We start from the raw sequence: 49,491 nt of genomic DNA on the forward strand, positions 1-49,491 counted from the left end.
GGCAGAATGGGGGCGGCCTGCGAAACGGGCTCGACGGCAGCGAGGCGCAGCGGCTCAGGCTTCGCGGGCGTCGCGATGACCGGGGCGCTGGCGAACGTACCGACGGGTGTGCTGGCGGGCGCCGCGAGGACCGGAACGGCGATGGGCTTCGCCACGACCGGGGCAGGGGCGGCCACCGGCTTGATGGCCGGAGGCGCGGAAACGACGACGGGGGCGGGCGAGGCGCTCAGGCTCGCGACGCGGTCGGTGCCCGTGTAGGATTCTTCGTCCGGATCGTGCTCGTCGGCCGTGGCAAGCGAGGCGAGCGCCATGCGCTCCCGATCGGATATGCCGACCGGCTTCTTTGCCGGGGCGACGGCGGCAAAGCGCGTCGTGGCCGCGCCATCCCGCATGGCGACGGCCCGGGGAAACGCGCGGTCGAGAATCTCGACCATATGGGCGTCGCGCGCGCGCGCCGTCTTGCCGCCGAGCACGACACCGATCACCGACTTTTCATCGCGCATGACCGTCGTGGTCAGGTTGAAGCCGGACGCGGCGGTGTAGCCGGTCTTGAGGCCGTTCACGCCCGCATACTTGCCGAGCAGACGATTGTGATTGCGGATCTTGCGGCCGTCCCACTCGAACTCCTCGGTCGAGAAGTAGGCAAAATACTGCGGAAAATCCTTCTGGATGCGCCGGGCGAGCGTCGCCTGATCGCGGGCCGTGGTGAGCTGGCCCTTGTTGGGCAGGCCCGAGGCGTTCATGTACTGGGTGCGGTCCATGCCTAGGGCGCGCGCCTTCGCCGTCATCATGCGGGCGAAGTCCTTTTCCGTGCCGCCGATATATTCGGCGACCGTGGCGGCGACGTCGTTGGCGGATTTGGTGACGAGGCCGAGGATCGCATCCTCGACGCGGATCGTGTCGCCACGGCGCAGGCCAAGGCGCGAGGGCGCCTGATTGGCGGCATGGGCGGAAACCGGCATGCGGGTATCGAGCTTGAGCCGGCCGTCCCGCAGGCGCTCGAACACCAGATAGAGCGTCATGACCTTGGTGAGCGAGGCCGGATAGCACTGCGTGTCGGCGTTGTTCGAGTAGAGAACGCGGCCGGTATAGGCATCCATGACGAAGGCGGCGGATTTCGGGACGAAGGGTTCGGCCTTCTTGTGCTTGGCGCGCGCCTCGGCGCCACCGGCGATCACGAGGCAGGCGAGCAGAAGCAGCCCGGCAAAAAGGAGCCTCGTCGCGCGGCCCTCACCGGAGTTCAGGTTCGACCACGGATTCGAAAGCGCAAACGCAAACATGCCCGTTGAACCCCGTGTCTCAGACGCCCCTGCCAGGCGAGCGGGTCAAGCCCGCAATTCATCCCCAAAACTAACTGTAACCACTCGAATGCGATTTGTGAATCCCCGGCCGGTTGAAAATGAACGAAAAACGTCGAGATTCCCGCAGCTTGGCCAGAATCACCGGAAGGCGTGCCGCAGTCGCCGCCCGATGAGCCGCCGAGCGGGGGCTCGAAGCCCGTCGCGCGCCACCGCCTCGCGGCGGATTATGCGAGGCCCGGTGGAGGCTCGGTGGAGGCCCAGGCGCGGGGAGAGGCGCGGGGAGAGGCGCGGGGCAAACAGATTGCGGCGATCGGGCTTTGAAATCCGCGAGATTCGCCTATGTAATAGGGGCGCCGGGAGAGGATTTTTTCCGGCGTGCGATCGGGTCAGGACTTTGAGAAAAACCGGCTTGCCGGTGTCGGAGGGCAGGCCGGTGTGAGTGACTTTGTAAGGATGGGGCATGTCTGACGACACGCGGCGAGGGGATGACGACAGCGGAACGTCCACCGGCGTCATCACGAAAACCAAGCCGAAAACGAAGAAGCCCTCTTTGTACAAGGTGCTTTTGCTGAATGACGACTACACTCCGATGGAGTTCGTCATTCATGTGCTTGAGCGGTTCTTCAACAAGGGCCGCGAGGACGCGACCCGGATCATGCTCCATGTCCATCAGCATGGCGTGGGCGTTTGCGGCCTCTACACTTACGAGGTCGCTGAAACGAAGGTGACGCAGGTGATGGATTTTGCCAGGCAGAACCAGCACCCGCTGCAATGCACAATGGAGCGAGAATAGCGTAAGGTTTGAGTCACGGGGCTGGGAGCAGCGGAAGGAAAGGTCTTAAGTGCCGACATTTTCACGCAGTCTGGAGGAAGGCCTTCATCGGGCACTGGCGCTCGCCAATGACCGCAATCACGAATATGCGACGCTCGAGCACCTTCTGCTTGCGTTGCTGGACGATCCGGATTCGGCCGCCGTCATGCGCGCCTGCAACGTCGATCTCGGCGTGCTCAGGCAGCAGCTGACGAACTACATCGACAACGAGCTTTCGAGCCTGGTCGTCGACGATGGCGAGGACTCCAAGCCGACAGCCGGTTTCCAGCGTGTGATCCAGCGCGCGGTCATCCATGTGCAGTCGTCGGGCCGGGAAGAGGTGACGGGCGCCAATGTCCTCGTCGCCATGTTCGCCGAGCGCGAGAGCCATGCCGCCTATTTCCTGCAGGAGCAGGACATGACGCGGTATGACGCCGTGAACTACATCAGCCACGGCATCGCCAAGCGTCCGGAAATGAACGAGACGCGGCCGGTGCGCGGCGCTGGCGAGAGCGACGGCGAGCCGCGCGAAAAGGCACGCGCGGGCAAGGAGCGCTCAACCGAGGCGCTCGACGCCTATTGCATCAACCTCAACGAGAAGGCGCGGCAGGGAAAGATCGACCCGCTGATCGGGCGCGAGAAGGAAGTCGAGCGCACGATCCAGATCCTGTGCCGCCGCTCGAAGAACAATCCGCTTTTCGTGGGCGATCCCGGCGTCGGCAAGACGGCGATCGCGGAAGGGCTCGCGCGCCGCATCGTCAATGGCGAAGTGCCGGAAGTGCTGCTCGATGCGACGATCTTCTCGCTCGACATGGGCACGCTGCTTGCAGGCACGCGCTATCGCGGCGATTTCGAGGAGCGTATCAAGGCCGTCATCAAGGAGCTTGAGGCCTATCCCGGCGCGATCATGTTCATCGACGAGATTCACACGGTGATCGGCGCGGGCGCGACGAGCGGCGGCGCGATGGATGCGTCCAACCTGCTGAAGCCTGCACTCGCCAGCGGCACGCTGCGCTGCATCGGCTCGACCACCTACAAGGAATACCGCCAGCACTTCGAGAAGGACCGGGCGCTTGTCCGCCGCTTCCAGAAGATCGACGTGGCGGAGCCGACGGTGCCGGACTCGATCAAGATCCTCAAGGGCCTCAAGCCCTATTACGAGGACTTCCACAAGGTCCGCTACACGAACGACGCCATCAAGTCGGCGGTGGAGCTTTCGGCCAAGTACATGCACGACCGCAAGCTGCCGGACAAGGCGATCGACGTCATCGACGAGGCGGGCGCCTCGCAGATGTTGCTGCCGGAATCGCGCCGCAAGAAGACCATCGGCGTTGCCGAGATCGAGAATGTGATCGCGACCATGGCGCGCATCCCGCCGAAATCCGTGTCGAAGACCGATACGGAGAAGCTGCGCGATCTCGACGTGGAGCTGAAGCGCGTCGTCTTCGGTCAGGACAAGGCGATCGAGGCGCTCGCCGCTTCGATCAAGCTTGCCCGCGCGGGCCTGCGCGAAGCGGAAAAGCCCATCGGCGCCTATCTCTTCTCGGGCCCCACCGGCGTCGGCAAGACCGAGGTCGCGCGCCAGCTTGCCTTGATCATGGGCGTCGAGATGCTGCGCTTCGACATGTCGGAATATATGGAGCGGCACACCGTCTCGCGCCTCATCGGCGCGCCGCCCGGCTATGTCGGCTTCGATCAGGGTGGCCTGCTCACCGATGGCGTCGACCAGCATCCGCATTGCGTGCTGCTGCTCGACGAGATCGAAAAGGCGCATCCGGACCTTTTCAACATCCTGTTGCAGGTCATGGATCACGGCAAGCTTACCGACCATAACGGCAAGAAGATCGACTTCCGCAATGTCGTTCTCATCATGACGACCAATGCGGGCGCCTCCGAGGCGGCGAAGAACGCGATCGGCTTCGGCGGCGGCAAACGCGTGGGCGAGGACGAGGACGCGATCAAGCGGCTCTTCACGCCCGAGTTCCGCAACCGGCTCGACGCGGTCATTCCGTTCGCGCCGCTGACGCCGGAAATCATCGCGCATGTGGTCGAGAAGTTCGTGCTGCAACTCGATGCCCAGCTCGCCGACCGCAACGTCACGATCTCGCTGACGCCGGAGGCGAATGCCTGGCTCGCCAAGCGCGGCTATGACGACCAGATGGGCGCGCGGCCGCTTGCCCGCGTCATTCAGGAATCGATCAAGAAGCCGCTGGCGGACGAAGTTCTCTTCGGCCGTCTGCTGAAGGGCGGGCATGTCGTGGTCAAGGTGGGCGAAGGCGACACGCTCGTCTTCGACATCGAGGAAGCCGGCACTCGCACCCCGCCGCCGCCGAAAAAGCGCGGCGCGGGCGGTGACAGCGGCTCGACGCCCAAGGTTCCGCTGCTCGTCGAATGAGCGAGGAAAGAGGGGGAATGAGCGGGCATGCGGAAAGCATCAAGGCGGCCATGAAGTGTCTCGACGACTTCATGGCCGCTTTCAATGCGCGCGATCTCGCCGCGTGGGAGCGCACCTTCAACTTTCCGAGCGTCAGGCTCGCCTCCAACGATCTCGTCATCATCGACAAGCCGGGCTGGCACAAGCCGAGCCTCTTCGACACGTCGCTCGGCGATGGTTGGCACCATTCCGCATGGGAGCGGCGCGAAGTCATTCATGCGGGCGAGGACAAGGTCCATTTCGACACGCGCTTCACGCGCTATCGGGCCGATGGTAGCGTCATCGGCAGCTACGATTCGATTTATGTCGTGACCCGACAGAACGGTCACTGGGGCATCAAGGCGCGTTCGAGCTTCGCGCCATGACGGCTCCGGGGTAGCAGGCAGACAAGGCAATCGAAACAGGGAGTGAATAACAATGATTGGCTATGTGACGCTCGGCAGCAATGACCGGCAGAAGGCCGGCGCTTTCTATGACGAGCTGCTCGGCCTCCTCGGCGCAAAGCGCGCCATGGTCGACGGCGACCGCTTCATCGGCTGGTCGAACGGCCAGGGCGCGATGCTCGCCGTGATCAAGCCCTTTGACGGCAATCCGGCGACCGTCGGCAATGGCAACATGGTGTCGCTCGCGGTCGGCTCGCGCGAGAATGTGGACAAGATCCACGCCAAGGCGCTTGCGCTCGGCGGCAAGGACGAGGGCGCGCCCGGACTTCGCGGCGGCAATTTCTACGGCGCCTATTTCCGCGACCTCGACGGCAACAAGCTCTGCGCCTTCCATATGGGCTGAGCGCGGCTCACGCAGAATGAGAAAAGCCGCCGTCGCAGGACGGCGGCTTTTTTGTTCGGGCGTGCGGTCCGCGCTTCAGACGCGCGCCAGCTCGGCCTTGATGAGTTCGGCCTGCTTCTTCAGCACCTCGAAATCCGCCATCTCGCGCGCATGCAGCTTCAGGTCGATGCCGTGCCAGCGCGGAATGATGTGCATGTGGATGTGGAAGACGGTCTGTCCGGCCTCCGGGCCATTGAGCTGCGCGATCATGATGCCGGGCGCCTTGATCGCGCGCTTGACGGCGACGGCCACCTTCTGCGTCACGCGCATCAGGTTCGCGGCATCGTCGGCGGACAGATCGAACATGTTTTCGGCCGGCGATTTCGGGATCACCAGCGTGTGTCCTTCCGACTGGGGCATCACGTCCATGAAGGCAAGCGTCCGCTCGTCCTCATGCACCTTGAAGCTCGGGGCCTCGCCGCGAATGATCTTCGCGAAGATATTGTTGTTGTCGTAAGCCATTTTCAGAAGTCGTCCTCTCGTATTTCGGCCGAGGCCGGATCATGCGCAAGATCGTGCCTGAAGGGGGAATATTCGCCAAGGACTTCGATGTCGCGTTCGACATGAAGCCGCTCGCGGTTCAGATATTCGGCGACGGCATCGCGGAATGAGGCATTGGCGATCCAGTGGGCGCTGTAGGTGCGGGAGGGCAGGTAGCCGCGTGCGAGCTTGTGCTCGCCCTGCGCGCCTGCCTCGACGCGCGGAATGCCGCGCGCGATGGCGAAGTCGATCGCCTGATAGTAGCAGCATTCGAAATGCAGGAAGGGATGATGCTCGATCGCGCCCCAGTTGCGCCCGTAGAGCGCGTCGCCGCCGATGAAATTGAGAGCGCCGGCGATGTAGCGCCCACGGCGCTTCGCCATGACGAGAAGCGTGCGCTCGGGCATGCGCTCGTTGATGAGACTGAAGAATTTGCGCGTGAGATAGGGGCTGCCCCATTTGCGGCTCCCTGTGTCCATGTAGAACGCGAAGAAGGCGTCCCAATGGTCCTCGCTGAGGCTTGCGCCCGTCGCCCATTCGATCTCGATGCCCGCTTCGAGCGCGCGCTCGCGCTCCTTGCGGATCATCTTGCGCTTGCGCGACGAAAGGTCGGCGAGGAAATCGTCGAAGCTCCGATAGTCGCGATTGTACCAGTGAAACTGCTGGTCCGTGCGCTGCAGGAGCCCGCGCGCGCCGAGCTTTCGCCATTGCCGTTCGGGCAGAAAGGTGAAGTGCAGCGAGGAAACGCCCGTGCGGCGCGCAACCTCGAGCGCGCCGGCGATGAGGCGGTCTTCCGCGACCTCGCGGCCCGGCCCCGGCTTCGTCAGGAGGCGCGGGCCCGTCGCGGGCGTGAAGGGCACGGAGACTTGCAGCTTCGGATAGTAGTGGCCGCCAGCGCGCTCAAACGCATCGGCCCAGCCGTGATCGAACACATATTCGCCCCGGCTATGGCTCTTCAGATACATCGGCATGCAGCCCGCAAGGCCGCCTTGCCCATCCTCCAGCAGCAGGTGATAGGGCATCCAGCCAGTGCGCCGCGTTGCCGAGCCGCTCTCTTCGAGCGCGCTCAGAAAGGCGTGTGAGACGAAGGGATTGTAAGGCTCGCCGGCGGGATTGGCGCAGGCATCCCACTCGGAGGCATCGACCTCGTCCAGCGCTTGCGCGACCTTGATGATGGCTTGCTCGGCGTCACCCATGGCTTTCGTTCCGGTTGCACTCGGCCTTTCGACTCTAAGCCATCATACGGCGCGGACAAGGAAGGATCGCTACGCCGCGCCGAACGCGCGCACCAGGGCGCGCGCCACATCGGCGTGAACCGCGTTGCGCGTCTCGGCGCTGTCGTCTGTCCCTTGATAATAGGCGGCGATCAGCAGCGGCTTTCGTCCCGGCGGATGGACGATGGCAATGTCGTTTGCTTCACCCCTCGGTCCTGTACCGGTCTTGTCGCCGATCTGCCAGCCGGAAGGAAGGCCGGCCGCAAGCCTGTGCTGACCCGTCTGGCAGCCACGCAGCCACGCAAGGAGCTGTGCGCGGGGCGCCGGGGAGAGCGCATTGCCGAGAAGCAGCGTCCGCATCAGGCCAAGCATCGCTTCCGGCGTGGTGGTGTCGCGCGGATCGTTCGGCTCGACTTCGTTGAGCGTCGGTTCGGTACGGTCGAGGCGCGTGATGTCATCACCGAGACCGCGGAGATAGCGGGTCAGGCCCTCCGGTCCGCCAAGCGTGGCGAGAATGAGATTACCCGCCGTGTTGTCGCTCCATTCGACCGCGGCCGCGCAGAGATCCGAAAGCGTCATGCTGCCCTTGGCGGCATGGCGCGAAGTCACGGGCGCATAGTCGAGAAGGTCGGCCTTGCCATAGCCGATGCGACGATGAAGACGCTCCGTACCGAGATCGACGCGATGCAGGACAGCCGCGGCGGCAAGAAACTTGAACGTGCTGCAAAGCGCGAATCTTTCATCGCCGCGCAACGAAAGACGCCGGCCCGTGCCGCTGTCGAGGGCGGCGACGCCGAGCCGGCCCTTGTAGCGCGTGCCAAGGCGCGTGAGTTCGTCGCCCGGCGGGTTCCGCTCGCCGGCGATGGCATAGGTCGTCGCCATCGCGAAAGCACCCGTCAGTGCTCCGCGCCGGGTAATCCTGAAGACCATTGCGGCTCACTCGATCTCGAAGATGGCCTCGATCTCGACGGCGATATCCACGGGCAGGCTCGGCGCCGAGACGGCCGAGCGGGCATGGCGCCCCGCATTGCCGAAAATCTCCACGATCACATCGGATGCGCCATTGATGACGTCGGGCTGCTGGATGAAATCGGGTGTCGAATTGACGAAGCCAAGCAGCTTCACGCAGCGCTTCACGCGGTCGAGATCGCCGCCGACCGCCTCGCGGAGTTGCGCGATAACGTTGAGCGCGGTGAGACGCGCGGCCTTGGCTCCCTCCGCCACTTCGAGGTCGCGGCCGAGCTTGCCCTGATATTCGATGCCGGTCGGTCCCACCGGACCCTGACCGGAAACGAAGACGAGAGAGCCCGTAACAACCCAGGGAACATAATTGGCGAGCGGCGCCGCCGCCTTGGGCAAGGTGATCCCGAGTTCCTTCAGCCGTGCATCGATCCTGCCTGACATGTACTGCCTCCATTTGCTCCGTGGCCTTCAAACGATATACCTATTTCGGTAAAGGCGAAGGGGGAAGGTCCAAATGAAGCTTGCCGCGCGGGCGCCTGCAGATGACGGTCTTTTCATGCCGGCGGAATGGGAGCCGCATGAGCGTTGCTGGATGCAATGGCCTTCGCGCGGCTCGGTCTGGGGCGAACATCTGCCCCATGCCTATCAGGCCTATGCGAATGTGGCGCGCGCCATCTCGCGTTTCGAGCCGGTGGCGATGATCTGCCGTCCGCATGAGGCGGCGGCGGCGCGGCTTGCCTGCGGGCGCGGCATCGAGATCGTACCCATTGAAATCGACGATTCATGGGCGCGGGATACGGGCCCCACCTTCGTCATCGACGGCAAGGGCGGCGTCGCGGGCGTGCATTGGCAGTTCAACGCCTGGGGCAATGCCTATCAGGGCTACGAGCAGGACGCCGAAGTCGGCGCGGCCATGCTGGAGCAGCTCGGCATGCGCCGCTATGCCGGGCCGATGATCTTCGAGGGCGGGTCGATTTCCGTCGATGGCTACGGCACTTTGCTGACGACGGAAGAATGTCTGCTCAATGACAATCGCAATCCGGGTCTGACGCGCCAGCAGATCGAGGAGCGCGTCGCGCTCTTTCTCGGCATCAGCCGCATCGTCTGGCTCGATCAGGGGCTCGAGGATGACGAGACGAGCGGCCATGTGGATATGATCGCCTGTTTCGCGGGCAGGGGGCGCGTGCTTCTCCACATGCCGGAGGACAAGAGCGATCCAAATTTCGCGCGCATGCAGGAGAACCGGGCGCGGCTCGAGGCGGCGCGGGACGCGGGCGGGCGGAAGCTCGAAGTGATCGAGGTGCCGCAGCCGAGGCGCAATCTGCGCCGGAGCGATGGCCGCAGGCTCTGCACCTCCTATATCAATTTCTACATCGCCAATGGCGGCATCGTGATGCCGTCATTCGACGATCCGAATGACGAGGCGGCGGCACGCATCATTGGCGAGGCATTTCCGGATCGGGAGGTCGTGCAGGTGCCGGCCCTCGACATCGCGGTGGGCGGCGGCGTCATTCACTGCATCACGCAGCAGCAGCCGAAGGGCGCGCCGCTCAGCCGTTGATGATCATGCGGGCGGCGCGGCTGCCCTTGCTCTTGTCGGCATACATGGCACGATCGGCGCGCTGGAGCAGTTCCTCGGGCTTTGAATTTCCGTCGTAATAGGCGAGGCCCAGGCTGGCCCTGGTGGTGATGACCTGGCGGCCATGCCTCACCGAAACGCCGTTGAGGCCGCGAACGAGGCTGCGCGCGCGCTCGCGCGTCGGCGCATGTTCGGCACGGACGAAGAGAATGGCGAATTCATCGCCGCCGAGGCGCGCGGCATAGTCCGTCGCACGGACATTCTTCTGGAGGTAGCGGCCGACGGCGCTCAGCAATTCGTCGCCGATGCCATGTCCGTGGAGATCGTTGACGTCCTTGAAATTGTCGAGGTCGATATAGGCGAGCAGTCCGGACTCGTCATGGCGGGCGGCGCTGTTGAGGTTTCGCGCCAGCACGTCGTCGAAGCCACGCCGGTTGAGGAGTCCCGTCAAATCGTCGGTGACGGAAAGGGCCTCGAGCTGCGCGATGCGCGCATTGAGTTCGGCGATGCGGTCTTCCACCTCCGCCGCATAGCTCAGCGCGTGGGCGCGCAGCCTTTCGGCATCGGCCGTAAGGCGGGAATTGTTCATCGCCATGCGGAAGCGCCGGGTAGGCTCGTCACCCACGGATAGCGCTGTGTCGTTTGTCTGTCGCGGACTTTGCAGATCCGCCAGTTTCACCCGTCTCATACCGGTTTCCTCACCCCTCATTGCCCGGTTTCGCCGGATCAACGGAGCAAGTGCCTTGCCACTGCCGATTATCCATAAGATTCAATGGGTTGAATTCAGCGAGGCGGATGTCTTGCCCGGCAAATTCTTCCCTCTCCCGGCGGATATTGCCTCAAGGAGGCAGAAAATCAGCTTGCGGATGAAGTGGACCGACGGTGCGGCGTGATGAGATCAGGCGCCTCGCGGCCCGCAAAGAACGCGTCGAGATTGTCGAGCGCGCGGAAGCCCATGGCATTGCGCGTCTCGAGCGTGGCGCTGCCGAGATGCGGGAGAAGAAAGGCAGCGGGAAGGGTGCGGTAGCGCGGGTCTATGTCCGGCTCGTTGTTGAAGACGTCGAGGCCGATCGCCCTCAGGCGGCCGGAGGCGAGGGCGGCGATCAGGGCGTCATCGTCGACGATGTCGCCGCGCGCCGTGTTCACGAGGATCGCGCCCTCCGGCATCAGAGCGAGGGTTTGCGCATTGACGAGGCGCCTCGTCTCGGGCGTCGATGCACAATGAACGGAGAGAATGTCCGACACTTCGAATAGGCCCTCCACGGAGGAATGATAGATGGCGTCCCCCTCCTGGTCCGGCGGCAGGCGATGGCGGTTGTGGTAATGGATCGACATGCCGAAGGCGCGGGCCCGCTTTGCCACCGCCCGGCCTATACGCCCCATGCCGAGAATGCCGAGGCGCTTTCCGCCCACATCCGTTCCGAGCATGCCGGTCGGCGCCCAGTTTTTCCAGCTTCCTTCCCGGATCGCGGCCATGCCCGCCGCCGCGCCGCGAGCGGCGCCGAGAATGAGGAGCAGCGCGATGTCCGCCGTCGCGTCGGTCAGGACATCCGGCGTATTGGTGGCGGCGAGGCCCCGCGCGGCGGCGGCCTCGATGTCGATATGATCGTAGCCGACCGAAAAGCTCGCGATGATGTGGATGGATGGCGGCAGGGCGGCGATCAGAGTGCCGTCGATCCTGTCGGCGACGGTAACGAGGAGCCCGTCCTTGCCGTCGGCGCGGGCGACAATCTCGTCCCGGCTCATGACGGAATCGTCGGCATTGAGCTCCGCCTCATAGGAGCCGAGGATGCGCGCCTCGACGGCGGCGGGAAGTTTTCGGGTGACGAGCAGCCGGGGGCGGCTACCGGATGGCACGGGGCTTGAAAGCGGGGGGCTGGAAGGCGAGCGGCTCAATTTGGCCTCGATGATGCAGTGTGAACGATGCCGGAGCTTCAGCTTTATCCGATGGTGTAAGCTTGCGGAAGGCGCTCGGGGCGCGCGCAGTCGAAAGGAAGTTTCTCCCAGATGCGGACCAGTTTTCAAATTCGCCGGCACGCACCCCGGATTGTCATCGGATCTGTTGCCGGAGTGGTGGCGCTCGGGCTCGGGCTTTTCCTGCTGACGCGGGCCGAGGGTAGCGATCCCGTCGATCTGCAGATGCACCGCGCCGTCTATGACCTTTCGGTCGACCGGCTGAAAGCGGTGAGCGAGGTGGACGGGCTCGACGGGCGCATGGTTGTGGAGTGGCGCGGCGGTCCCGCCTGCGAGGGCTACACATCGGAGCAGCGCGTCGTCACGAGATCGAGCGACGAGGCGAATGCGATCTCCGTCAGCGATGTGCGGCTGACCTCATTCGAGTCGCTCGATGGGCATGAGTTCCGCTTCGACCGGGTCGAGTATGCGGACGGCAAGCCGTCGCTGCGCCAGTCCGGGCATGTCTATCGGAAGGGAAGCCGGGTTGTGCTCGAGGAAGAAGGCAAGGAGCCGGCCGAACTGCCCGGCGACGTGCTTTTCCCGACCGCCTTCAACGTGGCGCTGCTCCAGGCGGCGCGGGAGGGAAAGTCCGTCTTCAGCAATACGCTTTTCGACGGAACCCAGTCCACGGCGACCTATGTCACGGCCTTCATCGGCAAACAGGGCGAGGCGCCCTCCGACGCGAGGAAGGTGCGGATCAGGAACCGCGGCGCAGGCGCAAGGCTCGAGGATGCCTCGCCATGGTATGTGCATGTGAGCTATTTCGATCAGGACGACAGGGGCAATGACGAGACGCCGAGTTTCGAGATGGGCTTCGCCATGTTTCCGAACGGCGTGATGAGCGCCCTGACGCTCGATTATGACGATGTGGTGCTGAAGGGCGATCTCGCCCAGATCGAATATTTCAAGCCCGGTGCCTGCTAGGGTCCGGTGCCGGGCCTCAGTCCGTCATGCCGCGCCCCTTGATGATGGCTTGCGCGCCGAAGCGGGCGCGAACGCGGTCCATGGCGCGTTCGGCCTCCGCCCGCCGCGTGGCGCCGGGGTCGAGCATGTCGGGCGGATCGGCAAGATCGGCATCCGCGAGTTGCGCGAGGCCGATGCCGAGCAGGCGGAAGGCTGTTCCGTCCGCTTCCTTCGCAAGCAGCGGCGCGCCAGTTCTGTAGATCACTTCGGCCAACTGCGTCGGATCGGGAAGGGTGACGCTTCTCGTGCGGATCCTGAAATCGGCGGTCTTGAGCTTGAGCACGATCGTGGCGCCGGAATGGCCAGCTTCCTTCGCGCGGCGAGCGACCTTTTCGCAGAGCGGCCACAGGCGGCGGCGAAGCTCGGCGCCATCTGAAATATCGTCCGCAAACGTCGTTTCCGCGGAAATGCTCTTTGCGACATTGGCGCTCGATACGGAGCGCTCGTCGAGGCCGCGCGACAGCCGCCAGAGCCTTCGGCCCATGACGCCATAGCGCGCCATGAGATCGTTTTCCTCCATGCGCTGAAGCTGGGCAATGCGGCTGATGCCGTCGCGCGCGAGCCGGGCTTCGAGCGACTTGCCGACGCCCCAGATGAAGGAGACGGGCTTCGAGGCGAGGAAGTCGAGCGCCTCCGCCCGTCCGAGAACGGTGAATCCGCGCGGCTTGTCCATGTCGGATGCGATCTTCGCCAGAAACTTGCAGTAGCTGAGGCCCACGGAAACGGTGATGCCGATTTCCTTTTCGATGCGCGTCTGGAGCTTCGCCATCGTCATGGCAGGGTTCGCATGATGGAGCCGCTCCGTGCCGTTCAGATCGAGAAACGCCTCGTCGATCGAGAGCGGTTCGACAAGCGGCGTCAGCTCGCGCATGAGCTGGCGCACCTCGCGCCCGACGCTTGCATATTTCGCCATGTCGGGCGGCATGACGACGGCTTCGGGGCAGGCTTGCAGCGCCTTGAACATGGGCATGGCGGAGCGCACGCCGCGGATACGCGCGATATAGCAGCAGGTCGAGACGACGCCGCGCTTGCCACCGCCGATGATGAGCGGCTTGTCGCGCAAGTCCGGATTGTCGCGTTTTTCGATGGCGGCGTAGAAGGCGTCGCAGTCGAGATGCGCGATGCCGAGTTCGTTCAGTTCGGGATGGAAGGCAAGGCGCGGGCGATTGCAGGCCGGGCAGCGCGTGCGGCCGGCCTCGACTTCGGCGAAGCAATCGCGGCAGAAGCCTTTGGCTGGCGCGGCGCCCGCATTCATCCCGCGCTCTCCTCCGGCCAGAGCCAGGCCGCGCCCCGCACGCCGCTCGCATCGCCATGCCGGTTGCGCAGGAGTTTCGTATCGACGCGGTCGGAAAACACATATGAGCCCCAGCGCGCCGGCACCTCGTCGTAAAGCGCGGCAATGTTCGACATGCCGCCGCCAAGCACGATCACATGCGGGTCGATGAGGTTGATGACATGCGAGAGCGCGCGGGCGAGGCGGTCGGAATAGCGCCGCAAGGCCGAGCGCGCGGGCCGCGAGCCTGCCTCGGCCGCCGCCACGATTTCATGCGTGGTGAGCTTCTCGCCTTCCATGCGTTCGTATTCGGCCTCGAAGCCGGGGCCGGAGTTCCATGTCTCGATGCAGCCCTTCTGGCCGCAATAGCAATCGGGGCCTGGAATCTCGTCGGGCAGCATCCGGGGAAGCTGGTTGTGGCCCCATTCGCCCGCAATGGCATTGGGCCCTGAGAGAAGGCGCCCGTGAATGACGATGCCGGCGCCGACGCCCGTGCCGAGGATGACGCCGAAGACGCTCGGCGCGCCTGCGCCAGCGCCATCGGTCGCTTCGGAGAGGGCGAAGCAGTCGGCGTCATTGGCGAAGCGCAATTCGCGGCCGAGCGCGGCGCCTAGATCGCGGTCGAAGGGCGTGTCGTTGAGCCATGTGCTGTTCGCGTTCTTCACAAGGCCCGTTGCGGGAGAGAAGGCGCCCGGCATGCCGATGCCGACAGTGCCGCGTGCGCCCGTGTCGCTTTCGAGGGCGGCGACGAGATCGCGGATGGCGGCGATGGTCGCTTCGTAGCTTCCGGGCGTTGCGATGCGCCGCCGCGCAATTTCGCGTCCGCCTGCGCCGAGCGCGATGGCTTCGATTTTCGTGCCGCCGAGGTCAATGCCGATACGTATGGAAATCAGAAACCATCCTTTTCGAGACAGGCCGAGATGAAATCATGCGCCAGCGTCCAGTCCGTGGTGTGGAAGTGGCTGTGCTCGGAAGGCGGCAGCATCCGGGCGAGGCGCGGGTCGGCGATGAAGTGAATGCGGTGTGTGGGCGCGTGGGCGGCGGCGACCGAGGCGATGTTGTGCGGAATGTCATCGAGGAAGATGACGGGCGCCTCGACGCGTTCGGCGAGCCGCTTCACCGCGCCTCCCTTGAGCCCCTTGTTGGCGATGACGGGATAGGCCATGCCATGCGCCGCGAGGTTCCGTGCCCGCGTTTCCCTTTCGGAGAAAGGCACGTTGGTCAGCACCACGATCTGCGCGCGCGGGCTGAGCGCCCGCAAGGCTTCGGCCGCGCCCCGCACCGGAATGAGCGAGTGGGTGGAGGAAGCGAAAAAGCTCTTCAGCAGTTCGGGCATTTCGGCTGCCGGAACGGGCTCGCCCGTGTCGCGCCGCTTGACGTTGCCGGTGAGCGCGAAGCTCTTGAGATCGAGCCAGAGCCCTTGCGTTTCCAGGTAGAGTTCGAGCCCGGCGATGAACTGCATCAGCACCTCGTCGCAATCGGAGACGATGAGCGGCTTTCCGCGCGTGAGCTGCAGCGCCTCGATCTGTGGGGCGACATCCTCGTGAAGCGCGAGAAGATCGAGGCCCTGCATGTGCGGGGCGGTATTTGTCTTGGGGGCGTTCATGTCCAGTGCACCTCCTCGCCGCCGGGAAGGAGCTTCCTTGCCCTGCCGGGCAGTTCGGGCTTCAGCCCCGCCGCTTCGCAGAAGGCGAGGAGGCGCGCTTCGTCCATGAGGATGAAGTCGAGCACGCCGCCCAGGATTTCCGCGTCGCCGCCGCGCTCTCTGAGATCGGCTGGCGAAAGGCCGGTTATGTCGAAGAATGCAAAGAGCAATTCGTCGTCGGCGGCAATGTGGCCGAGCGCCTTGATCGCGATGAGTTCAGCCTGTTCGGCCTGCATGGCTAACGTTCCGTTTCCTCGACAATAACAAATTAATCATAGCCCCAGATTGAGGCGAAACGGCCTGCGCCGGGGCGATGATTAAAGACTTAGTTAACGATATTGGCGTCATATGAGCTGTCTGAGGTGCGGAATCGGCATCCACGCCCGCGGAGAAGAATATCAAGGGGTCGGAGCGGCAGGGCAACAGGGGTGGGGTTTGGAGCTATGGATGCGATGACCAAAAAAGTTCTGATCGTCGAGGACAACGAGCTCAACATGAAGCTCTTCCATGACCTTCTTGATGCTCATGGCTATGAGACGCTTCAGACGCGGGACGGCATCGAGGCGCTGGAGATCGCGCGCAAGAATCGCCCCGATCTGATCCTCATGGACATTCAGCTTCCCGAAGTGTCGGGGCTCGAAGTCACCAAATGGATCAAGGAAGACGACAGCCTCCGCTCGATTCCGGTGGTCGCGGTCACGGCCTTCGCCATGAAGGGTGACGAGGAAAAGATTCGCGAAGGCGGCTGCGAGGCCTACATCTCGAAACCCATCTCGGTCACGCAGTTCCTGGAGACCGTCCAGCGTTTCCTGAGGTAGGGGCAAGAGCAGTGACGGCGCGCGTTCTCATTGTCGACGATGTTCCGGCGAACCTGAAGCTCCTCGATGCGAAGCTGACGGCGGAGTATTTCGGCGTGCTCAAGGCGTCTTCGGGGCCCGAGGCGCTCGAAATCGCCATGGCACAGCAGCCGGACATCATCCTGCTCGACGTCATGATGCCGGGGATGGACGGCTTCGAGGTGTGCCGCCGGCTCAAGGCCGCGCCGCAGACCGAGCACATTCCCGTCATCATGGTGACGGCGCTCGACCAGCCGAAGGACCGCATTCAGGGCCTCGAGGCGGGAGCCGACGACTTCCTGACCAAGCCCGTCAACGATGTCGCGCTTTTCGCGCGGGTGAAGAGCCTCGTGCGCCTGAAAATGGTCACGGACGAATTGCGGATGCGCGAGGCCACGGGCCAGCGCATCGGCGCCTTTGTCGGCACCTCGACCGAGCGCATGCTCATGGCGGAGCCGGGCAGGGCGCTCGTGATCGACGACCGGCCGAACTCGCTCAAGCGGCTGACCGAGGCGCTTTCGCTTCAGCACATGGTCACGGTCGCCGATACGCCCGAAGACATGGTGCAACTCGCCGCGACCGGCGCCTATGATCTCCTCATCGTGAGCCTCACGCTTCAGGAGTTCGACGGGCTCAGGCTCTGCTCGCAGCTTCGCTCCGCCGAGGCGACGCGGCAGACGCCGATTCTCGTCATCGTGGAGGAAGGGGACACGCCCCGCCTCGTCCGCGCGCTCGATATGGGCGTGAACGACTATCTGCTCCGCCCTGTGGAGCGGAACGAGCTTGTCGCGCGCTGCCGGACGCAACTCCGCCGCAAGCGTTACCAGGATTACCTGAGGGATCGCTTCCAGAAGGGGCTCGAACTCGCTGTCACGGACAGCCTCACCGGCCTCTATAACCGCCGCTACATGGAAGGGCATCTTGCCACGCTGGTTGAGGAAGGGGCGCATTCGGGCAAGCCGGTGTCGCTGCTCATCTTCGACATCGACTACTTCAAGGCGGTGAACGATACCCATGGGCATCCGGCCGGCGATGCGGTGCTCAAGGAGTTCGCGCAGCGAATCGAACAGAATGTGCGCGGCGTCGATCTCGCCTGCCGTCTCGGCGGCGAGGAGTTCGTCGTCGTCATGCCGGATACCGATCTTTCCTATGCGCTGATGGTCGCCGAACGGCTCCGCCAGAAGGTGGCGGAGGTTCCTTTCCGCATTGAGCCCATGGAAACGCTCAACATCACGGTGAGCATCGGCATCGCGGTCACGGTCGGACCGGGCGACACGTCGAATGCATTGCTCGAGCGCGCCGACGCCGCGCTCTATCGCGCCAAGCGCGACGGGCGCAACCGCGTGGTCGCTGAGGCTGCTTGAGGCGGCTTCTCACCATTCAGGCATAAGTCTTTGAAATCGCTGAAGGGTGAGGCTGCCGGATTCCTGCTGGCCCGCCCCGGAGGGCAATTTCATCTGCACTTTATTAACCATGTTTATTCATGGTTAATCAGGTGTTTACGCTGCCTTTCTGCCGTTCGACTTTATTTGGATCATCCAGCGTGCTAGCGTAATTTTACTCAAATGTTTCGCTGTTCCGTCGGCTTTCGTCGCTGGGGGGTGAGGGAGAGCCGAAGCGGTCTACAGCGACATGTGTCCTCACGGGGCGCTCGGGTCCGCCGCATCTCCTGAGTCCGTGAGGCACGGCCGGCCGGAACGTGGTGTGGAGTGGCCTCCTCTGATAAGCCATGACTTCCGGTCGGCCACCATTTGAGGAACCCGGTACGGGGGGAAAACAAAAGGCCGGTCTTGCGACCGGCCTTTTGCCTTTGATCCGTCAGGCAGAGCAGGCGAGGCGCCCGCTCAACGCTTATTTGATCTTGGTTTCCTTGAACTCGACGTGCTTGCGCGCGATCGGGTCGTACTTCTTGATGACGAACTTTTCCGTCATCGTGCGGGAATTCTTCTTGGTCACGTAGAAATAGCCCGTGCCCGCGCTGCTTTCGAGCTTGATCTTGATGGAAGCCGGCTTCGCCATGGCTCGAAATCCTTGATTTGGGCGGGTCGGCCAAGGCGCCCGCGAAAGGTTCTTCTCGCAGATCAGTGGATGTGCGGATTGCGGCGCAGACTACTCGCCCGAGAGGCTAAGTCAAGTCCGCTCTCGATCTTGCTAAGGCCCGGAGGTGCAAGCGAGTTTCGGGCTCGTGGCGGGCCGCCTCAGAGCGCGCCCTGGGCCTCGGGCGATGCCTTTGCGTATCGCCAGCCGGCGACGATGAGATAGATCCCGCAGAGGCTCCCCATGGCGACGATCAGCCCGTGGGGGTTCCAGAGATCCATGGCGAAACCCGAGAGCGGCGGCCCCACCAGCGCGCCCGTCGAATACATCATGACGAAGGCGGCATTGGCGGCGGCAAGGTCCGCGCCCCGGAAGCGCTGGCCGAGCAGCGTCAGGCCGACCGTATAGAGCCCGACCACGACGCCGCCGAAGACGAAGAGGACGAGCGCGAAGAGCGGCATGGAGAAGGTGGTGAAGGGGATGGCGAGGATGCCGAGAAAGCCGCCTGCCGCGCAGACCAGAAGAACCGCCCGGCGGTCGATCCTGTCGGCGATGAGGCCGATCGGGAACTGGAAGGCGATGTTGCCGGCCGCGAAGATCGTCAGGACGAATGCCGCCGCCTGCTCGCCCATGCCGGAACGCAGCGCATAGATCGGCAGCATGTTGAAGATGTTGGTTTCGGTGGCGCCATAGATGAGGCCGGCGAGCGTCGCGGCCGGGGCGACGAGGAGGAATGTCAGGAAGCCATGGCTCGGCTTTTCCTTGATGCTCGGCGCGAGGCCGCGGCCGAAAATGAGAAGCGGCACGCCGCCTGCGAGCACCAGGGAGCCGATGAGGAGAAAGGGGAGCGCGCCGTCCGCGCCCGCGAGATAGAGAAGCGCCGGCCCCGCCGCAAAGCCGCAGGAAAGGATCGTTCCGTAAAGCCCCATGAGCTTGCCGCGATTCTTCTCGTCGGCGAGCGAATTGACCCAGAACTCGCTGACCACGAAAAGGCCGGTGATGGCGAGCCCGTTGACGAAGCGGATGGGAAACCAGAGCCAGACGTTCTGGAAGATGTAATAGCAGGGCATTGCCAGCGCCGAGACGGCGACGCAGGCGAGCAGGAAGGGAATGACGGGCACGCGGCGCAGAAGGCGCGGAATGAACGGCGTCAGCATGAAGGTCGCGATGGCCGGCATCGCGGTGTTGAGGCCGATGAGCAGGGCGGGGATCTGGCGCCGCTCCATGAGGAGCGCAAGCAACGGGATCGACGAGCCGAGGCCGATTCCGACCACGGTGATGCAGGCGATGACGGCGATGAGGCTGCGCCGCCGGTCCGCCCGGCTCAACGGTTCCTCTCGCGCCTCGAGATTGAGGCTCTGGCTTTCCTGCATGTCGGATTGCCGCTCCATGGGACCGCTCCGGCCGCCTCTTTTTCAGGCGCGGACCAGAGGGCGGTTGTTTCGGTAACAATAGAGCGGAACGCGCTTGCGCGAATCGCCCGCCGCGCGCCGTCCGATTTCGTGGAGCACGAATTCGGTCACGTCGATGACGGGGAGCTTGAGCGCCTCGGAAAGCGGATACCAGTCGAGGTCTTCAAGCTCGCCGCTGCCGCGCAGCGTTCCGTCGAGTTCCGTCGCGGAGGCCGTGAAGAAGCGCGCGTGAAAGCGGATAGGGCTTCCGGCGGGCGTGATGGCGCGGGCGACGCCTGACAGCGCGTCGAGGCGCGGCGCGATGCCCTGCGCGCGAAACTCGGCCCATGTGGCGCCTGCATCCGGCCCGACATCGCCCGGCGCCGCGAGGAGAAGGCCCGTCTCCTCGAATGTTTCGCGGATCGCCGCCATGGCGAGCGCCTGCGTCTTCGCGCCGAAGGCCACATCGCCCAGAGGCGTGGCGGGCTTCACCCGCAAGTCCTCGGGATCGAGCTTTCCGCCGGGAAAGACGAAAGCGTCGGGAATGAACTTCATGCGCGCATGGCGCCGCCCCATGAGGATGAGGGGTTCCGCGCCCCGTTCATCGACAAGAACGAGGCTTGCGGCGTCGCGCGGGCGCACGCGAACGCCGCCAATGCTTTCTTTGGCGGACATGTCAGGGAACCAGCGTATCCCGGATCGCCTGACCGTTCCGGAAATGGATGAAGGGAACGGCGCGCTTCTTCTGCGCGGCCAGCGGCTGGCGCAGTCGCTCGTCGATTTCGGCGAGCACGACGCGGGTGATGTTCGGCAGGTCGAGGTCTTCCGCGTCCTTGATGCTGATCCAGTGGAGGCCCTGCAATTCTCCCGAACCGGCGATGTGCGACGGATCGCCCTGAATGAGTTCCGCATCGGCGATGAAGAAGCGCGTATCGAAGCGGCGCGTGCGATAGGGCGGGGTGATGGCGCGGGCGACGAAATCGAGCGCGCTGAGCGCGGGCGAAACGCCGGTCGAGAAATAGGCGGCCCAATCCTTGTGCTTGCTCGATTGCGGCGAGCCGATGGGGCGGCCCACGGCGAGGCCCGTTTCCTCGAAGGTTTCGCGGATCGCGGCCATGGCAAGCGCGCGGGCGCGATTCTCGCTCGGCGTGCCGCGCATACGGGCCAGAAGAAGCTGGGCGACGTCGCTGCGGAGATCCTCGGCCGGGCGGATGCGGCTGTCGGCCGGATCGACGCGCCCGCCGGGGAAGACGAACTTGTTCGGCATGAATTTGTGGTTCGCGTGGCGCTGGCCCATCAGAACGCGCGGCGCGCTGCCGTCATTGCGAACCAGGATCAGGGTCGCCGCATCGCGCGGGCGCACGGCGCGCCCTTGGGCCGCTTCGCGGAATTCCTGATCGCGCGAATGTTTGGGGTCGAACGACCCTGTTGCCGTTTCCGCCATCTTGTCTTTCCCGGATTCAATTTCGTTGTCCGGGCAGGATGCGCCCTGATCCCGGGCCTGTCCAGAACGGCGCGATCAGAAGTCGGGCTCGTCGCCGAATCCGTGCATGCGCCGCGACCATTGCAGGCCGACCACCGCGCCCTTGATGCGGGGGAGCAGAATCAGCGAGAGCAGCAGCGTCGCCAGCGGCCACAGCGTCATGTGGACCCAGAGCGGCGGCATGTATTCGAGCTCGACCGCCAGCATGATCGGCACGATCACATGGCCGACAATGAGAATGGTGAAGTAAGGCGGCGCGTCATCGGCCTGGTGGTGGAAAAGCTCCTCGCTGCAATGGGGGCAGCGGTCGGCGATCTTGAGAAAGGCCCGGAATATATGACCTTCGCCGCAGGCCGGGCAGCGCATTGAGAAGCCACGCCACACAGAGCGGCCGAAGGGCCTGACCTCATGGCGAACGATCTGGGGACCGGCGGGTTCGTACATATCCGAAAGTGTGCTCATTCGTGCCATCTGGCTAAAGGGCGATCTCGTAGATTTGTCTTATTCCAGAGACGATTGAATGCGGCAGGTTGACGCTGCTTAACACCCTTAGTCGGTATGTGGTTGTTTGGCGCGCTTCACAGCCGGTTTCTGGCCGGCACGGAGTTTGGCACTCTTCCGGGATTTTTGGGCGGGTTTTTTGCCGGGCTTGGCGGCGGCGCGGCGAGGCGCCTTTCCGCGCCCCTTTCCGTAAGCCGCGCCATGGCGGCCAGCGGGCTTTCCTTCCGTGCCGCCTTCGACGATTTCAAATCGCAATCCGCCCGTGACCGGAACCGCCTCTTCCAGACGCACCGAGACGCGCTCGCCGAGGCGGAAGGTGAGGCCGCTGCGCTCGCCGATGAGCGCATGGCCCGCCTCGTCATGGTGGAAGAACTCCGTGCCGAGATTGGAGATCGGCACGATGCCGTCTGCGCCGGTTTCATCGAGGCGCACGAAAAGGCCGAAGCGCGTGACGCCGGAAATGCGGCCGGGAAATTCCGCGCCGATGCGCGCCTCGAGAAAGGCGGCGATGAAGCGGTCCATGGAATCGCGCTCGGCAAGCATGGAGCGGCGTTCCATCTCGGAGATGTGCTCGGCGATTTCAGCGAGCGAGCCTGCTTCATCCGCACTCTGACCATCGGCGCCGAAGCGCAGCGCCGCGATGAGCGCGCGATGCACGACGAGATCGGCATAGCGGCGGATGGGCGAGGTGAAATGCGCGTAGCGGCGCAGGTTGAGCCCGAAATGGCCGATATTGTCGGGAGAATAGACCGCCTGCGCCTGGGAGCGCAGGATGATGCTCGACACCATCTGGTCGAATTCCGTGCCGTCCACTTCCGCGAGGATGCGGTTGAAATTCGTCGGACGCACGACCTGGCCCTTCGGAAAGCTCAGATTGAGCGTCTGCAGAAATTCGGACAGGGCGACGAGCTTTTCGCGCGAGGGCGCGTCGTGAATGCGATAGATGAGCGATGTCTGCCGCTGCTCGGCCGTCTCGGCGGCGCAGACATTCGCCTGAATCATGAACTCCTCGATGAGCTTCATGGATTCGAACTTGTCTGCGATGCGGATGGCCGCGATGCGGCCGCGCTCATCGAGCCGCGCCTTATATTCCGGCAGGTCGAGATCGAGCGGACCGCGTTTCTCGCGCGCGATGGAAATCGTCTTGTAGGCGTCCCAGAGCGGGCGGAGCACGGGCTCCAGAATGGGGCCTGTCTTGTCGTCTGGCGCGCCGTCGATGGCCTGCTGCACCTGGCGATAGCTCAGCCTCGCCGCCGAGCGCATGAAGCCGCGGATGAATTCATGTCGGCGCTTGTTGCCGTTCGCATCGAAGACCATGCGCACGGCGAAGCAGGCGCGATCTTCCTTTTCGCGGAGCGAACAGAGGTCGTTCGAGATGCGCTCGGGCAGCATCGGCACGACGCGATCGGGGAAATAGGTTGAGTTGCCGCGCTTGCGCGCCTCGCGATCCATCGGCGAACCCAGCCGCACATAGGCCGCGACATCCGCGATGGCGACGATCACCACATGGCCGCCTTCATTCACGGGATCGGGGTCCGGGCCCGCCCAGACGGCATCGTCATGATCGCGCGCGTCTTCAGGGTCGATGGTGACGAGCGGAATGTCGCGCAGATCCGTGCGGCCCTCGATGCCATGCGGTCTCGCCGCCTCCGCCTCGCCGAGCACGCTGTCGGGAAATTTGTCGGGAATGCCATGCGCGTGAATGGCGATGAGGCTGATCGATTTCGGATCGTCGCTGCGCCCGAAGACCTCGCGCACACGCGCGCGCGAAAGGCCATAGCGCTTGCCGGGAACGATTTCGGCGAGCACGAGATCGCCGTCCTTCGCGCCGCCCGTATCGGCGCGGGCGATTTCGGATTCATTGCGGACGCGCTTGTCCACAGGCACCAGCCGTCCGCCCTCGGAGGTTTCGCGGAAGAGGCCGAGCACCTGTTCCGCGCCCTTGCCGACGCGGCGGATGATGCGCGCCTCGTAAGCGTAGACTTCGCCTTCTTCCGTCGTGCGCGTGAGCCGGGCAAGCAAGCGGTCGCCCACGCCTGCGGGCGGTTCGGCATCGCGCTCGCCGATGCGGCCCTTGTGAGGCTCGGGCGTGATGACGATTTCGGGCGCGGCGCCTTCGCCGGTCCAGTCGACGGGGCGGGCGATGAGTTCGCCATCCGTGTCGCTATGCGTGATCTCGATGACCGTGACGGGCGGCAGCTCGCCCGCGCGATGAAGCCTGCGCCCCTCGCGTTTGGCGAGTAGCCCTTCCTCGGCCATCTCCTTCAGCATCTGCTTCAGGGGGATGCGGTCGGCGCCCTTGATGCCGAAGGCGCGTGCGATCTCGCGCTTGCCGACGGGGCCGGTCGCGGAGGAGATGAATTCGAGGATCTGCTCCCGGGAGGGCAGGCCGTTCGATCGTTCGCGCTTTTTGGGCGTGTCTTTTCCCGATGCGGTTTTCCTGCGGGGCGTCATCAGTCCGCCAACTCGGTGGCGCGGGCCTTCGCTTTAGGCGCGGCCTTCTTCGCAGCGGGTTTTTTGGCTGCAGGCTTCTTGGCGGCCGGCTTTTTCTTCGCCGTCGGCTTTTTCGAGGCGGCTTTCTTCGCGGGCTTTTCCGCCTTGGTCGCGGCGGCCTTCTTCTTCGGCGCCTTGCCGGATTTTTCGGCGGCGAGCGCGACAGCCTCGTCGAGCGTATAGCTCTCGATGTCGGTGTCCTTGGGCAGGGTCGCGTTGGTCGAGCCGTGCTTCACGTAAGGACCGTATTTGCCTTCCATGATCTGCACGGGCTTGCCGTCTTCGGGATGCGCGCCGAGATCGCGCAGCATCTTTCCGGCGCGCGCCTTGGCCTTCAGCGCCTTTTCGGCGAGGAGATCGACCGCGCGGTTGACGCCGATGGTGAAGACCTCTTCGGGGTCCTTGAGATTGGCGTAAACGCCCTCATGCAGGATGAAGGGGCCGAAGCGGCCGAGCCCGGCCGTGATGGGCTGGCGCGTCTCCGGATGGATGCCGACTTCGCGCGGGAGCGAGAGCAGCTCGAGCGCGCGCTCCAGCGTGAGCGTCGCCGCCGATGTGCCGCGTGGGATGCCGGCGCGTTTCGGCTTCTCGCCGTCTTCCGCCTCGCCGAGCTGGACATAGGGGCCGAAGCGACCGGACTTGATGAGCACGGGCTTGCCCGTCTCGGGATCGACGCCGAGCGTGCGCTCGCCGGACGCGGCTTCCTCGCCCTCCGCGCCCGCGGTGAGCTGGCGCGTATAGCGGCAGTCGGGATAATTCGAGCAGCCGACAAAGGCGCCGAACTTGCCGACCTTGAGCGAGAGCTTGCCATCGGCGCAGTTCGGGCATTTGCGCGGATCGCTGCCGTCGCCCTTGTCGGGGAAGACATGCGGGCCGAGCACCTCGTTCAGCCGGTCGAGAACTTCCGTGATGCGAAGCTCCATCGCCTCGCCGACGGCGCCGGTGAAGTCCTTCCAGAAATCGCGCAGCACCTGCTTCCAGTCGAGTTCGCCGGCCGAAACCTTGTCGAGCTTTTCCTCGAGGTCGGCGGTGAAGTCGTATTCGACATAGCGGGTGAAGAAGTTTTCAAGGAAGGCAGTGACGAGCCGGCCCTTGTCGTCGGGCACGAAGCGGCCCTTGTCCATCTGCACATAGCCGCGATCGCGCAACGTTTGCAGCGTCGAGGCATAGGTGGAGGGGCGGCCGATGCCGAGTTCTTCCATGCGCTTCACGAGCGTCGCTTCGGTGAAACGCGGCGGCGGTTCGGTGAAGTGCTGGTCGGCGCGCACATCGCCGAGCCCCAGCTTGTCGCCGCGCGAAACCTTGGGCAGGCGGCCGCCTTCCTCGCCATCCTCCGGGTCGTCGCGCCCTTCCTGATAGAGGCGCAGGAAGCCGTCGAAGGTAATGACGGAGCCCGTCGCGCGTAGTCCGATCTGCTGCTCGTCGGCCTCGATCTCGATGGTCGTGCGCTCGAGCTGCACGCTCTCCATCTGGCTTGCGACGGTGCGGTTCCAGACGAGTTCGTAGAGCCGGCGCTGATCGTCGTCGAGCACGGCCGACACATGCTTGGGCAGGCGCGCAAGATCGGTCGGGCGGATGGCTTCATGCGCTTCCTGCGCATTCTTCGCCTTGGTCTTGTAGACGCGCGGCGCGGAGGGAACGTAAGCCTCGCCGAATTCATTGTTGATGACGGTGCGCGCGGCCGCGATCGCCTCGTCGGCGATCTGCACGCCGTCGGTTCGCATATAGGTGATGAGGCCGGTCGTCTCGCCGTCGATCTCGACGCCTTCATAAAGGCGCTGGGCGATCTGCATGGTGCGGCTCGCCGAGAAGCCGAGCTTGCGCGAGGCTTCCTGCTGCAATGTCGAGGTGGTGAAGGGCGGATAGGGATTGCGGCGCGCGGGCTTGCTCTCGACGGACTTCACCGAGAAGCGCGAAGCCTTGACACGCGCGACGATCTCGTCCGCCGTCGCCTTGTTCGGAATGTCGAATTTTTCGAGCTTCCTGCCGTCGAGATTGACGATCCGCGCGGTGAAGGGCGCGCCGGAGGCCGTCTTGAAGTCCGTCTCGATGGTCCAGTATTCCTGCGAGCGGAAGGCGTCGATCTCGAGTTCGCGATCGCAGATGAGACGCAGCGCCACCGACTGCACGCGCCCGGCGGAACGCGCGCCGGGCAGCTTGCGCCAAAGCACAGGCGAAAGCGTGAAGCCGACGAGATAGTCGAGCGCGCGCCGCGCGAGGTAGGCGTCGATCAATTCCTTGTCGAGGGCGCGCGGATGCTTCATCGCCTCGAGCACGGAATTCTTGGTGATCGCATTGAAGACGACGCGCTGCACGTCGATGCCCTGCAGCGCCTTCTTCTTGTTCAGCACTTCGAGGACGTGCCAGGAGATCGCCTCGCCCTCGCGATCGGGGTCGGTGGCGAGGATGAGCTTGTCGGCACCCTTGACCGCGGCGGCGATGTCGTTGAGCCGCTTCTGGGATTTCGGATCGACGTCCCAGGCCATGCGGAAGTCGTCGTCGGGCAGAACCGAGCCATCCTTGGAAGGCAGGTCGCGGACATGGCCATAGGAGGCCAGGACCTTGAAGCCCTTGCCGAGATATTTGTTGATCGTCTTCGCCTTGGCCGGCGATTCAACAATGACGACGTCCATAGGGTGCTCTGGCTCTCCAAATTCGCAACGGCCCGATCCGGCAGATCTGGGCCGGCCGAAGCCTCTCACCCAGCGGCGGGCGAGGGCATATCCCCTGTACAGCCGGCAGCAACCCGGCCTCCGACCGAACCGGGATGGCACCTTGCCGATGGGCAAGACGGATGGCTGGCCGCCGCCGCCGTCGGCTCGGTCAACAGTTGGCAGAACATGAGGAAAAGAGGAGGGGCTGTCAAATGCCGCAGAAATCCGCGGAAAATTGGATTTGGCCGCCGCGTCGCGCATGCGGGCGCGAAAGACCCCACCGAAGGGTTCAAATCATCGCTAAATAATTTGGATTGGATTTGTTTGTACATATAATCATAAAGATGTAGTCTCTTGGGGTGGTTTGACGGGGCGCCGCCATACCAGAGCGAGGGGAGGTGAATATGCGCGGCATCATAGACGCATCGTCTTTTGGGAGTTCGGCCAAGGCATCGGCGGCGGGCTCGTCGCTCATGGCGGAGGAAGGCGCAGCGCCTTTCTCCTTCTCCGCGGAAGCCTCCGATCAGGAGATCGCCGCCTATCTCCTCGAACTGCTCATGGGCGCGCGGCGGCTTGCCGTGGCGCGCAGGCACCGCTTTCTTTCTTACCTGATCGGCATGGCGGTGGAGGAGGCGAGGCTGCTGACGCTCGGCCGTTCCGCCGCCGAACGAGCGCCCGCCGCAGGGGCGAGCGGTAGCTAGCCGCCGGATGGCTGTTCCGCCGGAAGTAGGCTGACGCGGTCGCCGGGCGAGCGGTGGAGCCTTCCTGCGAGATCCAGTTCCAGCAGCACCATGCGAATGTGAGGCACGGCGAGGCCGGTCTGCCGGACGAGGTCGTCGACCGGCGTTGGCGTCGGGCTCAAGGCGGAGGTGATGAGCGCACGCATCTCCGCGTCGGGTTCCGCCGCCGCCAGGGCCGGTCGCCGGACGAACCCTGGCGTGTCCGGCTCGGCGAAGGGAGAGGCCGGTGTCTGGGCAAGCGCGGCGATCACGTCCGCGGCTGATTCGACGAGGGCGGCGCCCTGCTTGATGAGGCTGTTCGAGCCATGAGCACGCGGATCGAGCGGCGAGCCGGGAACGGCGAAGACATCGCGGCCCTGCTCGAGCGCGAAGCGCGCCGTGATGAGCGAGCCCGAGCGCATCGCCGCCTCGACGACGACGACGCCGAGCGCGAGACCGGAGATGATGCGATTGCGGCGCGGGAAGAGCTTGCCGCGCGGCTGCGTGCCGAGCGGCATTTCCGCGACGAGCAGGCCGCGCTCGGCGACCTGCGCATGGAGCTGGCGGTTCTCCTCCGGATAGACGACATCGAGACCGCCGCCGACGACGCCTATGGTTCCGCCATCGAGCGAGGCGCGATGGGCGGCCGCGTCGATGCCGCGGGCAAGCCCCGAGACGACGACATAGCCTTCCTGGCCGAGATCACGGGCGATGGTCGCGGCGATCCGTGCCCCCGCCGCGGATGCGTTGCGCGAACCCACAATGGCGACGGTCTTTTGCGCGGCGAGATGGAGCGCGCCGCGAACCGTGATGACGGGCGGCGGCGGATCGATCATCGCAAGGCGGCGCGGGAATTCGGCATCGCCATAAAGGAGGAGACGCCCTCCCGCCGCTTCGACGGCCGCGATCTCGCGTTCGGCTTCGGCGCGGCCTGGAATGCGGAGCAGGGATTTGCGGCCGCCGCGCCGGGCGAGCGCCGGCAGCGCTTCGAGCGCCTCGACCGCGCTCGGGAAGTGCTGAAGCAATTCGCTGAATGTGACCGGGCCGACGGTCTCGCTCCGCGCCAGCCGGAGCCGGGCGAGCCGTTCGGCCGCGCTGAGCGCGCCTGTCATTTTTTCGCGCCGATACGCGATTCGGTGCCGGCGATGAGGCGGGCGATGTTCTCGCGATGGGCGATGAAGATGAGCACGACAAGGACGAGGCTCAGCGGCAGAAGGTCCGTGCGGTGCAGAAGCACGAGATAGACGGGCGTGAGCGCGGCGGCGACGAGCGCGGAGAGCGAGGAGTAGCGGAAGAGGGCGGCGACCACGAGCCATGTCGCGCAGAAAAGAAGCCCGACGGGCCAGTAAAGCGCGAGGTTGACGCCGATGAAGGTCGAGATGCCCTTGCCACCCTTGAAGCCGAGCCAGACGGGGTAGAGATGGCCGAGAAAGGACGCGGCCGCCGCTATCGTCGCCATGGCGAAGGAAAGCTCCTCGGGGCCGATGCGCTCCGCGACCAGCACCGCCACGATGCCCTTGCCCGCATCGCCGAGGAACGTGGCGCCCGCAACCCATTTGTTGCCGGTTCTGAGCGTGTTGGTGAAGCCGATATTTCCGGAGCCGATGTCGCGGATGTCGCCGAGACCGGCCATCCGTGTGAAGATCAATCCGAACGGGATCGAGCCCAGCAGATAGCTGAGCGCAAGCGCGGCGAGGGCCCACGGCCAGGCCGTGCCCCAATCGATCTCAACCAGCATGGTCAGCGTGCTCCTTCCCCCTGAACATAGACCGTGCGGCCGCTCACAACGGTGCGCAGCGCGCGCCCCTGCATGCGCCGATCCTCGAAGGGTGTGTTCTTCGAGATCGAATGCAGCTTAGCGGCATCGACGAGCCATGGCACGTCCGTATCGATGAGAACGAGATCGGCGGGGAGCCCGGCCGCGAGGCGGCCCGTGGCGAGGCCGAGCAGGTCGGCCGGGGCATAGGTCATGGCGCCGAGAAGCCGGGACAGCGGCAGGTCGCCATTGTGAACGAGGGCGAGGCCCGCGGGCAGCAGGGTTTCGAGGCCGATGGCGCCGAAATTCGCCGAGGCGAAGGGGCGCCGCTTGACCTCGGCGTCCTGCGGGTCGTGGCTGGAGACGATGACGTCAATGGTGCCGTCGGCAAGCCCCGCGACGAGCGCCTTGCGATCTGTCTCGGAGCGGAGCGGCGGCGAGAGCTTGAAGAAGGTGCGATAGCTCTGGACGTCGTTCTCGTTGAGATAGAGATGGGCGGCCGATACGCCGCAAGTGACCTTGAGGCCGTTCTGCCGGGCGCGGCGGATGAGATCGACGGAGGCGGCCGATGAGACCTGCCCGACGTGGTAGCGCCCGCCCGTGAGTTCGAGGAGGCGGAGGTCACGTTCGATCATGATCGTCTCGGCAACGGCCGGGATGCCGGCAAGGCCGAGGCGGCTTGCAAGCTCGCTCTCGTTCATGACGCCGGTCGCAAGCTCCGGCACTTCGGCATGCTGGACGACGAGCGCATCGAAATGCGCGGCATAGGCCATGGCGCGGCGCATGACCTGAGCGTTCGAGACGGCCTGCTCGCCATCGGTGAAGGCGACGGCGCCGGCTTCCCGCAGAAGGCCGATTTCGGTCATCTCGGCGCCGGCGAGGCCCTTGGTCAGCGCGGCCATGGGATGAATATGAACGATGCCGGTGTCGCGCGCGCGCCGCTCGATGAAATCTACGAGCGCCACATCGTCGATCACGGGGTTCGTGTTCGGCATGACGATGAAGGTGGTGACGCCGCCGGCCGCCGCCGCATGGCTCGCCGTGCGCAGCGTCTCGCGATGCTCGGCGCCGGGCTCGCCCGTGAAGACGCGCATGTCGATGAGGCCGGGGGCGAGAACATGGCCGCCGCAATCGACGATCTCCGCGCCTTCGGGCAGGCCGCCGGCGAAGATCGACGGGCCGAGATCGGCGATCCGCCCATCCTCGACGAGAAGGGCGCCCAGCTCGTCATAGCCCGAAGCGGGGTCGAGGAGGCGCGCATTGATGAAGGCTGTGCGGCTCATGGCTGGCGCTCGTTCGGCAGGTTGCGCGCGAGCGCGTCGAGGACGGCCATGCGCACGGCGACGCCCATCTCGACCTGCTCGCGGATGACGCTGCGGTCGATGTCGTCGGCGACGGCGCTGTCGATCTCGACGCCGCGGTTCATCGGGCCCGGATGCATGATGAGGGCATCGGGCTTGGCGAAGGCGAGCTTCTCGTAGTCGAGGCCGTAATAGTGGAAGTATTCGCGCTGCGACGGGACATAGGAGCCCGTCATGCGTTCGAGCTGGAGGCGCAGCATCATCACGATGTCCACGCCTTCGAGCCCCTTGCGCATGTCGTGGAAGACCTCGACGCCGAAGCGGTCGATGCCCTTGGGCAGCAGCGTCGGCGGCGCGACGACGCGGACGCGCGCGCCCATGGCGTTGAGCAGCAGGATGTTCGAGCGCGCGACGCGGCTGTGCAGAATGTCGCCGCAGATGGCGACGATGAGCCCCTCGAGGCGGCCCTTGCGGCGGCGAATGGTGAGGGCGTCGAGCAGAGCCTGGGTCGGGTGCTCATGGGCGCCGTCGCCCGCATTGACGACCGAGCAGGACACTTTTTGCGAGAGAAGTTCGACCGCGCCCGACTCGCCATGCCGGATGATGATGAGGTCGGGATGCATGGCGTTGAGCGTCACCGCCGTGTCGATCAGCGTTTCGCCCTTCTTCACCGAGGATGAAGCCACCGACATGTTCATGACGTCGGCGCCGAGGCGCTTGCCCGCCAGCTCGAAGGAGCTTTGCGTGCGTGTCGATGCCTCGAAGAAGAGGTTGATCTGGGTGCGACCGCGAAGGACGGAGCCCTTCTTGTCGACTTGCCGGTTCTGCTCGACATAGGTGTCGGCAAGATCGAGCAGGGACGTGATGTCGCGGGGGGAAAGCCCCTCTATGCCCAGCAGGTGCCGGTGCGGGAAGAGGGGGACGGTCTGTTTGTCCGCGTTTGTCATTAAAGCCGGATTGTATAGGGCCGATTCCCGGAGGCGGCAAGGGCAGGCGCGGGCTCTCGCGGATATCCCCACATTTTTGGTGCCGTGCTAGGCTCCAGGCGACAGGAAATGGAGGGCGAGATCATGACCAGTCCGCGTGCCTTTGCGACTCACGAGGTCTTCAACCAGCCGCCGGCGTTGGAAAACTATAATCTCTACACATCCGACCGCGCGCTCACGGAGACGGTGGAGCGGGAAGGCGGCGGCGCGGCGCGGGACGGCCTTGCGGCGTTCGGCGCGAAGATCGGCACGGCGGAGGTGATCGACCTCGGGCGGCAGGCGAACACCTATCTGCCGGTGCTCAAGAGCTTCGACCGCTTCGGGCATCGTATCGACCGGGTCGAGTTCCACCCCTCTTATCATCAGCTCATGGCGCTGTCGGTCGCGCAGGGCCTTCATGGCTCGCCCTGGGACCACCTCAAGGACGGCTCGGCGCCGAAGCCGGGCGCGGTCGTGGCCCGGCTCGCGGGCACCTACATGATGACGCAGATCGAGGCGGGTCATGGCTGCCCGATCACCATGACCAATGCGGCGGTGCCGGCGCTCCTCTTCCAGCCCGATCTCGCCAGGGAGTGGGTGCCGCGCATCCTCTCGCGCGAATATGACGAGCGCTTCGTTCCGGCGAAGGAAAAGAAGGGCATCACCTTCGGCATGGGCATGACCGAGAAGCAGGGCGGCACGGATGTGCGCGCCAACACGACGACGGCCGAGCCCGTGGGCAAGGGCGGGCCGGGCGGCGAATACCGCATCACCGGGCACAAATGGTTCTTCTCCGCGCCCATGTGCGACGCCTTTCTCGTGCTTGCGCAGGCGCCGGGCGGCATTTCCTGTTTCCTCATGCCGCGCTTCACGCCCGATGGCGAGGAGAATTCGATCCGTATACAGAGGTTGAAGGAGAAGGTCGGCAATCGCTCGAACGCATCTTCCGAGGTCGAGTTTCAGGCGGCGAGCGGCTGGCTGATCGGCGAGGAAGGGCGAGGCGTGCGCAACATCATCGAGATGGCGACCTATACGCGGCTCGATTGCGCGGTGGCGAGCGCGGGCATGATGCGGCAGGCGGTGGCGCAGGCGGTGCATCATTGTTCCTACCGGACGGTCTTCCAGAAGAAGCTCATCGACCAGCCGCTCATGGCCAATGTGCTCGCCGATCTCGCCCTCGAAACGGAGGCGGCGACAGTTCTTTCCTTCCGCGTGGCGCGATCCTTCGATCATGCACATACGGATGAAGCGGAGGCCGCCTACCGGCGTATCATGACGCCGGTGGCGAAATACTGGGTCTGCAAGCGCGCCCCGAACCTTGCCTATGAGGCGATGGAATGCCTTGGCGGCAATGGCTATGTGGAAGAGGGGATTGCGGGCCGCATCTATCGCGAAATGCCAGTGAACGCGATCTGGGAGGGATCCGGCAATGTGATGTGCCTCGACGTTCTGCGCGCGCTCGTCCGCGAGCCGCAGGCGCTCGAGGTTGTCTTCGCCGAATTCGAGAGCGCGCGCGGCGAGAACCGCGCCTATGACGGCGCGCTCGACGCGCTGAAGGATGCGTTCAGCGATCCGGCTTCGCTCGAGGCGCGCTCGCGCCAGATCGTCGAGGTGATGGCGAAGCTCGCGGCTGGCGCCCTCATCCTCAAACATTCGCCCGCTTATGTGTCGAGCGCCTATTGCGCGACGCGCCTCGGCCGCGACTGGGGCGATCTTTACGGCACGCTTCCGGCGGAAGCCGACCAGCGCGCGATACTGGAGCGCGCCACGCCCGCGTATTGAGCGCGCCTAACTCTTTGGAGGTAGGAGAGCGCTTGTCGGGCATGCAGTCGATTGAGGTGTTCCGGCCGAAGGTCTAGAGTCCTGCTCTTGCTTGCGTGCTGACGACCGATGCGTCCGACCACACCCGATGGAGCGCGCCATGGCCCGTATCGACTGGAGTCTCAAGGGCGTCGAAATCACGGCCTGCAATTGCGACTGGGGCTGTCCGTGCCAATTCAATGCACTGCCGACGCATGGTCATTGCCGTGCGTCGACGGCCATCGAAATCGAGCGCGGACATTTCGGCGAAACGAAACTTGACGGCCTCCGCTTTGGAGGATTGTTCGCCTGGCCGAAGGCCATTCACCAAGGCGACGGCGAAGCGCAGCCCTTTATCGACGCGCGCGCCAACGAGGCGCAGCGGAACGCGCTTCTGGCGATCATGAGCGGCGCCGAGACGGAACCCGGCGCGACGATCTTCAATGTCTTCGCGGCGACGCTGACGCGCATGCACGATCCGCTTTTCGTGCCGATCGACTTCACGCTCGATCGGAAGAAGCGGCAAGGTCATTTCCGCATCGCGAATGTCGTCGAGGTGCATGACGAGCCGATCCACAACCCGGTCACGGGGCAGGAGCATGTCGCGCGGGTGAGCCTGCCGAACGGCTTCGAATATGCGGAAGCCGATTTCGTCAGCAGCAGGACGGAGACGGGCAAGGCAGCCGCCATTCCGCTCAGCTGGGCGGCGGGGCATGGCCACATCGCCGAAGTGCACTGGACGGGTGACGGCGTCGTCCGCTGACAGGCCGGATCGAAATCATGGTCGAAGTCCGTAGCGGGGATGCACTGGTGGAGCGGCTGGTGCGCCAGGACCGCGTGATCGTGCTGCTTGCGATCTCGTCGCTCGTCGCCATCAGCATCGCCTATCTCGTGGCGGGCCCCTCCATGCCGACCATGCCGAACATGGAAGGCATGGCGGACATGCCCGACATGGCGATGCCCGACATGGCAATGCCCATGGCGATGAACTGGGAATCGTTCTCCTGGCTCGCGCCGATGTGGATCGCCATGATGATCGGCATGATGCTGCCGAGCGCGGCGCCCATGCTGCTGCTCTTCGCGCGGCACCGGCGCTTCAGCGACCCGGCGAAGAGCCCTGCGGCGGCGACGCTCGGCTTCGCGGGCGGCTATCTCGCGGTGTGGATCGCTTTCAGCCTGCTTGCCGCGCTTCTGCAGGCCTATCTTTTCGGTCAATCGTGGCTGACGGATGAAATGCAGCTCGGCTCGCCGCTTGCGCGCGCGGCCCTGCTCGCGGCGGCGGGGATCTTCGAGCTGACGCCCTTGAAATCGGTCTGCCTCGAATCCTGCCGCTCGCCCGCGCAATTTCTGGCGGCCCATGCGCGGAGCGGAAATCTCGCCAAGGGGCTGCGGCACGGCCTGTTCTGTCTCGGCTGCTGCGCGGCGCTGATGGGGCTGCTCTTCGTCGCGGGCGTGATGAACCCTGTCGCCATCGGCGCGCTTGCGGCCATTGTGCTCGCGCAAAAGCTCGCGCCTCCGCGCTGGCGGCTCGACATGGTGGCGGGGATCGCGCTCATGGCGGCGGCCGTCTTCGTGCTCGCGCGCGGGTGACGGCTCAGCCGAAAATCCAGAGCATCAGCGGCATGGTGAGCATGGCGAGGATTGTCCCGCCGGTGATGAGGCTCGCCATCAGCTCGATATGGCCGCCGAGCTGGCGGGCGAGCACATAGGAGGAGGTCGCGCCCGGCACCGCGCCGCAGATGAGAACGACGAGGCGGGGAAGGCCGGTCACGCCGAAGAGCATGCAATAGCCCATCATCATCGCCGGCATGACGAGGAGCTTGAGCGCGCTCGTGACAAGGACGATCCGCTTCGCTTCCAGTATGTGACCGATGCGAAGGCCGCCGCCCACGGCGATGAGGCCGAGGGTGAGCGAGGCGTCGCCGAGAACTTTCGCGGTGACGGCGAGCGGGCCCGGCAGGCCGATGCCGGTCGCATTCAGAAAGATGCCGAGAACGCAGGCGAGGATGAGCGGGTTCTTCGCCAGGAGCTTCACGACGGTCGCGGGCTTCGGCGAAATGCCCATGGCGTGGCGCGTGAGCACCGTCACCGAGAGTATGTTGGCGAGGGGGACGAGCACGGCGAAGGAAACGGCCGCGAGCGCGACGCCTTCCTTGCCATAGAGCGATGCGATGGAGGCAAGGGCGACGAAGCTGTTCCAGCGCACGGCGCCCTGAAAGACGCTCGAATATTCAGGCCCGGCGATCGGCCGCACCCTCTGCCAGAGGACGAGGATCGCGACCATGGTGAGCAATCCGGCTGCAAGCGCCCAGGCCATGGGCCAGACATCGAAATTCTCGAGGTCCGCGACGGCGAGCGTGTAGGTCAGGAGCGCGGGGAAGAGAACGTAGTAGTTGAGCTGGTCGAGCGGCAGCCAGATTCCCTCGCCCGGAAAGCCGCTGCGCCGCATGGCGAAGCCAAGGCCGATGACGAGAAAGATCGGGATGAGGGAATTGAGGATCGAGAGCATGCGGCCTCACGGAAACGGGGTCGGAGCGGCTTCGATGTCCAGTTCGATCTCGGGCGACACCTCGTCGAGCGAGCGGCGCGCCGTTTCGGGCAGGAAGAATATGACCGGAACGATGGCGAGCGGCGCTACGCCAAGGAGGATGACGATCGAAATGGCATGCGAGCCGACGATCGGGTAGAGCGCGCTTTCGGCGGCGAGCCCGGCAATGCCTGCCGCGACATTGATGACGCCGCGCGCGGCCGAGGAGGTGGAGCGGTAGGAGGTCGGGAAGAGTTCGCTGCCGAGCGCCGAGAGCGTCACCTCGGAGGCGAAGTAGAAGAAGAGGCAGCCGATCCAGCTTGCGATGAGAAGCCTCGGGTCGCCCGTCATGTAGAAGAGAATGAAGAGGGTGACGACGACCGGTATGCACACGCCGAGCACGGCGCGCCTGCCGGCAATGTCGCTGACGCGGCCGGCGACGAAGAAGCCGAGGATCGACAGCGCCCCGCCGAAGAATTGCAGATAGCCAACATGCGCCGGGGCGTAGCCATGGGTTTCCTGCAGGAACTTGGAGATGAAGGCGAAGGCGGCGGCAAGGCCGAACGAATAGGGCGCGGTGGTGGCCACCAGCGCGGCGAAGCGGCCGGGATAGGCCCTGGCGAGCGAGACGATGGGCCGAAGATGGTCGCGCAGGCCCTGGGCCGCCGTTCGCGTCGCGCTGTGCGCGAGGAAGCGCTGCGTTTCCTTCAGGTTCCGGCGCGCGAACAGGATGATGACGAGCCCGGCCGCGCCGACGAGGTAGAAGTCGCGCCAGCCATGGGGCAGCGCGTCGATCTGGCCATAAAGGAGCGACGAGAGGCCATAGCCCAGCGTGCCGAGGGCGGCGAGGCGGCCGAGCGCCCAGCCGCGCTGCCGGGGGTTGATCTCCTCTGCGATGATGACGTAGCAAAGCATCTCCTCGGCATAGGAGAAGCAGCGGGCCAGCGTTTGCAGGATGAGATATTGCGTGGCCGTCTGGGCGAAGGCGCTCAGCACCGTGGCAAGCGTCATTCCGATCACGGTGAGGATGAGCAGCCGCCGCCTGCCGACGACATCGGCCATGAAGGCGAGGGGGAAGGCGAGCAGCACGCCGAAGCGGATGACGCCCGTATAGAGCCCGAGATGTTCCTCGGGAATTTGCAGGGACGCCTGAATCTGCGGGAGCGCGAGGGCGAAGATGCCGAGGTCGTAATTGTTGATGAAGAGCGAACTGCCGACGAGCAGGAGCAGAAGACGCTGCTCGCGCGGGAGCGGGGATTTCATCAGGAGCAAATGAAGCTCTCCGGTTTCTCGGTTCGTCTGCCGCTCGTTTCCGCGTGGGCTCTAGGGCAGGCTCCGCAGGCGCTCCAGCGCGCCTTGCAGTATGTACGCGGCGGCCATCTTGTCGACAAGCTCGGCGCGGCGCGCGCGGCTCGCATCCGCCTCGATGAGCGTGCGGGTGACGGCGGCCGTCGAGAGGCGCTCGTCCCAGAAGGCGATGGGAAGGGGCGAGAGCTTTTCGAGATTGCGGGCGAAGGCGCGCGCCGACTGCGCGGCCGGCCCTTCGCTCCCGTCCATGTTGACGGGCAGGCCGATGACAAGGCCGCCGACGCCGTGCTCGCTGGCGAGGCCGAGAAGCCGGGCGGCATCGGCCGTGAATTTGGCCCGCTTGATGGTTTCGAGCGGCGATGCGACGGTGAGCGAGATGTCGGAGAGCGCAAGGCCGATGGTTTTGGAGCCGAGATCGACCCCCATCAGGCGCTCGCCCTTCTTCAGCAGCGCCCGAAGCTCGCTCAAATTCTTCACATTGGCGCTCAACTCGTTATTTTCCTTAAAAGATTTATGACACGGCGGACGATAGCCGCCCGCTGCGGGGCGCGCAATCGGATATCCCCATATATAAAGAGCGGCGTCGTTGCGGCTGACGCTCCGGCTTTGTTATGGTCCCCCACGATTCCTCCGCTTGGGGGGATTCCTCCATTCGGGGTCGGCAAGTCTGGACTGCGCGGGGCCGCTTCGGCCAGGCGCGCATCCCCTCTCCGAACCATAGCAAAGGCAGGCCAATGTCGGTCGATCAGAACACGGTCCGGAAAATCGCCCGGCTCGCGAGGATCGCGGTCCGGGAAGACGAGCTTTCGGCGCTCGCAGGCGAACTCAACACAATCCTCGACTGGGTCGAACAGTTGCGGGAAGTCGACACCAGCGGTGTCGAGCCCATGACGAGCGCGGTCGCGATGCAGATGAAGATGCGCGACGACGTGGTGTCGTCGGGCAATCTGCAGAAGGAAGTGACGATGAACGCGCCGGGAGCCGAGGACGGTTTCTATGTCGTGCCGAAGGTGGTGGAGTAAGAGATGACCGATCTGACCAGGCTGACACTGGCTGGCGCGCGCGACGCGCTGCGGAAGAAGGAAATCACCTCGCTCGAACTGACCGAGGCCTATATCGCCGCGATCGGCGAGGGCAAGGTTCTCAACGCCTTCGTGACCGAGACGCCGGAGAAGGCGCGCGAAATGGCGAAGGCGTCGGATGCGAGGCTCGCGAAGGGCGAGGGCGGGCCGCTCGAAGGGCTGCCACTCGGCATCAAGGATCTCTTCGCGACGAAGGGCGTGCTGACGACGGCATGCAGCCACATTCTCGACGGCTTCACGCCGCCTTATGAATCGCAGGTGACCGCGAACCTCTGGCGCGACGGCGCGGTCATGCTCGGTAAGCTCAACAATGACGAGTTCGCGATGGGCTCGTCCAACGAGACGAGCTATTACGGCCCGGTCGTCAATCCGTGGCGGCGCAAGGGCTCGGACGCGAAGATCGTTCCCGGCGGCTCGTCGGGCGGCTCGTCGTCGGCGGTAGCGGCCAAGCTCTGCCTCGCAGCGACGGCGACGGATACGGGCGGCTCCATCCGCCAGCCGGCGGCGTTCACCGGCACGGTCGGCGTCAAGCCGACCTATGGGCGCTGCTCGCGCTGGGGCATCGTTGCCTTCGCCTCCTCGCTCGATCAGGCCGGACCCATCGCGCGCGACGTGCGCGACGCGGCGATCATGCTTCGCTCCATGGCCGGGCATGACGAGAAGGACGCGACCAGCGTCGACATGCCCGTGCCGGACTATGAGGCCGCGCTCGGCCAGAGCGTGAAGGGGCTCAAGGTCGGCATTCCGCGCGAATACCGCATCGACGGCATGCCGGCCGAGATCGACGCGCTCTGGACGAAGGGCGTCGAGTGGCTGAAGGCGGCGGGCGCCGAGATCGTCGATGTGAGCCTGCCCCACACCAAATACGCGCTGCCGACCTATTACATCGTGGCGCCGGCGGAGTGTTCCTCGAACCTCGCCCGCTATGACGGCGTGCGTTATGGCTTGCGCGTCGAGGGCAAGGACATCACCGATCTGTATGAGAAGACCCGCGCCGCGGGCTTCGGGCCGGAGGTGAAGCGGCGCGTGCTCATCGGCACCTATGTGCTCTCGGCTGGCTATTACGACGCCTACTACCTCAAGGCCCAGCAGGTCCGCACGCTCATCGCGCGCGACTTCGCCGAAGCCTATCGCAAATGCGACGTGCTGCTGACGCCGACGGCGCCCTCGGCCGCCTTCGCCATCGGCGAGAAGACCGCCGATCCGCTGTCCATGTATCTGAACGATGTTTTCACGGTGACGGTGAACCTCGCCGGGCTTCCGGGCATCTCGGTGCCGGCCGGTCTTTCGAGCGACGGGCTGCCGCTCGGCCTCCAGCTCATCGGCCGAACCTTCGACGAGGAGACATTGTTCCGCGCGGCCTACGCGCTTGAAGAAGCGGCCCGGTTCACGGCCGAACCCGAAGTCTGGTGGAGGGCGTAATGCGCGAACGCGAACCCCGTAACGAAGATCTGATCAAGGGCGCGACCGGCGATTGGGAAATCGTGCTCGGCCTCGAAGTCCATGCCCAGGTCAGCTCCAACGCGAAGCTCTTCTCCGGCGCATCGACCGCCTTCGGCGCGGAGCCCAACACGCAGGTGAGCTTCGTCGACGCCGCCATGCCTGGCATGCTTCCCGTCATCAACCGCTACTGCGTCGAGCAGGCGGTGAAGACCGGCCTCGGGCTCAGGGCGAAGATCAATCTGCGCTCGATCTTCGACCGGAAGAACTACTTCTATCCCGATCTGCCGCAGGGCTATCAGATCTCGCAGTTCAAGCACCCGGTCGTGGGCGAGGGCGAGATCGTGATCGATCTTCCGGGCGGGCGCTCGGAGCGCGTGGGCATCGAGCGGCTGCATCTGGAACAGGATGCGGGCAAGAGCGTGCATGACCAGAGCCCGACATCGAGCCATGTCGATCTCAATCGCGCAGGCGTCGCGCTGATGGAAATCGTCTCGAAGCCGGATATGCGTTCTGCCGACGAAGCAAAGGCTTACGTGACAAAGCTCAGAACGATCCTGCGCTATCTCGGCACCTGCGACGGCAATATGGAAGAGGGCAGCCTGCGCGCCGACGTGAACGTCTCGGTGCGTCGCCCCGGCGGTCCGCTCGGCACGCGCTGCGAGATCAAGAACGTCAATTCGATCCGCTTCATCGGCCAGGCGATCGAATATGAAGCGCGCCGCCAGATCGAAATTCTCGAGGAGGGCGGCACGATAGATCAGGAGACGCGGCTCTTCGATCCGAAGCTCGGCGAGACGCGCTCCATGCGCTCGAAGGAAGAGGCGCATGACTATCGCTACTTCCCCGATCCCGATCTTCTGCCGCTGGAACTCTCGCAGGCCGAAGTCGATGCGATCGAGGCCGGCCTGCCGGAACTCCCGGACGACAAGAAGGCGCGGCTTATGTCGGAGTACGGACTCTCGGCCTATGACGCGACCGTTCTCGTCGGCGAGCGGGCGACCGCTGACTATTACGAGGCGGTGGCCAAGGGGCGCGATCCGAAGCTCGCGGCGAACTGGGTGACGGTCGAACTCTTCGGCGCGCTGAACCGCGAAGGGCACTCGATCGAGACGTCTCCGGTCTCTGCGGAGCATCTCGGAAAGCTCATCGACCTCATTTCGGACGGCACCATCTCCGGGCGAATCGCGAAGCAGATTTTTGATTCGATGTACAAAACGGGCGGCGACCCGGCCGAAATCGTCGAAAAAGAAGGTCTGCGCCAGGTGACCGATACGGGCGCCATCGAGGCGGCCATCGACGCCGTCATCGCCGCCAACCCGGACAAGGTCGAACAGGTAAAATCAAAACCTGCTCTTGCTGGCTGGTTTGTCGGACAAGTCATGAAATCCACGTCTGGCAAGGCAAATCCGCAAGTCGTGAATCAAATTCTGGCAGCCAAGCTCGGCCTATCGTCCGACGGCTGACGAATTTTTCGAGGGCTCCGATCAACCGTTTGTCAACCACTTTCCGCAGAGAGTGGGCGGGATACGCTTGCACAAAAATGCAACAGTGTGTTGCGGAGACCATTGACCGCGCTCATATTATTTCCCGCGTCTGAGGGGTACGAGGGCGCGTCAAGTGTGTGCGTTGCGAGTCAGTGGATTGTCGCCAACGATAACGGCACATCAGGAGCTAGAGAAACATGGCTACGAAAGCTAAAGCGAAACCCGCCGCCAAGAAACCGGCTGCGGCCAAGAAGCCTGCTGCGAAGAAACCCGCTGCGAAGGCGAAGACCGTGAAGAAGCTCGCCGCCCGCACGACGGCTGCGAAGAAGGCGCCGGCGAAGCGCAAGCCCGCCGCGAAGAAGGCGACCACCGCGAAGAAGGCGACCGCGGCGAAGAAGCCCGCCGTGAAGAAGGTTGCGGCGAAGAAGCCGGCGGCCAAGAAGGTAGCCGCCAAGAAGCCGGCGGCGAAGAAGCCCGCCGCGAAGAAGGCGACCGCGGCGAAGAAGCCCGCCGTGAAGAAGGTTGCGGCGAAGAAGCCGGCAGCCAAGAAGGCCGCCGTCAAGAAGCCGGCGGCGAAGAAGCCCGCCGCGAAGCGGAAGCCGGCTGCGAAGAAGTAATGACCGGTAGTCGCCGGCCTGCCGCGACCGCAAAAGCGGTGACGCGCGCCTCCAGTCGGTCGGCTCATGCGAAGAGGAGCCAACCGAAGCCGATCGAACTCTATTACTGGCCGACGCCAAACGGCTGGAAGATTTCGATCATGCTGGAGGAGTGCAAGCTGCCTTACGTGGTCAGGCCGGTGAATATCGGAGTTGGCGACCAGTTCAGGCCGTCCTTTCTGAGGATCGCGCCGAACAACCGGATGCCAGCCATCGTGGACCCGGACGGTCCAGGGGGAAAACCGATCTCGATCTTCGAGTCGGGGGCAATCCTTCAATATCTCGGGCGCAAGACGGGAAAGTTCTACCCCGCGAGTGAGCGCCAGAGAGTTGAGGTCGACCAATGGCTGTTCTGGCAGATGGCTGGGCTTGGCCCCATGGCGGGCCAAGCCCATCACTTCCGCCAGTACGCCCAGGAGAAGATCCCGTATGCGATCAGGCGCTACACGGACGAAGTGAACCGGCTCTATGGCGTCATGGAGCGGCGCCTCAAGGACCGCGACTACCTCGCCGGGCGCTATTCGATCGCTGATATAGCCTGCTGGGGCTGGGTCGTACCCTACAAGAACCAGGGCCAGCGGCTTGAAGACTTTCCTCGCCTCAAAGACTGGTTCGAGCGGGTTGGCGCCCGGCCGGCGGTCAAGAGAGGCTTTGCCCTTGGGCGCGAATGGCGCCGGGGGACACTAGGGGACAAGACCAAGGTAGCCGAACAGGCGCGCAAAGTGCTGTTCGGGCAACGCGCACGAAAGAGCAGCCGGGCTTAACGCCGGGTTGGCCGCTTGATAAGCTTCAGCGTGCCCGAGAGATCGGGCACGCTGATTGTTTTTCGAGGCTCGCATCCGGTGCAATGTCGCGCGGGCGAGCGGGAGATGTGCCAATGGGCCGATATGCGATCCTTGCCGCCGGGCTTTTTGCCTGTGCCGTTCTTTCCGGGGCCGATGCCCGGGCCGAAACGGTCACGGGCAGCGGCACTCTGGTGATGAAGGACAAGTATCATTCCAAGACGGCGTGGGGCACGGGGCTCACGCTTCCCCGCGAGGGCCGCATCACCCGCGTCATGGATGGCACCTACGGTTTCACGATCAGGAACGAGAGGGGCGAGCCGGTCGCGAATTTTCTCGATCCGCAGCAGGCGGTCGGCAGGTCGCTTCCGGCCGGAAGCTACACCATCGAGCCCTATGTCTGCGCCCAGCACCGGCATCATCACATCGAAGTGACCGCCGAATATTGAGACGCATCGCATCCGGTGCGCCGATCATCTATATGCGTGACATGACGGAACGCGGACGGAACATGCCGGGTGGTTCCGCCCGCCATGCATCAGGCAGGAGAAGCGGATGATCGATCTCTACACATGGACGACGCCCAACGGCCGCAAGGCTTCCATCATGCTCGAGGAATGCGGCCTCGATTACACCGTGCATCCGGTCAATATCGGCAAGGGCGAGCAGTTCGCGCCGGACTTTCTCAGGATCAGCCCCAATAATCGCATTCCGGCCATCGTCGACAGGAATGCGGAGGAGGGGCCGCTCTCCGTCTTCGAGTCGGGCGCGATCCTCATCTATCTCGCGGAGAAGACGGGCAAGTTTCTGGCCCCGAAGGGCCGCCAGCGCAGCAATGCGCTCGAATGGCTCATGTGGCAGATCGGCGGCGTCGGGCCGATGTTCGGCCAGCTCAACCATTTCATGAACACGTCACCGGAGAAAATTCCCTATGCGATCGACCGCTATGCCAGGGAGGCGGCGCGGCTCATCGGCGTGATGGAGAAGCGCCTCGGCGAAGCGCAGTTTCTTGGCGGCGACTATTCGATTGCCGACATCATCACCTATCCCTGGATCGCGCCTTCGCTCGATCTCATCGCGAAGGCCCGGCCCGAGCTTGTGGGCGAGGCCCCCAATACGCGGCGCTGGATCGGGCAGGTCGGCGCGCGTCCGGCCGTACAGCGCGGCATGGTGGTGCCGAAAGTCTGACCCCGCTGCAATCATCCGGGCGTTCGCCACAGGAAGCCGCCATCCCGCGAGCATGAGCGGGCATCAATCCATTTTGTTTCAAATCCGGTGCGTTAACCATTTTTTCAGCGCGGCGGTGAAATGCTTTACCCCGGGGCAAGGGGCACCTTGCAAAGGATGGGCGGCATGCCTTCGGCGGAACAGGGGTTCCGGGCGAGGGCCGCTGAACTCGAGGAGGTGGCACATGGCACGTGTGCAGCTCGACGTGATGGAAAAGGGCGCGCTTGCGGCCGATAACAGCAAGTGCGACGCGCTTTACGATCTGGGACTGATCTATTCGACGGGAAACGGCGTCGAGGTCGATCTCGTCACGGCGCACAAGTGGTTCAATCTCGCGGCCATGCGGGGCAGCGAGGCGGCACGGGCCTGCCGCGCGGAGCTTGCGCGGGAAATGAAGCCGTCCGAGATCGCCGAAGCGCAGAGGCAGGCGCGGGAGTGGCTCGCCAGCCACTGAGGGCCTGATATCGAGTGCGGCTCCCGGTTCAACCCGGGTGACAGCTTCCGTCGTTATGCTTATGTTTCGCGCACTTTTCAGAAGCGCGCGAAAGCGGCGACAGGAACCCCAGATGACAGAAGCCCACTCGACCGACGCCGTCGAAGACCTCATCCAAGTTCTCAACCTCGAACAGATCGAGGTCGATCTCTTTCGCGGACACAGCCCCGACGTGAGCTGGCAGCGCGTCTTTGGCGGGCAGGTGATCGGGCAGGCGCTGGTCGCCGCCTACAGGACAGTCGAGAACCGGGTCTGCCATTCGCTCCACGCCTATTTCATCCGGCCGGGCGATCCCAGAATTCCGATCCTCTACAAGGTCGATCGCTCGCGCGACGGCAAGAGCTTCACCACGCGGCGCGTCGTTGCGGTCCAGCACGGCCAGCAGATCTTCAATCTCGCCGCTTCGTTCCAGGTGCCGGAGCAGGGCTTCGAGCATCAGGCGGCCATGCCGGATATTCCCGCGCCCGAGGATCTGCCGAGCGAGCGCGAGCTGCGGAAGGCCGTTGCCGGCAAGCTGCCCGAAGCGATTGCAAAACATTTTTCGCGCCCCCGCCCGATCGAGATCAGGCCGGTGAACCCGCAGCACTACATCGACCCCGAGCCGATGGAGCCGGTGCAGCATGTCTGGTTTCGCGCGCGCAAGGAGGTGGGCGACGACATCGCGCTCAACCAGTGCATTCTCGCCTATGCCTCGGACATGACGCTGCTCGATACCTGCGTGCGGCCTCATGGCGTGAGCTGGGTTTCGGGCAAGCTCCAGTCGGCGAGCCTCGACCATGCCATGTGGTTCCATCAGCCTTTCCGCGTGAATGACTGGATGCTCTACAGCCAGGACAGCCCCAGCGCGTCGGGCGCGCGTGGCTTCAATCGGGGCAGCATCTATACGCGCGATGGCCGGCTCGTGGCCTCGGTGGCGCAGGAAGGGCTTATCCGCTACCACGATTGAGAAATTTCCGGCCGTTTGGACGGATCGGGCCCCGGCTCATGGGAGTTCGCGCTTGATGCGGCGCGCAATCTTGGGCATACACGGGGGCACGGAGAGGTGGCCGAGAGGCTGAAGGCGGCGGTTTGCTAAACCGTTATACGGTGATAAGCCGTATCGTGGGTTCGAATCCCATCCTCTCCGCCATTATCCTGTAGCGAACCCGAGATGAGGCCCCGCCCACGGGCCTTTTTCTTTTCGTTTCAAAGGCGTTTAGCCGACACGCCCGAACCTCGGAGACTGGCGCCCGGTCCATTTTCCGTCTCCGAACAGCCCTCCGTCTCTAACTGAGCGAACCTCGTCCGGCCCGGTTCGGCTTCACGAAGGCCAGCGTTTCCAACGGGTTTCGCAGGTCGCTCGACAATGGATTCAGCCGGCGTTCTTCCGGTTGGCGTGGCCGCCGGGGAACACGCAGTAGGCACATTCCGGGGAAGCCGTGCGCAGCCCGTCGTTATGCTGGGGATCAAGGACCCGATGGTTCTTTGACTTTCGATGACAAATGGCCGCTCCGTCAGTAGTCCAGCCTAATGTCGAGCGAGCCTTGGACCGATGAGGAGAACAGTCTGATCGTCGCGGATTACTTCGCGATGCTGGCCGACGACGTCTTTAGACGCCCGTACAGCAAGGGGAGCATCGCCGTACGCTCAGGTTGCGGCTGAGAGGTTCACCCGCTTAATGAGCGCGGCCGCCGTTTCCTTACGCTCGGAGTAGCGGTCGACGAGATACGCCTTCCGATCGCGCGTGAGCAGTGTGAACTTCACCAGCTCCTCCATGACATCCACGATCCGGTCGTAGAGTGGCGACGGGCGCATTCGTCCCGCATCATCGAATTCCTGAAACGCCTTGGGGATGGAGGACTGGTTGGGGATGGTCAGCATCCGCATCCAGCGCCCAAGAACCCGCATCTGATTCACCGCATTAAAGCTCTGCGAGCCCCCCGATACCTGCATCACCGCCAGCGTCTTGCCCTGCGTCGGTCGCACGGCGCCCTCGGACAGGGGGATCCAGTCGATCTGCGTCTTCATAAGGCCGGTCATCGCGCCGTGCCGCTCGGGGCTCGACCAGACCATGCCTTCGCACCAGGCCACCAGATCGCGCAGCTCCCGCACCTTCGGGTGGCTGGCATCGACCCCGTCGTCGACCAGCGGCAGGCCTGAGGGGTTGAAGAACCGGACCTCCGCCCCGAGCGCTGTGAGAATGCGACCGGCCTCCTCGGCCGACAGTCGGCTGAACGATCGCGCCCGGAGCGAGCCGTAGAGGATCAGGATGCGGGGCGGATGCGTGCTGATGGCAGGCGACATCAGCCGGTCGTGGTCGATTGCGGCGAAACTCGTCTCGTCGAGCTGCGGTGTGGTCAGATCGGTCAGTGTGTCAGGCAATCCGGTTTCCCTCGGCGTCGATGATCAATTGGCCGTCCTCCTTGGCGAGCGGACCCGGAGGGAGCGTCTCGAGCAGATCGAGGACAGTCTCGGACGGGCGGCAGAGCCTGACGCCCTTCGGCGTACAAACGATCGGGCGGTTCACGAGGATCGGGTGGCGCGTCATGGCGTCCAGCAATGCCTCGTCGGAGACGTCCGGCGCGGTGAGCCCCAACTCCTCGGCCGGGGAACGCTTGACCCGGAGTGCCTGGCGCACCGTGATCCCGGCGGCGGAGAACAGCGCCAGAAGCTGCGGGCGCGTCCAGCCCTCCTTCAGATAGTCGATTACGGTCGGCTCGTATCCAGCCGCTTGGATGATGCCGAGCACGTTGCGGGACGTGCCACAGTCGGGATTGTGGTGGATGACGACCGGGAAGGTACTCATGCAGGGAACCTCTCGCGTGTCCGGTTCGCAATGGCGACGAGGCTCAGCATCACCGGTACCTCGACCAGCACCCCCACCACGGTGGCCAGCGCCGCACCGGAGTTCAGTCCGAAAAGTCCGATCGCTACGGCGACCGCGAGCTCGAAGAAGTTCGACGTGCCGATCAGCGCGCAGGGCGCGGCGACCCGATGGGGCACGGCCCACAGCCAGGCCCATCCATATCCAAGGGCGAAGATGCCGTAGGACTGGATGACGATCGGGACTGCGATCAGCGCGATCAGCAGCGGTTGCGCGAGGATCACCGGCCCCTGGAAACCGAAGAGCAGCACCACGGTCACCAGCAGCCCGACCACCGAGGCCGGCTTGATCCGCGCCGTGAACGCGGTCACCGCGGCCTCGTCGCCTTTCGCGATCAGCGCCCGGCGCGTCAGGAGACCCGCAATCAGGGGAATGACGATGTAGAGGACGACCGACAGGATCAGCGTCTCCCACGGGACTCTGATGTCGGTCACGCCCAGAAGGAAGGCCACGATGGGGGCGAATGCCACGACCATGGTCAGGTCGTTCACGGAGACCTGCACCAGCGTGTAGTTGGGATCGCCCTTCGTCAGCTGTGACCAGACAAAGACCATCGCCGTGCAGGGCGCCGCCCCTAGCAGGATCAGCCCGGCGATGTATTCCGGCGCGCGCTCCGGGTCGATCAGTCCGGCGAAGACGTGGTTGAAGAACAGCACTGCCAGCGCCGCCATGCTGAAGGGCTTGATCAGCCAGTTCACGGCAAGCGTGATCACGAGGCCCTTCGGGCGCTGTCCCACCGCCTTCAGCGAGCGCAGATCCACTGCGATCATCATCGGATAGACCATTGCCCAGATCAGGACGGCGACGACGAGGTTGACCGAGGCGACCTCCAGCGCGGCCAGCGCGCCGAAGAGCCCCGGCGCGAGGTTGCCAAGGACGAGCCCGGCCAGGATGCACAGCGCGACCCAGAGGGTCAGCCAACGTTCGAACAGGCTCATGAAATCTCCTTCTCGTCAGGCACGCAGCAGACCGCAGCGGATGGGGCGGTCAGCGTGCCGATAAAGTCGGCCAGCGGTTCCAGCGCGGCGGGGTTCAGCGCGTAGCAGATGCGCGGACCGGATATCTCGCCCGTGATGACCCCGGCAGCCTTCAGGATGCGCAGGTGCTCGGATACCGTGGACTGCGCTAGGCCGACAGCGCCCACGATGTCGCCGCCGATGCAGCCGGGCGTGACGAGCAGCAGCCGCAGGATGCGCAGTCTTGCCGGATGCGCGAGCGCCTTGGCCAGTTCAGCGATTTCGATGTCGGTATCCTGCATGAGCCATCCATCCGTTCGTTAATCGTCGATAGACGATTAACGGCTCGGGCGCAATCGCTTCTCGGTTTTCATGTTCACGAGGTTATTGTGATGGCGAGATCGCTAAGCCGCTTCGAAAACCATATCCATCTGCTCCGCCCAAGGCTGGTCGGCGACAGCGACAAGATCGTTCAACGACAGCGCCGGTGGCACGCGCCTGATGACGAGGTGTTCGAGCACCTCCGGCGACAGATAGGCGAGCCGCATCATTCGACTTACGAACCGGTCGGAGACCTTCTCGGCCGCAGCGATATCCTGAATGGTGGAAGCGGCACCGGATTCCAGCTGCCGCCGCCAGTTCCAAGCGCGGGCGATGGCGCGCAGCACATGAGGGTCTTGCGACCGGCCGTCCCGGACTGTCACCTCGTCGGGCGGGAGGATCTTCGGCCGCCCATTGCGTTTGCGGATCGTCAGGGGGATGACGACGCGGATGGTGTTCGTCGAGTCGGTCATGCGTGGGCCTCCGTCTGGCGGGTGGCCATCATGTCCCGCAGGACCGAGCCCAGCCCCTCATGGCGCAAATCGACGGCGATGCCGTCTTCGCCGACGGTCACCCGTTCGACCAGCAGCTGGACGATGCGGGTCTGCTCCGCCGGATAGAGCGCCGCCCAGAGCTGGTCGAACTCGCCGAGCGCCTGGACGACCGCCTTCTCATCGACGGTCGAGCTCTCGTCGCGAAGAGCCTCTAAGGTTCGCGCCGCGACTTCGGGTGCGCGGATCATGCGGCGGATTTCGCCGACGACGGCATCCTCGACCATGCCGGCGGGCAAGCGCAGCGGACCCGAGGCGTCGCCGGTCGGGCGGTTTCGTATCAGGTCCATCGACGCGTAGTAGCGGTAGAGGCGCGTGCCCTTCTTCGTCGCCGTCGGCGTCATCGCCGTGCCCGTCTCGGTGAAGATGATCCCTTTCAGCAGGGCCGGCGTCTGGCGGCGGGTATTCTTCGCCCGCA

General features: G+C 64.7%; 51 protein-coding genes, 1 tRNA gene and 1 pseudogene. 22 read left to right on the plus strand and 31 right to left on the minus strand.

The window, feature by feature from the left end:
• Nucleotides 1-1,280, minus strand: a 1,280-nt coding sequence (locus tag WBG82_RS01310) for a D-alanyl-D-alanine carboxypeptidase family protein (RefSeq protein WP_424420409.1), incomplete at its 3' end; no start/stop codon positions are given.
• A 481-nt stretch (nucleotides 1,281-1,761) separates the two neighbouring features.
• Here WBG82_RS01310 and clpS point away from each other — a divergent pair.
• Genes clpS through WBG82_RS01330 form a run of 4 tightly spaced genes read left to right on the plus strand, consistent with a single transcriptional unit; the run spans nucleotide 1,762 to nucleotide 5,332 of the window.
• Nucleotides 1,762-2,094, plus strand: coding sequence for an ATP-dependent Clp protease adapter ClpS (clpS, locus tag WBG82_RS01315; RefSeq protein WP_324300246.1), 333 nt, complete (start codon nucleotides 1,762-1,764; stop codon nucleotides 2,092-2,094).
• A 49-nt stretch (nucleotides 2,095-2,143) separates the two neighbouring features.
• Entirely contained in the window at nucleotides 2,144-4,507 is a 2,364-nt protein-coding gene (gene clpA, locus WBG82_RS01320) for an ATP-dependent Clp protease ATP-binding subunit ClpA (protein ID WP_424420411.1), read from the plus strand.
• 17 nt (nucleotides 4,508-4,524) lie between these two features.
• Complete coding sequence (locus WBG82_RS01325; RefSeq protein WP_424420413.1) at nucleotides 4,525-4,911, plus strand: hypothetical protein; 387 nt, start codon at nucleotides 4,525-4,527, stop codon at nucleotides 4,909-4,911.
• A gap of 52 nt (nucleotides 4,912-4,963) precedes the next feature.
• Nucleotides 4,964-5,332, plus strand: coding sequence for a VOC family protein (locus tag WBG82_RS01330; RefSeq protein ID WP_424420416.1), 369 nt, complete (start codon nucleotides 4,964-4,966; stop codon nucleotides 5,330-5,332).
• Nucleotides 5,333-5,407: 75 nt separating this feature from the next.
• Here WBG82_RS01330 and WBG82_RS01335 read toward each other — a convergent pair whose 3' ends face one another.
• From WBG82_RS01335 to WBG82_RS01350, 4 genes are all read right to left on the minus strand, one after another.
• Entirely contained in the window at nucleotides 5,408-5,833 is a 426-nt protein-coding gene (locus WBG82_RS01335; protein WP_424420419.1) for an HIT family protein, read from the minus strand.
• A 2-nt stretch (nucleotides 5,834-5,835) separates the two neighbouring features.
• Complete coding sequence (locus WBG82_RS01340; RefSeq protein ID WP_424420422.1) at nucleotides 5,836-7,047, minus strand: GNAT family N-acetyltransferase; 1,212 nt, start codon at nucleotides 7,045-7,047, stop codon at nucleotides 5,836-5,838.
• Nucleotides 7,048-7,116: 69 nt separating this feature from the next.
• Nucleotides 7,117-7,947, minus strand: coding sequence for a class A beta-lactamase (gene bla / locus WBG82_RS01345; protein ID WP_424420425.1), 831 nt, complete (start codon nucleotides 7,945-7,947; stop codon nucleotides 7,117-7,119).
• Nucleotides 7,948-8,001: 54 nt separating this feature from the next.
• Nucleotides 8,002-8,469 carry a RidA family protein gene (locus WBG82_RS01350; RefSeq protein ID WP_424420428.1) on the minus strand — a complete coding sequence of 156 codons (468 nt, stop codon included), beginning with the start codon at nucleotides 8,467-8,469 and terminating at the stop codon, nucleotides 8,002-8,004.
• 73 nt (nucleotides 8,470-8,542) lie between these two features.
• Here WBG82_RS01350 and WBG82_RS01355 point away from each other — a divergent pair, with 73 nt between their 5' ends.
• On the plus strand, nucleotides 8,543-9,589 hold the full coding sequence (locus tag WBG82_RS01355; RefSeq protein WP_424420431.1) for an agmatine deiminase family protein: 1,047 nt from the start codon (nucleotides 8,543-8,545) through the stop codon (nucleotides 9,587-9,589).
• Here the strand turns inward: WBG82_RS01355 and WBG82_RS01360 are convergent.
• Entirely contained in the window at nucleotides 9,579-10,202 is a 624-nt protein-coding gene (locus WBG82_RS01360) for a GGDEF domain-containing protein (RefSeq protein WP_424420433.1), read from the minus strand. The genes WBG82_RS01355 and WBG82_RS01360 overlap by 11 nt on opposite strands.
• Nucleotides 10,203-10,462: 260 nt before the next feature.
• Nucleotides 10,463-11,464 carry a 2-hydroxyacid dehydrogenase gene (locus tag WBG82_RS01365; RefSeq protein ID WP_424420436.1) on the minus strand — a complete coding sequence of 334 codons (1,002 nt, stop codon included), beginning with the start codon at nucleotides 11,462-11,464 and terminating at the stop codon, nucleotides 10,463-10,465.
• Nucleotides 11,465-11,677: 213 nt separating this feature from the next.
• Between WBG82_RS01365 and WBG82_RS01370 the strand changes: the two genes are divergently transcribed.
• Nucleotides 11,678-12,487 (plus strand): EipB family protein, encoded by an 810-nt coding sequence (locus WBG82_RS01370; RefSeq protein WP_424420438.1) that lies wholly within the window; start codon nucleotides 11,678-11,680, stop codon nucleotides 12,485-12,487.
• Nucleotides 12,488-12,503: 16 nt separating this feature from the next.
• On the opposite strand, the gene WBG82_RS01375 is transcribed toward WBG82_RS01370, so the two are convergent.
• Genes WBG82_RS01375 through WBG82_RS01390 form a run of 4 tightly spaced genes read right to left on the minus strand, consistent with a single transcriptional unit; the run spans nucleotide 12,504 to nucleotide 15,680 of the window.
• A complete protein-coding gene (locus tag WBG82_RS01375; RefSeq protein ID WP_424420440.1) occupies nucleotides 12,504-13,781 on the minus strand; it encodes a DNA polymerase IV in 1,278 nt (425 codons plus the stop codon).
• Nucleotides 13,778-14,713, minus strand: a complete 936-nt coding sequence (locus WBG82_RS01380; RefSeq protein WP_424420512.1) for an ROK family protein — start codon at nucleotides 14,711-14,713, stop codon at nucleotides 13,778-13,780. The genes WBG82_RS01375 and WBG82_RS01380 overlap by 4 nt, the downstream gene beginning before the upstream one ends.
• Nucleotides 14,689-15,405: a hypothetical protein gene (locus WBG82_RS01385; protein WP_424420443.1), complete on the minus strand. Its 717-nt coding sequence runs from the start codon at nucleotides 15,403-15,405 to the stop codon at nucleotides 14,689-14,691. Before WBG82_RS01385 ends, WBG82_RS01380 begins: the two co-directional genes overlap by 25 nt.
• Nucleotides 15,402-15,680, minus strand: coding sequence for a DUF3572 domain-containing protein (locus WBG82_RS01390; RefSeq protein WP_424420445.1), 279 nt, complete (start codon nucleotides 15,678-15,680; stop codon nucleotides 15,402-15,404). Before WBG82_RS01390 ends, WBG82_RS01385 begins: the two co-directional genes overlap by 4 nt.
• Before the next feature lie 216 nt (nucleotides 15,681-15,896).
• Between WBG82_RS01390 and WBG82_RS01395 the strand changes: the two genes are divergently transcribed.
• Together WBG82_RS01395 and WBG82_RS01400 are read left to right on the plus strand one after the other, a co-directional pair.
• Nucleotides 15,897-16,262 (plus strand): response regulator, encoded by a 366-nt coding sequence (locus tag WBG82_RS01395; RefSeq protein WP_293550074.1) that lies wholly within the window; start codon nucleotides 15,897-15,899, stop codon nucleotides 16,260-16,262.
• Nucleotides 16,263-16,273: 11 nt separating this feature from the next.
• Complete coding sequence (locus tag WBG82_RS01400) at nucleotides 16,274-17,644, plus strand: PleD family two-component system response regulator (RefSeq protein WP_424420447.1); 1,371 nt, start codon at nucleotides 16,274-16,276, stop codon at nucleotides 17,642-17,644.
• A 487-nt stretch (nucleotides 17,645-18,131) separates the two neighbouring features.
• Here the strand turns inward: WBG82_RS01400 and rpmG are convergent, their stop codons facing one another.
• From rpmG to topA, 7 genes are all read right to left on the minus strand, one after another.
• Nucleotides 18,132-18,299, minus strand: a complete 168-nt coding sequence (gene rpmG, locus WBG82_RS01405) for a 50S ribosomal protein L33 (protein ID WP_324300211.1) — start codon at nucleotides 18,297-18,299, stop codon at nucleotides 18,132-18,134.
• 179 nt (nucleotides 18,300-18,478) lie between these two features.
• Nucleotides 18,479-19,708: an MFS transporter gene (locus tag WBG82_RS01410; protein ID WP_424420450.1), complete on the minus strand. Its 1,230-nt coding sequence runs from the start codon at nucleotides 19,706-19,708 to the stop codon at nucleotides 18,479-18,481.
• Between the two features lie 24 nt (nucleotides 19,709-19,732).
• Nucleotides 19,733-20,383, minus strand: coding sequence for an NUDIX hydrolase (locus WBG82_RS01415; protein ID WP_424420452.1), 651 nt, complete (start codon nucleotides 20,381-20,383; stop codon nucleotides 19,733-19,735).
• A 1-nt stretch (nucleotide 20,384) separates the two neighbouring features.
• Entirely contained in the window at nucleotides 20,385-21,152 is a 768-nt protein-coding gene (locus tag WBG82_RS01420) for an NUDIX hydrolase (protein WP_424420455.1), read from the minus strand.
• A gap of 75 nt (nucleotides 21,153-21,227) precedes the next feature.
• Nucleotides 21,228-21,653: a DUF983 domain-containing protein gene (locus WBG82_RS01425; protein ID WP_424420458.1), complete on the minus strand. Its 426-nt coding sequence runs from the start codon at nucleotides 21,651-21,653 to the stop codon at nucleotides 21,228-21,230.
• 87 nt (nucleotides 21,654-21,740) lie between these two features.
• The gene (rnr, locus tag WBG82_RS01430; protein ID WP_424420461.1) at nucleotides 21,741-24,146 is read right to left on the minus strand and encodes a ribonuclease R; all 2,406 of its coding nucleotides are present in this window, start codon (nucleotides 24,144-24,146) and stop codon (nucleotides 21,741-21,743) included.
• On the minus strand, nucleotides 24,146-26,818 hold the full coding sequence (topA, locus tag WBG82_RS01435) for a type I DNA topoisomerase (RefSeq protein WP_424420464.1): 2,673 nt from the start codon (nucleotides 26,816-26,818) through the stop codon (nucleotides 24,146-24,148). The genes rnr and topA overlap by 1 nt, the downstream gene beginning before the upstream one ends.
• A gap of 425 nt (nucleotides 26,819-27,243) precedes the next feature.
• Between topA and WBG82_RS01440 the strand changes: the two genes are divergently transcribed.
• On the plus strand, nucleotides 27,244-27,540 hold the full coding sequence (locus WBG82_RS01440; protein WP_424420466.1) for a hypothetical protein: 297 nt from the start codon (nucleotides 27,244-27,246) through the stop codon (nucleotides 27,538-27,540).
• Here the strand turns inward: WBG82_RS01440 and dprA are convergent.
• Genes dprA through WBG82_RS01460 form a run of 4 tightly spaced genes read right to left on the minus strand, consistent with a single transcriptional unit; the run spans nucleotide 27,537 to nucleotide 31,562 of the window.
• Nucleotides 27,537-28,670, minus strand: a complete 1,134-nt coding sequence (gene dprA, locus WBG82_RS01445; protein ID WP_424420469.1) for a DNA-processing protein DprA — start codon at nucleotides 28,668-28,670, stop codon at nucleotides 27,537-27,539. The two genes, WBG82_RS01440 and dprA, sit on opposite strands and share 4 nt — an antisense overlap.
• Nucleotides 28,667-29,296 (minus strand): glycerol-3-phosphate 1-O-acyltransferase PlsY, encoded by a 630-nt coding sequence (gene plsY, locus WBG82_RS01450; protein WP_424420472.1) that lies wholly within the window; start codon nucleotides 29,294-29,296, stop codon nucleotides 28,667-28,669. The genes dprA and plsY overlap by 4 nt, the downstream gene beginning before the upstream one ends.
• A 2-nt stretch (nucleotides 29,297-29,298) precedes the next feature.
• The gene (locus WBG82_RS01455; RefSeq protein WP_424420475.1) at nucleotides 29,299-30,597 is read right to left on the minus strand and encodes a dihydroorotase; all 1,299 of its coding nucleotides are present in this window, start codon (nucleotides 30,595-30,597) and stop codon (nucleotides 29,299-29,301) included.
• Nucleotides 30,594-31,562: an aspartate carbamoyltransferase catalytic subunit gene (locus WBG82_RS01460; RefSeq protein ID WP_424420477.1), complete on the minus strand. Its 969-nt coding sequence runs from the start codon at nucleotides 31,560-31,562 to the stop codon at nucleotides 30,594-30,596. Before WBG82_RS01460 ends, WBG82_RS01455 begins: the two co-directional genes overlap by 4 nt.
• 123 nt (nucleotides 31,563-31,685) lie before the next feature.
• Here WBG82_RS01460 and WBG82_RS01465 point away from each other — a divergent pair, with 123 nt between their 5' ends.
• The 3 genes from WBG82_RS01465 (at nucleotide 31,686) to WBG82_RS01475 (ending at nucleotide 34,970) form a co-directional block, all read left to right on the plus strand.
• Nucleotides 31,686-33,362: an isovaleryl-CoA dehydrogenase gene (locus WBG82_RS01465; RefSeq protein ID WP_424420479.1), complete on the plus strand. Its 1,677-nt coding sequence runs from the start codon at nucleotides 31,686-31,688 to the stop codon at nucleotides 33,360-33,362.
• A 139-nt stretch (nucleotides 33,363-33,501) separates the two neighbouring features.
• Complete coding sequence (locus WBG82_RS01470; protein ID WP_424420482.1) at nucleotides 33,502-34,143, plus strand: DUF1326 domain-containing protein; 642 nt, start codon at nucleotides 33,502-33,504, stop codon at nucleotides 34,141-34,143.
• 17 nt (nucleotides 34,144-34,160) lie between these two features.
• Entirely contained in the window at nucleotides 34,161-34,970 is an 810-nt protein-coding gene (locus WBG82_RS01475) for a DUF2182 domain-containing protein (RefSeq protein ID WP_424420485.1), read from the plus strand.
• A 4-nt stretch (nucleotides 34,971-34,974) separates the two neighbouring features.
• Here WBG82_RS01475 and WBG82_RS01480 read toward each other — a convergent pair whose 3' ends face one another.
• Genes WBG82_RS01480 through ruvX form a run of 3 tightly spaced genes read right to left on the minus strand, consistent with a single transcriptional unit; the run spans nucleotide 34,975 to nucleotide 37,641 of the window.
• A complete protein-coding gene (locus tag WBG82_RS01480; RefSeq protein ID WP_424420487.1) occupies nucleotides 34,975-35,889 on the minus strand; it encodes an AEC family transporter in 915 nt (304 codons plus the stop codon).
• A 6-nt stretch (nucleotides 35,890-35,895) separates the two neighbouring features.
• The gene (locus WBG82_RS01485; RefSeq protein WP_424420490.1) at nucleotides 35,896-37,170 is read right to left on the minus strand and encodes an MFS transporter; all 1,275 of its coding nucleotides are present in this window, start codon (nucleotides 37,168-37,170) and stop codon (nucleotides 35,896-35,898) included.
• 60 nt (nucleotides 37,171-37,230) lie between these two features.
• Entirely contained in the window at nucleotides 37,231-37,641 is a 411-nt protein-coding gene (ruvX, locus tag WBG82_RS01490; protein ID WP_424420515.1) for a Holliday junction resolvase RuvX, read from the minus strand.
• 308 nt (nucleotides 37,642-37,949) lie between these two features.
• Here ruvX and gatC point away from each other — a divergent pair, with 308 nt between their 5' ends.
• The 10 genes from gatC (at nucleotide 37,950) to WBG82_RS01540 (ending at nucleotide 45,511) form a co-directional block, all read left to right on the plus strand.
• A complete protein-coding gene (gatC, locus tag WBG82_RS01495; RefSeq protein ID WP_424420493.1) occupies nucleotides 37,950-38,237 on the plus strand; it encodes an Asp-tRNA(Asn)/Glu-tRNA(Gln) amidotransferase subunit GatC in 288 nt (95 codons plus the stop codon).
• A gap of 3 nt (nucleotides 38,238-38,240) precedes the next feature.
• On the plus strand, nucleotides 38,241-39,719 hold the full coding sequence (gene gatA / locus WBG82_RS01500) for an Asp-tRNA(Asn)/Glu-tRNA(Gln) amidotransferase subunit GatA (RefSeq protein WP_424420496.1): 1,479 nt from the start codon (nucleotides 38,241-38,243) through the stop codon (nucleotides 39,717-39,719).
• Complete coding sequence (gatB, locus tag WBG82_RS01505; protein ID WP_424420499.1) at nucleotides 39,719-41,203, plus strand: Asp-tRNA(Asn)/Glu-tRNA(Gln) amidotransferase subunit GatB; 1,485 nt, start codon at nucleotides 39,719-39,721, stop codon at nucleotides 41,201-41,203. Before gatA ends, gatB begins: the two co-directional genes overlap by 1 nt.
• Before the next feature lie 218 nt (nucleotides 41,204-41,421).
• On the plus strand, nucleotides 41,422-41,841 hold the full coding sequence (locus WBG82_RS01510) for a histone H1-like repetitive region-containing protein (RefSeq protein WP_324300171.1): 420 nt from the start codon (nucleotides 41,422-41,424) through the stop codon (nucleotides 41,839-41,841).
• 140 nt (nucleotides 41,842-41,981) lie between these two features.
• On the plus strand, nucleotides 41,982-42,644 hold the full coding sequence (locus WBG82_RS01515; RefSeq protein ID WP_424420517.1) for a glutathione S-transferase family protein: 663 nt from the start codon (nucleotides 41,982-41,984) through the stop codon (nucleotides 42,642-42,644).
• A 113-nt stretch (nucleotides 42,645-42,757) separates the two neighbouring features.
• A complete protein-coding gene (locus WBG82_RS01520; protein WP_424420501.1) occupies nucleotides 42,758-43,111 on the plus strand; it encodes a hypothetical protein in 354 nt (117 codons plus the stop codon).
• Nucleotides 43,112-43,217: 106 nt separating this feature from the next.
• Nucleotides 43,218-43,850, plus strand: coding sequence for a glutathione S-transferase N-terminal domain-containing protein (locus WBG82_RS01525; protein WP_424420504.1), 633 nt, complete (start codon nucleotides 43,218-43,220; stop codon nucleotides 43,848-43,850).
• Nucleotides 43,851-44,073: 223 nt separating this feature from the next.
• On the plus strand, nucleotides 44,074-44,343 hold the full coding sequence (locus WBG82_RS01530) for a hypothetical protein (RefSeq protein ID WP_324300162.1): 270 nt from the start codon (nucleotides 44,074-44,076) through the stop codon (nucleotides 44,341-44,343).
• Nucleotides 44,344-44,455: 112 nt separating this feature from the next.
• Nucleotides 44,456-45,328 carry an acyl-CoA thioesterase II gene (gene tesB, locus WBG82_RS01535; RefSeq protein ID WP_424420506.1) on the plus strand — a complete coding sequence of 291 codons (873 nt, stop codon included), beginning with the start codon at nucleotides 44,456-44,458 and terminating at the stop codon, nucleotides 45,326-45,328.
• A 90-nt stretch (nucleotides 45,329-45,418) separates the two neighbouring features.
• A tRNA-Ser gene (locus tag WBG82_RS01540) sits at nucleotides 45,419-45,511 on the plus strand.
• A 497-nt stretch (nucleotides 45,512-46,008) separates the two neighbouring features.
• Here WBG82_RS01540 and arsH read toward each other — a convergent pair.
• The 6 genes and pseudogenes from arsH to WBG82_RS01570 all read right to left on the minus strand — a co-directional run.
• The gene (gene arsH, locus WBG82_RS01545; RefSeq protein WP_378188472.1) at nucleotides 46,009-46,722 is read right to left on the minus strand and encodes an arsenical resistance protein ArsH; all 714 of its coding nucleotides are present in this window, start codon (nucleotides 46,720-46,722) and stop codon (nucleotides 46,009-46,011) included.
• Between the two features lie 13 nt (nucleotides 46,723-46,735).
• Nucleotides 46,736-47,167: an arsenate reductase (glutaredoxin) gene (arsC, locus tag WBG82_RS01550; protein WP_345099420.1), complete on the minus strand. Its 432-nt coding sequence runs from the start codon at nucleotides 47,165-47,167 to the stop codon at nucleotides 46,736-46,738.
• Nucleotides 47,164-48,183 carry an ACR3 family arsenite efflux transporter gene (gene arsB / locus WBG82_RS01555; RefSeq protein WP_424420509.1) on the minus strand — a complete coding sequence of 340 codons (1,020 nt, stop codon included), beginning with the start codon at nucleotides 48,181-48,183 and terminating at the stop codon, nucleotides 47,164-47,166. Before arsB ends, arsC begins: the two co-directional genes overlap by 4 nt.
• On the minus strand, nucleotides 48,180-48,503 hold the full coding sequence (locus tag WBG82_RS01560) for an ArsR/SmtB family transcription factor (RefSeq protein ID WP_345099418.1): 324 nt from the start codon (nucleotides 48,501-48,503) through the stop codon (nucleotides 48,180-48,182). The genes arsB and WBG82_RS01560 overlap by 4 nt, the downstream gene beginning before the upstream one ends.
• A gap of 102 nt (nucleotides 48,504-48,605) precedes the next feature.
• Entirely contained in the window at nucleotides 48,606-48,995 is a 390-nt protein-coding gene (locus WBG82_RS01565; RefSeq protein WP_411037569.1) for a hypothetical protein, read from the minus strand.
• Nucleotides 48,992-49,491: pseudogene (locus WBG82_RS01570) on the minus strand (recombinase family protein); the annotation flags it as partial. The pseudogene WBG82_RS01570 and the gene WBG82_RS01565, both read right to left, overlap by 4 nt.

Source organism: Parvibaculum sp. (genome assembly GCF_049671045.1).
In the GTDB taxonomy this organism is placed as follows: Bacteria; Pseudomonadota; Alphaproteobacteria; order Parvibaculales; family Parvibaculaceae; genus Parvibaculum.

Excerpts from the sequence above, each read along its gene's own strand:
- WBG82_RS01340 (WP_424420422.1), bottom strand. The coding sequence starts at position 7,047 with ATGGGTGACGCCGAGCAAGCCATCATCAAGGTCGCGCAAGCGCTGGAC.
- arsB (WP_424420509.1), bottom strand. The coding sequence starts at position 48,183 with ATGAGCCTGTTCGAACGTTGGCTGACCCTCTGGGTCGCGCTGTGCATC.
- WBG82_RS01485 (WP_424420490.1), bottom strand. The coding sequence starts at position 37,170 with ATGAAATCCCCGCTCCCGCGCGAGCAGCGTCTTCTGCTCCTGCTCGTC.
- tesB (WP_424420506.1), top strand. The coding sequence starts at position 44,456 with ATGACAGAAGCCCACTCGACCGACGCCGTCGAAGACCTCATCCAAGTT.
- gatA (WP_424420496.1), top strand. The coding sequence starts at position 38,241 with ATGACCGATCTGACCAGGCTGACACTGGCTGGCGCGCGCGACGCGCTG.
- arsC (WP_345099420.1), bottom strand. The coding sequence starts at position 47,167 with ATGAGTACCTTCCCGGTCGTCATCCACCACAATCCCGACTGTGGCACG.
- WBG82_RS01325 (WP_424420413.1), top strand. The coding sequence starts at position 4,525 with ATGAGCGGGCATGCGGAAAGCATCAAGGCGGCCATGAAGTGTCTCGAC.
- plsY (WP_424420472.1), bottom strand. The coding sequence starts at position 29,296 with ATGCTGGTTGAGATCGATTGGGGCACGGCCTGGCCGTGGGCCCTCGCC.
- WBG82_RS01470 (WP_424420482.1), top strand. The coding sequence starts at position 33,502 with ATGGCCCGTATCGACTGGAGTCTCAAGGGCGTCGAAATCACGGCCTGC.
- WBG82_RS01395 (WP_293550074.1), top strand. The coding sequence starts at position 15,897 with ATGACCAAAAAAGTTCTGATCGTCGAGGACAACGAGCTCAACATGAAG.
- ruvX (WP_424420515.1), bottom strand. The coding sequence starts at position 37,641 with ATGGGGGTCGATCTCGGCTCCAAAACCATCGGCCTTGCGCTCTCCGAC.
- WBG82_RS01560 (WP_345099418.1), bottom strand. The coding sequence starts at position 48,503 with ATGCAGGATACCGACATCGAAATCGCTGAACTGGCCAAGGCGCTCGCG.
- WBG82_RS01515 (WP_424420517.1), top strand. The coding sequence starts at position 41,982 with ATGCTGGAGGAGTGCAAGCTGCCTTACGTGGTCAGGCCGGTGAATATC.
- WBG82_RS01330 (WP_424420416.1), top strand. The coding sequence starts at position 4,964 with ATGATTGGCTATGTGACGCTCGGCAGCAATGACCGGCAGAAGGCCGGC.
- dprA (WP_424420469.1), bottom strand. The coding sequence starts at position 28,670 with ATGACAGGCGCGCTCAGCGCGGCCGAACGGCTCGCCCGGCTCCGGCTG.
- clpS (WP_324300246.1), top strand. The coding sequence starts at position 1,762 with ATGTCTGACGACACGCGGCGAGGGGATGACGACAGCGGAACGTCCACC.
- bla (WP_424420425.1), bottom strand. The coding sequence starts at position 7,947 with ATGGCGACGACCTATGCCATCGCCGGCGAGCGGAACCCGCCGGGCGAC.
- WBG82_RS01460 (WP_424420477.1), bottom strand. The coding sequence starts at position 31,562 with ATGACAAACGCGGACAAACAGACCGTCCCCCTCTTCCCGCACCGGCAC.
- WBG82_RS01530 (WP_324300162.1), top strand. The coding sequence starts at position 44,074 with ATGGCACGTGTGCAGCTCGACGTGATGGAAAAGGGCGCGCTTGCGGCC.
- WBG82_RS01355 (WP_424420431.1), top strand. The coding sequence starts at position 8,543 with ATGAAGCTTGCCGCGCGGGCGCCTGCAGATGACGGTCTTTTCATGCCG.
- WBG82_RS01410 (WP_424420450.1), bottom strand. The coding sequence starts at position 19,708 with ATGGAGCGGCAATCCGACATGCAGGAAAGCCAGAGCCTCAATCTCGAG.
- rnr (WP_424420461.1), bottom strand. The coding sequence starts at position 24,146 with ATGACGCCCCGCAGGAAAACCGCATCGGGAAAAGACACGCCCAAAAAG.
- WBG82_RS01465 (WP_424420479.1), top strand. The coding sequence starts at position 31,686 with ATGACCAGTCCGCGTGCCTTTGCGACTCACGAGGTCTTCAACCAGCCG.
- WBG82_RS01420 (WP_424420455.1), bottom strand. The coding sequence starts at position 21,152 with ATGGCGGAAACGGCAACAGGGTCGTTCGACCCCAAACATTCGCGCGAT.
- WBG82_RS01440 (WP_424420466.1), top strand. The coding sequence starts at position 27,244 with ATGCGCGGCATCATAGACGCATCGTCTTTTGGGAGTTCGGCCAAGGCA.
- WBG82_RS01415 (WP_424420452.1), bottom strand. The coding sequence starts at position 20,383 with ATGTCCGCCAAAGAAAGCATTGGCGGCGTTCGCGTGCGCCCGCGCGAC.
- WBG82_RS01390 (WP_424420445.1), bottom strand. The coding sequence starts at position 15,680 with ATGCAGGCCGAACAGGCTGAACTCATCGCGATCAAGGCGCTCGGCCAC.
- gatB (WP_424420499.1), top strand. The coding sequence starts at position 39,719 with ATGCGCGAACGCGAACCCCGTAACGAAGATCTGATCAAGGGCGCGACC.
- WBG82_RS01510 (WP_324300171.1), top strand. The coding sequence starts at position 41,422 with ATGGCTACGAAAGCTAAAGCGAAACCCGCCGCCAAGAAACCGGCTGCG.
- WBG82_RS01480 (WP_424420487.1), bottom strand. The coding sequence starts at position 35,889 with ATGCTCTCGATCCTCAATTCCCTCATCCCGATCTTTCTCGTCATCGGC.
- WBG82_RS01525 (WP_424420504.1), top strand. The coding sequence starts at position 43,218 with ATGATCGATCTCTACACATGGACGACGCCCAACGGCCGCAAGGCTTCC.
- WBG82_RS01375 (WP_424420440.1), bottom strand. The coding sequence starts at position 13,781 with ATGAATGCGGGCGCCGCGCCAGCCAAAGGCTTCTGCCGCGATTGCTTC.
- topA (WP_424420464.1), bottom strand. The coding sequence starts at position 26,818 with ATGGACGTCGTCATTGTTGAATCGCCGGCCAAGGCGAAGACGATCAAC.
- WBG82_RS01475 (WP_424420485.1), top strand. The coding sequence starts at position 34,161 with ATGGTCGAAGTCCGTAGCGGGGATGCACTGGTGGAGCGGCTGGTGCGC.
- WBG82_RS01455 (WP_424420475.1), bottom strand. The coding sequence starts at position 30,597 with ATGAGCCGCACAGCCTTCATCAATGCGCGCCTCCTCGACCCCGCTTCG.
- WBG82_RS01385 (WP_424420443.1), bottom strand. The coding sequence starts at position 15,405 with ATGAACGCCCCCAAGACAAATACCGCCCCGCACATGCAGGGCCTCGAT.
- WBG82_RS01335 (WP_424420419.1), bottom strand. The coding sequence starts at position 5,833 with ATGGCTTACGACAACAACAATATCTTCGCGAAGATCATTCGCGGCGAG.
- WBG82_RS01360 (WP_424420433.1), bottom strand. The coding sequence starts at position 10,202 with ATGGCGATGAACAATTCCCGCCTTACGGCCGATGCCGAAAGGCTGCGC.
- WBG82_RS01520 (WP_424420501.1), top strand. The coding sequence starts at position 42,758 with ATGGGCCGATATGCGATCCTTGCCGCCGGGCTTTTTGCCTGTGCCGTT.
- WBG82_RS01350 (WP_424420428.1), bottom strand. The coding sequence starts at position 8,469 with ATGTCAGGCAGGATCGATGCACGGCTGAAGGAACTCGGGATCACCTTG.
- rpmG (WP_324300211.1), bottom strand. The coding sequence starts at position 18,299 with ATGGCGAAGCCGGCTTCCATCAAGATCAAGCTCGAAAGCAGCGCGGGC.
- gatC (WP_424420493.1), top strand. The coding sequence starts at position 37,950 with ATGTCGGTCGATCAGAACACGGTCCGGAAAATCGCCCGGCTCGCGAGG.
- WBG82_RS01565 (WP_411037569.1), bottom strand. The coding sequence starts at position 48,995 with ATGACCGACTCGACGAACACCATCCGCGTCGTCATCCCCCTGACGATC.
- WBG82_RS01425 (WP_424420458.1), bottom strand. The coding sequence starts at position 21,653 with ATGAGCACACTTTCGGATATGTACGAACCCGCCGGTCCCCAGATCGTT.